Genomic DNA, 55486 nt, shown 5'->3' on the forward strand with positions numbered 1-55486 from the left:
GGCGGTGCCTATCTGCACCGCGGACGCGCCGAAGTCCTGGATGCAGGCCTTCATCTTTTCGAAGCTGTTGACGCCGCCGGCGACGATCAGCGGAATCCGCTCGCTCTCCAGTTGCAGGCTTTTGAACAGCTGGCGGGTGTCGTCCAGCACTTTCTGGAAGCTGAAGCGCTCGGCGTCCAGTTCGGCGAGGCTGGCCGCGCCCAGATGGCCGCCGGCGTGCTTGGGATGCTCGATCACGATGGCGTCCGGCAGCCGTCCCTTTTTCATCCAGCGCTTGAGCACGATGCCGATGCCGCGCGCCTCGGACAGGATGGGAATCAAGGCCACCTTGGGAAAGGCCGCGGTCATGTCCGGCAGATCCAGCGGCAGGCCGGCGCCCATCACCACCGCGTCGGCGCCGGATTCGCAAGCCTGGCGGACATAGTCCGGATAGGAGGCCACGGCCTTCATCACATTGACCGCCACCATGCCGCGGCCCTGGGCGTAGCACAGCGCGCCCTTCACTTCGCGATCCAGCGCGATCAGGTTGAGGCGGTCCAGCTCGGCCTGGCCGCGCGCGTATTGCGACTGCTCGACCAGATCGGCGTGCAGATGACGCAGGTCGACGCTGGCGACCGTGCCCAGCGCGCCTTCGCGCGCGACATGGCCGGCCAGGCTTTTGGCTGAGACGCCTATGCCCATGCCGCCCTGCACGATGGGAAGCAGGACGCGTTGTCCTATCTGCAAGGGAGCGTAGAGCGGGAAATTTGTGGTCATTTAGCAACGATGCCGGGGCGGATGAATAAAAGGCGATCTTAGGCATGGCGGCCTTAAGAGTCTTTGCTCTAGAGCAAAAAACTAAGGATGGCTCGCTTTTTAACTCGGAAAAACTATTGACGCTTCAATGACTTGAGCGCTTGCCTCTGCCGGGTATGGCACGCAAACTTTTGATTTTAGTGAGGATATTTTTAGCTAAGCCATTGTGATGTGTTCAAATATGTCTTTGGTATTTTTTGTGAAAAGAAATCGCGCGGCGAAAGTCCCGGCAAATCCAGGGTAAAGACTTTTTGCCATCGTTGGCCTTAGCACATTCCTAAAAATCAGCTCCTGTCCATTTGGTCAGATTTCCCGGTTCAGTCCTGCTCTTACAGTGCCCGTGCCGGTAACTTGATGATTGGAGAAAATAAAATGGCTCATTTCTTTCCACTGGAGTTGGATGGCTTGCAGATGGAGAAGGTCAACGCGACGTCTTATGAAATTGATTTGCTGAAGTTCCGCCACCAGGTGTTTCGCGTGCAACTGGGTTGGGTGCCACCGCGGCCGGACGGCCTGGACCTGGATGATTACGACGCGTTCTCCGACAATCTGGCGGTGATTGCGCAGCAGCAAGTGGTGGGGTCGGCGCGTTTCACGCCAGGCGATCAGCCCTTCATGATCGAGCGGGAGTTTGCCCGTTTGCTGGCGCCTGGGGAGCGCATCCGCAAAGGCGCGGGTTGTGGGGAAATCACTCGCTTCGCGGTGGGCAAGACGATTTCCGGCCGTGAGACGAGAGCGATTGCGCGCTTGTTGTATCTGAGCTTATGGGAGTGGTCGCGCGCCAACGAGGTGCGCTGGCTTTATTTCGTGGTGGAGCCGTCTTTTTATCGGCATCTGTCCCGAATGGGGTTTCCGATACAGCCGGTGGGCGTGCCAAGACCGCTGGACGGCGGAGTGATGTCGGTTGCGGGCTGCTTTGACTGGGAGCAGGCTGATCCGGAGTTCATCAAGTCGCTGCGACGGGAAGTCGCTGCGCCAAGAGAGTGCGTCCGTTCCTGGTTGGAATACGACCGTGCGCATGCTCCCGCGTGGGCTTAAGCTGGCCGGCCCGCAGCTAATCGCTGACCTGGAGTCCGGGAGGCGGCAACAAGTGCATGCCCAGCACGATGGCGTGAGTGCGATTGTTGGCGTTCAGCTTGCGGATGACGTTGGCGACGTGGAACTTCACCGTTCGTTCGCTGATGTCCAGGATGGTGGCGATTTCCCAATTGGTCTTGCCGCGGCTCATCCAGTGGAAAATATCGTATTCACGCTGCGATAGCGGCATGGAACTGGGTGTGGCCGGGGCCAGATTGGCGATGCGCACCGCAGCCTGGTGCAAGTGGGGCGTCAGACATTCCAGCATGGCGACCAGATTGGGGTCGGAGCTGGCGTCTTTGCCGCTGACGGAGAAAATGCAACCCAGATTATTGCGTTTGGAGGCGGCGCTGAAGGTGACGCCGCTTTCCAATCCTACGGTGGCGGCCTCGGCGATGAACTTGCGTTCTTCCTTGCCCTTGGCACGGCTGAAGCGCTCTTGCCACTGCACCGGTCCGCTGCCCAGATGGATCTTCAAGATGGGATCGTGCTGGGCGTAGTTTTCCTCCATGTAATGCTTCAGCCATTCCGTGGGATAGCTGACATTCAAGACCCGCTCCAGCCGCTGAATCTGCTGGTGCTGGTTGATGCGACCCAGCGCCAGCACCATGTGCTCGGAAGGCGCCTGGCTGAGCAACATGTCCAGAAACCCCCTGAGCTCGGCTTCGGTTTCGATTTGTCCGGCAAGGTGAATCCATTCCAGCAACGTCCATTGCTGACTCGCGGACAAGCCGCTGGGCAGCGGCCGTGCTATCGCGGAATTTGAGATGACCATGAGCAAATCTTTCTTGATCTTGTGGTTTTACGCTGCTGGATAGTAGCCCACATGCAAAAGGCATGGGAAGCGCTAACTCCTTGTTCTGGTGCCAAGAACAGCGACTGTTGCATTCGTCGCCGACATTATAACAAATTGCCTGTCCAAAAATCCGTAAGTAGAAATAATTATATTGATCAATGACTTATTTGGTGCTATTTGGCGGGGGACAAACTAGGCGGGAAGTTGGGGCGTCATAAGGATGGCGCCGGGACAAGCTTGGAAAACTGGACCTTCTGTCAGTGTTCCCGATAACTGAAGCGCTGGAACAAAGGCGCGATCTCTTCTATCAGTTGCGGCGCGGGCCAGCCGGCGGGGGCCGGAGGCAGGGCGAAGGAGGGCGGCGGACGCAGTTGCTGCCAGTGATAGTCGGCGACGCCCAGCGCCGCCAGCCGCCGCGCCAGCGCGGCCAGTTGGATCTCATTGTGCCAGTGCGGATGTATGCTGCTGCGACATTCAAAATTGCTGTTGTTTTGCAACAAACAGTGCAGCGAGGCCTCGGTCTGCTCGCCGCTGCGGGGCAAGCCGGTCAGCGCCGGATAGGCGCCGAAATCGGTCTTGATGTCCAGGCCGACCCAATCCAGCAACGGCAGAACCCGCCGCAAGCGCTGCGGGTACGCGCCGCCGGTATGCAGGCCGGTGGCGAAGCCCAGCGCCCGGGTCTGTTCCAGCAGCGCCGGCAGCGCCGGCTCCTGCAGCGGTTCGCCGCCGGAGAACACCACGCCGTCGAGCAGGCCGACCCGGCTTTGCAGCCAGCGCAGGGTGTCCGGCCAGCGGGTTTCGCCGTTTTGGCGCCGCAGCAGGTGGGGATTGTGGCAATAGCCGCAACGCCAGGGGCAGCCGGCTAGGAAGACCACCGCGCACAGTTTGCCCGGCCAGTCGCAGCTGGAGAACGGCGTCAGCCCGCCGATGCGGGCTGCTGCGGGGTCAGCGGGCGGCGTGTTCACTGAAGCAGACCCGTTCGTCGAATTCTCCGCGTTTGCCGATATTGAAAGACTGCACCGGGCGGTGATAACCCATTACGCGGGTCCAGACTTCGCAGCGGGTGCGCTGTTCGTCGTTGAGCGGGGCGGCGTCTTGGCCGGGGATGCGGGTGGGGGGAGTCATGAGCTTTCCTTTCTTAAGGGCTTATGAAGGCTGGCGCGCCAGCAGTTCCGCGTCGCAGCGCGGGCAGAATTCGTGGTGACCGGACAGATAGCCGTGCTTGGGGCAGATCGAGAAGGTCGGGGTGACCGTGATATAGGGCAGGCGGAAGCGGGATAGCGAGCGGCGCACCAGTTCGCGGCAGGCGTCGGCGCTGCTGACCGCCTCGGTCATATAAAGGTGCAGCACGGTGCCGCCGGTGTATTTGCGCTGCAGCTGTTCCTGGCGCTGCAGGGCCTCGAAGGGGTCGTCGGTGAAGCCCACCGGCAGTTGGCTGGAGTTGGTGTAATAAGGATGGGCGTCGCTGCCGGCCTGCAGGATGCCAGGGTAGCGTTTGCGGTCTTCCTTGGCGAAGCGGTAGGTGGTGCCTTCCGCCGGGGTGGCTTCCAGGTTGTACAGGTGGCCGGTGCTTTCCTGGAACTCCACCATGCGCTGGCGGATGTGATCCAGGTAGTCGCAGGCCAGTTGGTGGCCTTCCTCGCTGGTGATGTCGATGCGGTCGCCGCTGAAGTTGCGGATCATTTCATTGATGCCGTTGACGCCTATGGTGCTGAAATGATTGCGCAGCGAGCCCAGGAAGTGACGGGTGTAGGGGTAGAGGCCGTCGTCTATCCGCGCTTGCACTTCGCCGCGTTTTTTCTCCAGCGCGTCGCGGGACAATTCCAGCAAGCGGTCGGTTTCGGCCAGCAGCGCGGCGTAGTCGCCGGCGAAGCGGTGGCCCAGACGCGCGCAATTGACGGTGATCACGCCGACGGAGCCGGTTTGTTCGGCGCTGCCGAACAGGCCGTTGCCGCGCTTGAGCAGTTCCCGCAAGTCCAATTGCAGCCGGCAGCACATACTGCGCACCATCTGCGGCTCCAGGTCGGAGTTCACGAAGTTCTGGAAATAGGGCAGACCGTATTTGGCGGTCATCTCGAACAAGAGATCGGTGTTTTCGCCGTGCCAGTCGAAGTCGCGGGTGATGTTGTAGGTGGGAATCGGGAAGGTGAAGGAGCGGCCTTTGGCGTCGCCGGCCAGCATCACTTCGATGTAGGCGCGGTTGATCATCGCCATTTCGCGCGCGCAATCGCCGTAGCGGAAGCTCATTTCCTCGCCGCCTATCACTGGAATCTGCTCGGCGATGTCGTCCGGGCAGGTCCAGTCGAAGGTCAGATTGGTGAACGGGGTCTGGGTGCCCCAGCGGCTGGGCACGTTGAGGTTGTAGATCAGTTCCTGGACGCACTGGCGCACGTCCGCGTAGCTCAGCCCGTCTTTTTTGACGAAGGGGGCCAGATAGGTGTCGAAGGAGCTGAAGGCCTGGGCGCCGGCCCACTCGTTTTGCAAGGTGCCGAGGAAGTTGACGATCTGGCCGCAGGCGGAGGACAAGTGGCGCGGCGGCGCGGATTCCACCTTGCCGGGAATGCCGTTGAAGCCATTTTGCAACAGGGTGCGCAGCGACCAGCCGGCGCAGTAGCCGGACAGCATGTCCAGATCGTGAATGTGCAGATCGCCCTGGCGGTGGGCGAGGGCGGCTTCCGGCGCCAGCACCCGCTCCAGCCAGTAATTGGCGGTGAGTTTGCCGGCGATGTTGAGAATCAGGCCGCCCAGGCTGTAGCCCTGATTGGCGTTGGCGTTGACCCGCCAGTCGGCCCGGTCCAGATATTCGTCGATCGCGGAGATGGCATCCACCATGGCGGTGGGCGCGGAGGCTGTGCTCATTTCTATATCTAGTGAAGTTGTCGAATGATTGCCACTATAAATTGTGTTTTGTGCGCTGTGTGGCTGAGGTGGCGATAACTTGACGCGGATCAAGCGAGGCGCTTTTGACGACGGCGAAGGCTGGATTCCGGGGCGAAAACCTGGCCATTGGGAGCGCAATGTCATGTTGTTTGCGACAGCGCATGACTTATGCTGGATTGGGGCCGGCTGTGGCGCTCAAGGGCGACGCGGGCGGGGCGGCGGCATATTGTTGCCAACTTGATGCTGTTTCATTGAGTCTGTTGCAACAAACTCATGGCATTCAGACCGAATCAGGTGCATACTTGGATTGCATAGAAAATAGGGCAATGTATTTTCAACTAAGCTGTAAAACTATATGACAAAGTGCGCTCCGCGAGCGGTGCAGTGGGGAAGCTGCGGTCGGTTCTGTTCCTGGCGTGGATTTGTCCATGAAGATGCATTCACAACAATTTGCAAGTTCTTCTTTAATCATCAAAGGGTATGGTGTACCCTTTTTAAAGAGATACTACTTAATAATGTTATCAGCATTGTCAAATCCAGGGCGTCCGTCCGGGCGTGAAGGGTAGGCGATGCCGAGCCTGGAACATCCCTGATTATGGACACCTTAAAAGCATTGATGGTCTTCATGACCACGGCGGAAAACGGCAGTTTCTCCGACGCCGCGCGCAAGCTGGGCGTATCGCCGGCCGCTATCAGCCAGAGCATCGCCCGGCTGGAGCAGGAACTGGAGGTTCGCCTGTTCAACCGCACCACGCGCCAATTGACGCTGACCGAGGACGGGCGCCGTTTCTACGCCCAGTGCCGCGGACCGGTGAACAATCTGGATTCGGCGATCAATCAGTTGAAAGCCAGCCGCGACGAGCCGGCCGGCCATCTGCGGGTCAGCATGCCGAACTCCTTTGGCCGGCGTTTCATCCTGCCCATCATGGGCGAGTTCTGCGAGCGCTATCCCAAGGTGCGGGTCTTCTTCGGCCTGGACGATCATTTCAGCGATCTGATCGAGGACGGCTACGATGTGGGCGTGCGTTCCGGCATGATGCCGGACAGCCGCATGGTGGCGCGCAATCTGGCGCAGATGCCGCTCTATGTGGTGGCTTCGCCCGGCTACTGGGATTTGCATGGCCGCCCGAGCGCGCCGGAGGAGTTGAGCAACCACGATTGCATCAACTTCCAGTTCCCCACGTCCGGCCGTCTGTTCAAGTGGGAGTTCGACCGCAAGGGCGAGCGGATTCCGCTGGAGGTCAACGGCACGTATACGCTGAACGAGATGGAGGCGGTGGCCGAGCTGGCGCGGCTGGGCATGGGCGTGGCCCAGTTGCCGGGCCATGAGGTGGTGCATCTGATCCGCTCCGGCGAACTGGAGCCGGTGCTGACCGATATGGTGTCGCTGGAGCGCTCTATCTACATCTGTTTCCCGCATCGCGACCACATCGCGCCGCGTACCCGGGTCTTCGTTGATTTCGTGGTGGAGAAGTTGGCCGACCATCCGGACATCATGGCGGACCTGCCGGGCCTGGACTTGAGCGCCAAGCGCAAGGCGGCCCAGAAAAACGCGATCTGATCCCGTCTCCGCCTGAACCCGAAGCCAGCGCTTGCGCTGGCTTTTTTCATGTCTTTTTGTCGCCGCGACCCATCCTTTCTCCCAGGTGTTGTTAAATATAATGAGCGCGTGTATTGTATTTTTATACCAATCATGAACGGACGCTCCGCGTTCGCTTCGCCAAGGAGACAGCCATGAACGCGCCGGCCAGACTGGAACACACGAGCTCTTATTACGCCGCATCCGCCCATCCGTCGCCGGAGCGTCCATCTTTGCAAGGGGCGGAGCAGGTGGACGTCTGTGTGATCGGCGCCGGCTATACCGGGGTGTCCGCGGCGCTGCATCTGGCGGAGCGCGGTTATCAGGTGGCGGTGCTGGAGGCGGCGCGGGTGGGCTGGGGCGCGTCGGGCCGCAACGGCGGGCAGATCGTCAACAGCTATAGCCGCGACATGGACGTGATCGAGCGGCGGCACGGCAGGGCGGCGGCCGAGGCGCTGGGCGCGATGGCTTTCGAAGGCGGCCGCATCATCCGCGAGCGCATTGCGCAATACGGCATTCAGTGCGATCTGAAAACCGGCAATGTGTTCGCCGCCTTCACTCAGAAGCAGCTGGACGAGCTGGCGGCCAAGAAGCGGCTGTGGGAGCGCTACGGCCATACCGGCCTGCAACTGGTGGACCGAGAGGGCATGCGCGGCATCGTGGCGTCGGACCAGTACGCCGGCGCCTTGTTGGACAATTGGGGCGGGCATATCCATCCGTTGAACCTGGTCTTGGGCGAGGCGGCGGCGCTGGAGTCGCTGGGCGGGCGGATTTTCGAGCAGTCGGCGGTTTTGAAGATTCATCCAGGCGGCCGGGTGCGAGTGGAGACCGCCGGCGGCGAGGTCAGTTGCCGCTTCCTAGTGGTGGCCGGCAACGCCTATCTGGGCGAGTTGCTGCCGGCGCTGGCGGAGAAGAGCCTGCCCTGCGGCACTCAGGTGGTGACCACCGAGCGTTTGCCGGAGGCGTTGGCCAAGAGCTTGCTGCCGGGCGACCACTGCGTCGAGGATTGCAACTTCCTGCTGGATTATTACCGGCTGACCGCCGACCACCGGCTGTTGTACGGCGGCGGCACCGTGTACGGCGCGCGCGATCCGGGCGAGGTGGAGCGGCTGATCCGCCCCAAGATGCTGAAAACCTTTCCGCAGTTGGCGGATTACAAGATCGAGTTCGGCTGGACCGGCAATTTCTCGCTGACCCTGTCGCGGCTGCCGCAGGCCGGGCGCATCGGCGACAATGTCTATTACTCTCAGGGTTGCAGCGGCCACGGCGTCACGTATACCCATTTGGCCGGTCGCTTGCTGGCGGAAGCCATCCACGGCGACAGCCGGCGCTTCGATCAATTCGCCGGTCTGCCGCACTATCCCTTCCCCGGCGGACGCGCGCTCCGCGTGCCGATGCTGAGCATGGGGGCGTGGTGGTACGGGCTCCGGGACCGTCTGGGGCTGTGAGTTATTCGTCGGGGGCGAGGCGGCGTTCGCGGCTGGCGCTGCCGGCTTCGCCCACCGCCCGGTTGCGGCCCGCGTTCTTGGCCGCGTACAGATACATGTCGGCGCGGTGCAGTAAGGTTTCCGGCATATCGTCCACGGTCTGGGTGGCCACGCCTATGCTGGCGCTCAGGCGTTTCACCGCCGGCAGCTCGGTCTGAGCCAGCCGCTGGCGGATATCGTCGGCCAGCGCCAGCGCGCCGCTTTGCTCGGTCTCAGGGCAAATCACCAGGAATTCGTCGCCGCCCCAGCGCGCCACCGTGTCCAGCTGGCGCGCGCGTTTTTGCAGCAACTGGCCAAAAGCGGCCAGCACCTGGTCGCCGGCCAGATGGCCGTAGTTGTCGTTGACGTCCTTGAAGTGGTCGATGTCCAGCAGCAGCACCGAAAACGGCCGCCGGGTACGGTAAGAGCGCTCGGTTTCGCGCTCCAGTATGGTGTTGGCCTGGCGGCGGTTGGCCAGGCCGGTGACCGCGTCCTGGCCGGCGATGGTGTTGAGCTCTTGCAGCATGGCGTGGGATTCGCGGGCCCGGCGGTAGGCGAACAGCGCCAGCGACACGGCCAGGTTCACGCATAGCAGCAACGCCAGCGCCATGGTTTGCGCATTGCCGTCGCCGGGCCCCGTCCCCAGCGCGGACAGCAGTTGGTAGCGCTGGGCCAGCCAGAGCAGCAGCAGATTGGCCATGAGCAGGATGGCCAAGTCGAACAAGATCTGCCGCAGGCTGAACAGGCGTGGCTTCATGGGGCTTGGGCCGTTTCCGATGAGTGCAGGCCGCCGGGAGGCGGCTTGATTGCGTTGATTCTTTTCGGATTAGCCCAAACTTGGCTCAGCCACAAGGGGCGAGCGCCGACGAGGCGCTCCAAGAAGCGCTTCAAAGTCCGCCGCGCGCCGGCGGGATGGATGGAAAAGGGCCTTGAAAACGCCTTGGAAAGGCTTGCGCGCCATCCGTGCCTCCCGCTTGCTCGGCGGTGTCGGCCTTGCCTCGTCCCTGGCCGCGAAAGCTTGAACAGGGGATTAAACGGCCATGAAGCGCGCCAGCGGCGTGGCGCTCCAGTCCACGCTGTCCAGCAGGTTCTTGACGATGAGCCCCAGCTCGGTGTCGCCTTCAATCAGCAGCTTGCGGTGGAAAAACAGCGTGTCCGGGTCTTCCTCGCGCAGCATCATCCGGGCGAAGTCGGCCAGCGTGGCGGAGAGCTGCAAATCGGCGGCGCCGTCGTCCCGGTCGCGGTGGAAGCCTTGTTCGTCGGCGCGGAAGCGCAGGGTCAGGCCGGCGTCCAGCACGCGGATGGCGAAGCGGCGGCCGGCCAGCAGCGCCATGTCGGCCGGCAGCACGCCGCGCCGCGCCAATTGATTGAGGCTGGCGACCAGCAGCCAGGCCGGCGGCGCGGCGGGCAGCCGGGACAGCAGCGCGGCGGCGGCGGCGGGCAGGGCGAGATCAGGAATGCGCATGGGGGGCTCCTATGGCTTGGTTGCCGGCCTGGCCGCGCCAATAGCCGTCCACCAGTTCGGCGTCGGCGTGCCGGCCGCTGGCGGCTTGCAGCGCCGCCGGGTCGGCGCCGTCCAGCGCTTGGCGGAACAGGGCGACGATATCGCCGGTGGCGCGGGACTGCGGACTGACGCGCACGGCGTCGACGCCGATGGCGGCCAGCTCGCGCAAATGCGGCAGCAGGCTGTGGCAGCCGGCGGACAGGGTCTGGATGCCGTTGAGGGTGAGGAAGTCCTGCTGGTCCTGGGTGCGCATGGCGAGGCCGTCCGGGTGTTCCAGGCAGCGGAACTGGCAATCGTCCTTGCTCAGATTGTAATGACGGGCGGTGAAGCAGCGCGCGGACAGGGCCAGGGGCAGCTTGCCCCAGGCGAACAGCTCGGTGGCGATGGGCGCGCCGATCTCGGCGTAGCGCGCCAAGAGCTCGGCCAGCGTGGCGCGGTCCATTTCCACCGGGGGCACCCAGCGTTCGGCGCCCCAGTCGCGGATCAGCTTCAGGGTGTCGGCGTTGTAGATGTTCAGATGCGGGCCGGCGACGAAGGGCAGGCCGTGTTCCCGCGCCAGCTTGATCGCGCCCAGGTCGTTGGCTTCCAGCGCGATATCGCCGTTGGCGGCCAACTGGCGCGCGCGGCGCAGATCGGATTCGCTCTCCAGCAGCGCCTGGCAGCTGAGCGTGACGCGCTTGCCGGCGGCGGCCAGATCGCGCGCCAGTGAAATCCAGTCTTGCGGCCGCATTTGCTGGCGGCGGGAGCACACCACCTCGCCCAGATAGATCCGGTCCAGCGGCCAGTCGGCGGCGGCGGCGTAGAAGTCCAGCAGGGTGTCGCGCGGCCAGAAGAACAGCACCGGGCCCAGCGTCAATTGCAGATTAAGGCTTGTCATTGGCGGTTTTCCATCGGGGGCGGCGCTCATTTCCACGGCCGGTTGTAGGCGCCCAGCGTCTGCTGCTGCCCTTCCGACACTTTGTTCAGCGCCTGGTGCCAGGCCGGGCGCGGCTGGAAGCGCGCGCCGTCGCGGGCGGCGGCGTCCAGCGCTTCGCGCAGCGCGCGCGTCACCTGGGCCACGTAGGCCGGGCTGCGCTGGCGGCCTTCCACCTTGATCGCGGCCACGCCGCTGGCGATGATTTGCGGCAGCATGTCCAGCACATTGAGGCTGGTGGGTTCTTCCAGCGCGTAATAGGTTTCGTCGCGCACCTGGAAGCGGCCCTTGCACAGCGTCGGGTAGCCGGCGGGTTCGTCGTCGCGGTAGCTGTCGATCAGGATGTGGTTGAGGCGGGCGTTCATGCGCCGCTCGCCCGGTTCCCAGCGCACGAATTTGGCCGGCGAGCACACGCCGTGGGTGTTGGGCGATTCGCCGGTGGCGTAGCTGGACAGCTGGCATCGGCCTTCCACCATCACGCACAGGCTGCCGAAGCCGAAGACTTCGATCTCGACGTCGGTGTGCTCGATCACATGGCGCACCTGGTCCAGGGTCAGCACCCGCGGCAGCACCGCGCGGCGGATGCCGAACATGTCGCGCGCCAGATTGATGGCTTCGTAATTGGTGGCCGAGCTTTGCACCGACATGTGCAGGCGCAGCTGCGGATGGCGCTCGGCGGCGTAGGCCATCAGGCCCAGGTCGGCCAGGATCAGCGCGTCGGCGCCCAGCGCCGCGCCCTGGTCCACCGCCGCGCGCCAGCGGCTGGAGTCGCCGCCCTGGGCGAAGGTGTTGATCGCCATCAGCACTTTGCGGCCGTGGCGGTGCGCGTAGGCGATGCCTTCGCGCGCGCTGGCGTCGTCGAAATTCAGCCCGGCGAAGTTGCGGGCGTTGGTCTGGTTTTTAAGGCCTAGGTAAACGGTGTCGGCGCCGTTGTCCACCGCGGCCTTGAGCGCCGGCAGGCTGCCGGCGGGGCAGACCAGCTCGGGCAGGAATGTGTGCAGAGCCATCTTGGTCGGTCCGGTTCAAAACCCGCCGACGATAACAAGCCCCGCGTCGCGGGGCCTTGTTCTGGGTCAAGCGCAGGCGGAGGGCCTAGAAGAAAGGGAAGACCAGCTTGGTCTTGGCCACCAGCACAATGTAGAACACCGTCGCCAGCGCGCAGAGGAAGGCGATCAAGCGGGTTTGCGGGGTTTTGCCGCGGCGCAGCGCGATGGTGCCTAGCGCCACGTACAGCACCAGGCCGACGATCTTGGCCAGCAGCCAGGGGCTTTGCAGAATGGGCCAGCCGCCCATGATCACCAGGGCGATGGCACAGCCCAGCAGCAGGGTGTCGACGACGTGGGGCAGGATGCGCACCGGTTTCAGCGCCAGGATGTGCTGCTTGCCGCCCAGCATCAGGCCGCCGCGCACGGCGAACAGCAGGATCGATAGATAGGCGAAGCCCATATGGGCGTGTTTGACGATCAGATAAGGGTACATAGGCGTCCAAAGTTGAGGAGTGAGAACGGGTTTACGCTCTGGCAAGGCATGGCGGATCGTAAACAGGCTCTTAGACGGCGCTTAACGATAGCGCGCCCATAATACCCGGGCCGCGCCCGTTTGCGGGTTCGGCGTGCCGCCGCCGCCTTCGCCCGGCAATCCGTTCTGACCGCTGATGTCGATCACGGTTTCCGCGCCCAGGCTGTTCAGCGGCCGGGAGGGCGGCGGCGCGCCGGGCGGGCGGCTTTGCAGCCCCGCGCTGACCGGGCCGAAGATATGGGTGCTGCCGGCGGTGTCCAGGGTGTCGCCGGCCAGTACCGCGCCGTGGATGCGGTTGCTGGCGCCCAGCCGGATCTTGCCGCCGCCGAAGGCCTGGGCGGCGTCGTAGCCGCCGGCCAGCAGGGCGATGCCGAGCAGCGGGGATTCGCGCAGCGAGTTCCGGTCCGCGGCGCAGTGGTTCAGCGGATAGACGTCCGGGAAGTCCGGGCTGCGGCACACGCGCGCCGCGCCGGCCTGGCGCAGGCTCCACAGTTCCACATTGCTGCTGGTTTCGATGTGGCCGGTGGCGAGAATGGCGTTGTCCAGCCGGCCGTACAGCGACAGATTGCCTTCGAACAGCGCCACGCCGGGCAGCATGCCTTGCGGCGGCTTGAGGCGCAGCAGCCATTGCTGCGCGGTGCTGCCGGACAAGCAGCTCTCCGCGTCGCTCTCGCACAGCCGCAAGGCCGGCTGACCGGCCACCGGGGCGCAGCGCCTGCCGTCGGCCTGCAAGGCCGGGCACAGATCGTTGCGCTGCCAGTCGTCGGCCCGCTGCCGGCCCAGCCGGTAGACCGCGCCGTCCGGCACGCCGGCCACATGTTGCAGCCGGACGCGGATGCGCTGCAGCGCGTCGGCGGAACGGTCCGCCGCATCCCAGTAGACGATGAGGTTGGCGGCGTCGCGGTAATCGTTGGCGTTGACGCGGGTCGCGCCCAGGCGGAACTCCGGCACCGGCTCCAGCGGCACTTTCAGCCCGGTCTGATGGCGCACCCGCACGGTGTTCGGCGGCGGCTGGCGCGCTTGGCCGGCGGCGTCGAAGATCTGCGCGCCGTTGTGGGTGAAGGCGCCGCCGATGAGGCCGTCGTCGATATTGGCGTTGCCGCGACTGTCCAGCAGGCCCTGGGCGCGCAAGGCGTTCAGCCGGTTGCTGCTGCTGGTGCGCACATCGCCTTGGCTCAGCAATTGCGCGGAAACGGCGACGTTGCCGGCCAGGGTCACGTCGCCGATGGCGGACAGCCGGCCCACTCGTTCGCCGCTGCTGCCGACCGAGCCGTTGGCGGCGGCGGTCTCCACGTCGCTGCCGCTGCCCATGACGATGTTGCCGCGCGCTTTCAGCGTCAGGAACTGGCCGCTGTTGACGCGGATGTCGCCGTTGCTCCACAGGCTGAGCGGGGCCTGGCCGTCGCCGCGGGCCGGATTGCCCTGGAACAGGATGTCGCCGGTGGCCTGGATCGCGCTGACGCCGCTCAGGCTGCCGCTGGTGTCCACCGCGCCTTCCACTTGCAAGAGCGCGTCCTTGGCGCCGGTGACCACAATATTGCCGCTGGTGGACAGGCCGCCGCGGATTTGCGCCGCGGCGTTGGCGGCCGGCGGCGTCGGCGCGCCGTTCAATTGGTAGACCACCTCCAGCGTCACCGTGGCGTCGCCGCTGCGGGCGGTGATCCAGGCGGCGACCTTGTCGTCCTCTATCACGGCGCCGGCGGCGCGGGGCGCCGGCAGCAGCTTGATCTGGAGGGCGTCGGCCAGCGCCTGGCTTTCCGGCGGCAAGCTGGCGCGCTCCAGACTCAGCGCCGCGCCGTCCAGCTCCAGCGTCTTGATTTGCGGCGGTGTCAGCGCCGACAGGTATTGCCGCGCCAGTTCCGCGCCGGTCCAGGCGCGCCATTGCGCCTCGCTATTGCCGCGCAGCGAGCGGGTCAGTTCCTGCTGGCCGCGCAGATGATGCATGCCGCCCAGCGCCAGCGCGGTCAGGGCCATGCCGGTGAGCAGCACCATCAGCACCGCGGCGACGCCGCGCTGCCGGCGCGGCGGGAGGGAACGGGCCTTCATGCGGGGGCCGCCAGATTAGTCAGACAGCTGGCGAAGCTGCGGCTCTCGCCTTGCAGCGTGTTGTCGTAGTTGAGCAGCAGCTGCGGAAAGGTCTGGCTCGCCGCCGCGGCGACGGCGTAGGGCCAGCAGGCTTGTTCCAGCCGCAAGGCCAAGCCGAGCTTGTGCCGCGGCGGCAGCGGGCCGGTCAGCGCCCGCGCCCGCCATTGCGAGGGCTGGGTCAGCGCGTCGGCGATGGCCGCGCAGTCGTCCGCCTGCAACTGGTACAACACGCTGCTCTGGCCGGCGCCGTCCAGGCTGGCCACGCCGCGGCAGGCGTAAGCGCCGGCGTCCAATTGCGGACGGTAACGCCAGACCGCCGCGTTGGCGGCGCCGGAAGCCGCCGGCGCGGCGCTAAGCGCTGAGACGGCGCCGTCGGCGTCGACGCTCAAATCGCTTATCGACAGCAGTTGCAGATTTTGTTCGCGGCCGCCGGCGGCGCCGAAACCGGCTTCCTGCGCCTGCTGCTGCACGCTGAGCAGCGCCGCCATCAATTGGCCGTCCCGCTGCGCCAGCTTGGCGCTGCCCTGGTCCGGATCGAACACGCTGCGCGCGGTCTGGCGGTAGAGGGTCAGCATCGCCAGCGTGGTGATCAGCGCCAGCAGCATGCCGATCAAGAGCTCCAGCAGACTGAAGCCGGCGGCGCGCTTATTCATGATTGCTCAGACTGAGGGTGGAGGAGGCCGCGTCCCGCAGCTGCAAGGTTCGGCCGCTCAGCGCGGCCTTGGCGCTGATGTCCGCGCCGCCGTTCTGCGGCTGTCCGCGCAAGGTCACCGCGGGCGCGGAACTGCAGCTCAGCCGCGCGGTGGCGCTGACGCCGCTGGCCAGCGGCCAGTCGTTGGCGCTGTCGCAGGGCAGGCCGCCCTGTTGCAGTTGTTCCCGCGCCTTGCTCAGGGCCAGCGCGTGCTGTTGCAGCTGCTGTTGACTGCCCAGGCTGCGCGCGTTGACGAAAACAATGCCCAGGCCGGTCAGCATCAGCAGCAACATGGCGATCAGGCTTTCCAGCAGGCTGACGCCGCTTTGCGTTTTACAAATCACCGCTGAGCTCCTGCTGCGTGCCGCGGATGCAGTAGGCCGGTCGCGTGCCGCAGGCGACGCCGGCCGCCTGCGCCGCCAGCGGCTGGCCCTGGTTGTTTAGGGCCAGGCATTGCGCGGCCGGCGTCGCCAGGCAGCTTTTTCCCAGGCTCACCGGGCGCGGCGCGGCGGCGCGCCACAGCGCCGCGCCGTGGCAACGCTCGCCCTGGCTGCCGCTGGCCGGCGCGCCGGCGAAGACGCACAGCTGGCCTTCAGCGCTGGACATCAGCACCGCGGCGGGCTGGCCCGGCGCGGCCGCCAGCGGATTGCTCAGCGCCGCGGCCTGGGTTTGGGCGTAGGCCCGCGCCAGTTGGCTGCGGCCCAGCGCCAGTTTGTGGGCGTCGCTCCAGCCTTGCGCCAGCGGCACGCTGAGCAGCGCCAACAGGCCGATCAGCGCCAGCGTCGCGCACAGCTCCATCAGGGTCAGGCCGCGCTGGCGGCGGGGCGGGGTCACCATTGGGTCCGGCAGTCGGCGCTGCTGGTGTTGGCGCTTTGATCCGCGCCGTCGAGCTTCAGCACGCAGCCGGACAGCTGCGGGCTGACGCCGCTGGCGGTGAGCAGGAAGCTGCCGCCTTGCGGCTGGTAGCGATAGTTGAATTCAGGCTGCGCCGGCTGCCAGCTGTTATTGCCCAAAGCGGCGCGGATGGCGCTGGCGTTGTCCGCGCTGGCGGCGGGATAGGCCAGGTGCAGCAGTTTGTGGTTTTCCAGCGCCAGGCTCAGGGCCATCAGATCGCTCTTGGCGGTATTGGCCTTGGCCGCCTGTACATGGCGCTGATAAGACGGCACCGCCACCAAGAGCAGGATGCCGACGATGGCGGCCACCACCATCATCTCGATCAGGGTGAAGCCGGAATGGCCTTGCGGCCGGACGGATGCGCTCACGACATCGCCTTGCTAAATAAACGTCATATTTTAGCGTTATTGGACTCACATTGGTATTGATTGGCATCAATATGCTTTGTAAATATCTTGGCGAGAAGCAAGCCGCCGTCTGAGCGCCGCCTAGCGGCATAATCTGCCGCGCGCGGCGCATGCGGCCGATCCGGGCCGCGGATGCTACACTTGGGCTGATTTCACCTACCGCCTATCCCCGCATGCTGCTTCTTTACCAGTCCAACCGCTTGGAGCAATTGGGTCAGCTGTTTTGCGGCATGAGCCAGAGCCTGCCGCTGTCCGACTCGTTCGCGCCGGAAACCGTGATCGTGCAGAGCCGCGGCATGGGGCGCTGGATCACGCTGGACCTGGCCCGCAGCAACGGCGTGGCCGCCAATCTGGACTTCGTGCTGCCGGCCGCCTTCGCCTGGCGGCTGATGCAGCGGGTGATGCCGGATCTGCCGCGCAAATCCTCGTTCGCGCCGGAAGTGCTGAGCTGGCGGCTGATGGAGCTGCTGCCCACGCTGGAGGGCGAGCCTTTTCTCGCTTTGTCGCGCTATCTGGAGGGCGGCGAGGCCGCCTGTTTCGAGCTGGCCGGCAAGGTGGCCGACATCTTCGACCAATATCTGGTGTTCCGGCCGGATTGGATCCGCGCCTGGGAGGCCGGCCAGTTGCTGGGCCTGGGCGACGACGAGGCCTGGCAGGCCGCCTTGTGGCGGCGGCTGGCCGACAGCGATTCCAGCCGCCACCGCGTGCGCATGCTGGACGAGTTCTTCGCCGAACTCAGGGCCGAGCATCTGCCGGAGCGGGTGACGCTGTTCGGCATCGCCAGCCTGGCGCCGATGTATCTGGCCCTGGTCAAGCGCCTGTCCCAGCTTACCGACGTCTGCCTGTTCACCCTCAATCCCTGCGAAGCTTACTGGGGCGACATCGTCGACGCCCGCCGCAAGCTCAAGCTGCAGCAGAAGGGGGATTTGTTCGCCACCGAGGGCCATCCCTTGTTGGCCTCGCTGGGCAAGCAGGGCCGCGATTTCTTCGAACTGATCGCCGAAGACAGCGAGCTGGACGCGCGGCCCCTATTCGACATTCCCCGCGGCGACGCGCTGCTGGCGCGCTTGCAGCGCGACATCCTGCAATTGAACGATCCCAAGGACGCGCCGCGTCCGCTGGCGGCGGACGACGATTCGGTGCAGATCCACGCCGCCCACGGGCCGATGCGCGAACTGGAAGTATTGAAAGACCGCTTGCTGACGATGTTCCGCGAGGACCCCGGCCTCAATCCCGCCGACGTGGCCGTGCTGACCCCGGACATCAACAGCTACGCGCCTTATATCGACGCGGTGTTCGGTGCTCGTCCACAGGAGGACGCGGCGCCGGACATTCCCTACAGCATCGCCGACCGCCGCATCGCGCGCGAAGAACCGCTGCTGGCCAGCTACGCGGCCTTGCTGGACCTGGCCGACTCCCGCTTCGCCGCCGATCAGGTGCTGGCCTTGCTGGACGCGCCGGCCTTGTTGCGCCGCTTCGGCCTGGACGACGCCGACGTGCCCTTTGTGCAGCAATGGGTGCGCGAGGCCGGCATCCGCTGGGGACGGGACGCCGCGCACAAGGCGGCGCTGGGTTTGCCGGCGGATCCACTGTTCACCTGGCGCTGGGGCCTGGACCGGCTGTTGCTGGGCGCGGTGCTGCCGCCGGCCCTGGCCGGCGACGACAGCGGCCTGTACACCGGCCTGCTGCCGCACAGCAGCGCTCAGGGCCAGTTGGCGGAAGCGCTGGGGCGCTTTTCCGCCTGCTATCGCGAACTGGAGCGCGTGGCGGAGGAGTGGGCGCGTCCGGCCGCTCCGGCTCGGTGGGCGGAGCGCTTGCAACAGGCTTGCGAGCGGCTGTTCGACGCGGACGCCGACGACGAGAAAGCGCTGGAGGTATTGCGCGCCGCGTTGGCGGAACTGGCGGAGGACGCCGAGCTGGCCGGCTTTGAGCAAGAGGTGGGCCTGCCGGCGGTGCGGGATTGGCTCAAACGCAAACTGACCCTGGCCTCGCCGCTGGGCTTTCTGTCCGGCGGCGTCACCTTCTGCGCGATGGTGCCGATGCGCTCCATTCCCTTCCGCGTGTTGTGCCTGATCGGCATGAACGACGGCGCTTATCCGCGCGACGAACGCCCGGTCAGCTTCGACCTGGTGGCGCGCCATCCGCGCCGCGGCGACCGCTCGCGCCGTTTCGACGACCGCTACCTCTTCCTGGAGGCCATTCTCTCCGCGCGGGAAAAGCTCTATCTGTCCTATGTGGGCCAGTCCGCCCGCAGCGGCGAAACCCTGCCGCCCTCGCCGCTGATCGCCGAATTGCTGGATTGCTTCTCCGCCATGTGCGGCCAGGATCTTGGCCGGGCGCTGACGGTGCGCCACCCGCTGCAGCCGTTCTCGCCCGCCGCCTACGACGGCGCGGACCCGCGGCTGGCCAGCTTCGAGCCCACTTTCGCCGCCGCCCTGTCGCAGCCGGAGGCCGCGCCGCGGCCGTTTGCCGAAGCCTTGCCGCCGGCGGCGCTCAGCGGCGTGGTCAATCTGCACGACTTCATCCGTTTCTGGCGCAATCCGGTGCGCGCCTGGCTGGCGGACCGGCTCGCCATCCGTTTGTTCGGCGGCGACGAGGAGCTGCCGGTGCGCGAGCCTTTCGCCGTGGACGGCGACGCCAGCCAGGCGGTGCGCAGGCAGTTGGTGGACGCCATGTTGCATCGCCGTCCGCAAGCGCCGGTGCGCGAGCGCGTCGCGGCCGCCGGCCTGCTGCCGCCGGCCGCGCTGGGCCGGGCCTGGCTGGTGGAGGAGGCGCGTTCCAGCGTCAAGCTGGCGGCGCGGCTGCCGGCCGCGCTGAGCCGGGACGTTTTGCCGCCGCAGCCGGTCCATCTGCATGCGGCCGGCCTCACCCTGGTGGGCGAGCTCACCGGGCTGCGCCCCGAAGGCCAGCTGGATTTCGTCGTCGGCAAGATCAACGCCGCCCAGCGCGTGGCCCTGTGGCTGAGCCATCTGATTCTGTGCGCGGCGCGGCCGCCGGGCGTGGTCTGCCGCACCGCCTGCTACGACGATACGGGCAGCCTGCTGCTGGAGGACGAGCCGGAGGCCTTGGCCTTGCTGGAGCCGTGGCTGGCGCGCTGGCGTCAGGGCCAGGATCAAGCCTTGCCCTGGTTCGGCCGCACCAGTTGGGCGTATGCCGAAGCTTTGGCGGCGGAGCCGGAGCGGCGCGACAAGGCGATGCGGAAAGCGCTGGAAAAATGGGACCCCGGCTTTGTCCGCGAAGGCGGCATGGCGCAAAAGGACGAGGCGGCGATCGCGCTGGCCTTCCGCAATCAACAGCCCCTGGACGATCCTCTGTTCGCGCAACTGGCGGAAACCCTGCTGTCGCCGCTGGCGGAGCGGCTGCAGGGCGGCGGCGCGGAGTGAGGCGGCCGGCGCCGGCTCATTCCTCCGGATACGGCGCTTCGAAGTAGCGCTGATACAGCGTCTGGATCGAGCCGTCGCGCCGCATGCCGGTCAGGGCTTGCCGGAAAGCGTCCGCCACCGGCTGCGGCACGCTGCTTTTGCTGAAGATGAAATACGCGCCGCCGATATTCCAGACCGGCGCGAGCGGCACGATCTCCGCTCCCGTCGGTTCGGCCTGCAGCGCCGCGCGCAGGGTGGCGCTGTTGGCCAGCAACAGGTCCAGCCTCCTGGCCCTCAGCTTTTGGATATTGATGTCCAGCGTCGGCCCGATGTCCACGGCGACGCTTGGCGGCGGGAGTTTCAGCCAGGCGTCCAGGCTGGCCCCGTAGCTGTCACCGCGGGTGACGCCCAGGATGAGCTTGCCGTGCTTGCCCAAATCTTCCAGCCGGTGCGTCGGCCATTGCGCCGCGCGGCCGCGCAAGCTCCACAAGCGCACGGTGGTGGGGCTGTAGGCCCAGACGAAGTGGGCGAAGGGCTCGCGCTCCGGCGTTTTCAGCGCCTCCATCGCCACGTCCACCAGACCGTTTTTCAGGCTCAGCAAGGTCCGCGGCCAGGGCATTTGCTGGTAGTGGAGCCGGCAGCCGGTCCGGCGCGCGGCTTCGTTGAGCACGGCGACGGCGTAGCCGTCCAGTTGCTGGCGCGCGGATAGATAGTGGTAAGGAGGCCAACTGTCCCAGCCGACGCTTAATTCCCGGACGCAGGCGCTGACGGCCGGCTGAGGCGCGGCCGGGACCGGTCCGGCGCATAGCGCCGCGGCAGAGGCCAGGCCGTGGACGGCGAGGCGGAAAAGTCGGCGCATGGCGAGGCTCCGGCGGGGGATGCTTTACTATAGCCGGGCGGAGGCTGGGGATAACTTCGCGTAGCCGTGCGGATCTGTGGATAAACGGGAAGGGGCCGAAGGCGGCGGGAATGCGAAAAGGGTCAGCTTGCGCTGACCCTTTTCATTTTGGTGGCGAATCAGGGACTCGAACCCCGGACCTGCGGATTATGATTCCGTCGCTCTAACCGACTGAGCTAATTCGCCGTGAAGACTTGTCGAAAACAACTCTTCGCAAACTGTGGTGGCGAATCAGGGACTCGAACCCCGGACCTGCGGATTATGATTCCGTCGCTCTAACCGACTGAGCTAATTCGCCACGTTTTTCGATGCACGAGTGCACCGAGACGCGAAATATACGCAGCCGAAAGCCGGCTGTCAACAAGATTCTCGCGGCCGCCGGCTTACAGGGTGTAGCAGCGGTCGCCGCGCAGGAAACCGCTCCAGTCTATGCTTACCCCCTTGCCGAAGCCTATGGCCTTGAACAACTCGCCCATTTCCGACGGCGACAGCAGCTTCTGCACCGCGGCGGCCTGCGGCAGATAGCCGGCGGCGTCGGCCGGGTCCAGCTGCTCCAGCAACTGGGTGATGCCGGCGTTGATCAGGAATTGAGCCTGGGTGGTGTAGCCGATCAGGTCCAGGCCGGCGTCTATGCCGGCCTGGGCCACCGCGCTGAAATCGACGTGGCAGGTCAAGTCCATCAGGCCGGGCAGGAAGAAGGGGTCGTCCACGGTGTGGTGGCGGTAATGGCCTATCAGCGTGCCCATATGGCGCTGCGGGTGATAGTACTCGGCGGCGGGGAAGCCGTAGTCCAGCAGCAGCACGGCGCCGCGATCCAGTTTTTGCGCCAGGGTGTGGAGGAAGCCGATATTGGCCGGGCTGATTTCGGAAACATAGTCGTCGTGCCGCGGCTGGATGGCCTGGGCCAGTTGCAGCAGCCGTGGGTCCTGAATGGCGCGGTCTTCCCAGACGAAGCGCTCGCCGTCCAGCGCCACGCCGCGCCGTTGGGCTTCGGGGGTCCAGCGGATCAGCTCGCAGGGCATGGCGTCCAGCACTTCGTTGCCGATGATCACGCCGTCCAGCCGCTCCGGCAGCTGGCTCAGCCACTGCACGCGCTCGGCCAGTTGCGGCAGCGCCTGGCGGATATTGCTTTGCTGGCGTTCGATCAGGTCTGGCGACAGATCGATGATGCAATAGCGTTCCGGCAGCGCGTCCAGCGCTTGCAGTTCGCTGAGAATGTCGATGGCCAGCTTGCCGGTGCCGGCGCCGAACTCATAGACCACATTGGCGGTTTGCGGCAGCAGTTCCGCCAGCTGGCGCGCCAGCGCGCGGCCGAACAAGGCGCTCATTTCCGGCGCGGTGGTGAAGTCGCCGGCCGCGCCCAGTTTGCGGCTGCCGGCGGCGTAATAGCCCAGGCCGGGCGCGTACAGCGCCAGCTCCATGTAGCGGGAGAACGGCATCCAGCCGCCCTGCTGGCGGATTTCCGCCTGAATGGCGTGGACAAGGCTTTGGCTGGTGGCCAGCGCGTCGGCGCTGGCGGCGGGTAAGGTGGTCATGGCGGTCATCCTGCTACAATGTGCCGCGATTGTGGTGGAAACTGACGGACAGGAGAAGAGGGTGAGCGGATTTTACCGTTGGATGGCCGGCTGCGCGGGCGGCCTGTTGCTGGGGCCGGCGCTGGCGGCGCCGCAGTGGGCGGTGTCGAAGCCGTATCCGGACAATCCTTTGCAAGTGGCCAGCCTGGACGGCGAGGCGACGGTGGGACGCAGCCGCTTTCCGGCGCGTTTGGACGTGGCTTGCCGCGCGGACAGCCCGCCCTTGCGGCTGTCCTTGCACGTGTCGGATCAATTGGGCGGCTGGGACGTGCGTCCGTACGAGGGGCCGGGCGGCCTGGGCGAGCGGCGCAAGCTCAAGCTGAACCTGGCCGGTTTGCGCCGCGGCGTGGACAGTCATTTCGCCGGCTGGTACGAGGAGAGCGGCCGCTTCGTGTTCGAGTGGCCGTCGCGGGGCGAGTTCTTCGCCTGGCAGTCCGCCGCGCACAAGGAACTGCTGGTGACGATAGACGGCGCCAGCCGCAAGCACGGCAAGCTGGTGGCGCGTTTCGTCTTGCCGCCGTCCAGCCAGGCGGCCTTGGCGGCGGCCCAGCCGTGCATGGGCAAGAAATAGAGCGCGCGGCCGGCGTCATCGCGGCGTAAGGCGCGTGTGGGAGCCTGCGGCGGCGGGCGAAGATTCAGAGGAGCGGAAATGGCGGATCAGGGGACGACAGGAGAGCAGCGGGTGGCGCTGATCAGCGGCGCGGCGCGGCGCGTGGGCGCGGGCATCGCCCGGCATTTGCACGCGCGGGGCCTGCGGGTGGTGTTGCACTATCGCGGTTCGCGCGGCGAGGCGGAGGCCTTGGCGGCGGAACTGAACGCGGCGCGGCCGGATTCCGCGCGCTTGCTGCAGGGCGATTTGCTGGACACGGCGGCCTTGCCGGCGCTGGCGGCGCGGGCGGTGGCGGCGTTCGGCCGGCTGGACGGCCTGGTCAACAACGCGTCCAGCTTCTTCCCCACCGAGGTGGGTCGGATCGACGAGGCGGCCTGGCACGATCTGATGGGCAGCAATCTGAAGGCGCCGCTATTCCTGTCCCAGGCGCTGGCGCCTGAGCTGGCCAAGCGTCGCGGCGCCATTGTCGGCATCGCCGACATCCACGTGGAGCGGCCGATGGCCCGCCATGTGGTGTACAACCTGGCCAAGGCCGGCCACGCGCAGCTGATCCGCAGCCTGGCGATAGAGCTGGCGCCGGCGGTGCGGGTCAACGGGGTCTCGCCCGGAGTGAATCTGTGGCCGGAGGACGACGCGTCATTCGACGCGGCGGAGCGCGCGGCGATCGAGGCCAGCATTCCCTTGCGCCGCACCGGAGTGCCGGAGGACATCGCCCGGGCGGTGGCCTTTCTGCTGCTGGACGCCGGCTACGTCACCGGTCAGATTCTGGCGGTGGACGGCGGCCGCAGCGTGGTGTTGTAGCCGCTGCGCGGGTGGGCCGCGCGCGCGCCTTGTTCGCCGTCGTGGATTTCGCCGCGGAAAAAAAGTAAAATCGCCTGTTTTTCAATTTCTTAGCCGTACTCCATGTCCGAAGCAAGCAGCGTCCTCGACGACAAGGCCAAAAAGGCCGTGTTTGAAGGCAATAAACTGGCCAAGCGCCTGCGCCACCATGTGGGTGACGCCATCAATGACTTCAATATGATAGAAGAGGGCGACCGCGTGATGGTCTGCCTGTCCGGCGGCAAGGACAGCTACACCTTGCTGGACATTCTGCGCGGCTTGCAGAAGTCCGCGCCTATCGATTTCTCCATCGTGGCGGTCAATCTGGACCAGAAACAGCCGGGCTTCCCCGAGCACGTGCTGCCGGAATACCTGGATTCCATCGGCGTCGAATACCGCATCGTCGAAGAAGACACCTATTCCATCGTCAAGCGCCTGGTGCCGGAAGGCAAGACCACTTGCAGCCTGTGTTCGCGGCTGCGCCGCGGCATTCTCTACCGCGTGGCCGACGAACTGGGCGCGACCAAGATCGCGCTGGGCCACCACCGCGACGACATTCTGCACACCCTGTTCCTGAATATGTTCTACGGCGGCAAGCTGAAGTCCATGCCGCCCAAGCTGGTGTCCGACGACGGCCGCCACATGGTGATACGCCCGCTGGCTTACTGCCGCGAAAAGGATATCGAGCGCTACGCCGCGCTGCGCGAATTCCCCATCATTCCTTGCAATCTGTGCGGCTCGCAACCCAATTTGCAGCGCCAGGTGGTCAAGGACATGGTCAATGACTGGGACCGCCGCTTCCCCGGCCGTTTGGAGAGCATGTTCCGCGCGTTGCAGAACGTGGTGCCGTCCCATCTGGCCGACACCGGCCTGTTCGACTTCGCCGGCCTGAAGACCGGCGACGCGCCGTTCGAGGACGGCGACACCGCTTTCGACAAAGAAGAATTCCGCGATCCGCCGCCGCCGCAGGACGACGAGGCCGACGCGGCGCCGAAGAAACGCACCATCAGCATTCTGGATTCGCGCAAACCGGCGGGAGAGGACTCGGGCTGTGGCGCGTAGGGCCTTGCATCCGTTCCGCCGCCGCGTGCGCCCCGCGGTGGAGGAAATGCCGGAGGTGGAGATCTCGGAGGCGGACAATATCCGTTCTTTGCACCTGGGCTCGGAAACGATACAGAGTTCCATGGATCTGGACGACCCGGCCGACCTGGTGCTCAGTTACAGCCGGGCGATGATGGGTTTTCTGCTGTGGAACGACGCGCCGCAGCACATCTTGCAGATCGGCCTGGGCGGCGGCTCCTTCGCCCGCTTCATCGATGAATACCTGCCGGACGCGGTCAGTGTGGCGGTGGACATCAATCCGCAGGTGATCGCGGTGGCGCGTGCCTTTTTCCAGCTGCCGGAGGAGGGCGATTTCTTCGAGATCGTCGAGGCCGACGGCGCCGATTACGTGAAGATCTTCCGCGGCTCCACCGACGCCATCCTGGTGGACGGCTTCGACGGCCTGCAGATCGTCGACGCGCTGACCACCGAGGACTTCTTCGAGGACTGCAAGCGCGCGCTCAGCCCCAAGGGCGTGTTCGTCACCAATTGGTGGAGCGGGGACAAGCGTTATCAGTCCTTCATCGAGCGTCTGTTGAACGTGTTCGAGGGCCGGGTGCTGGAACTGCCGGCGGCCAGCCACGGTAATGTGGCGGTGATGGCTTTCCGCCAGAGCCCGACGCTGACGCAGTGGGAGGCCTTGAAAAAACGGGCCGACGAACTGGAGGGGCGCTTCGGTCTGGAGTTCGTCGATTTCGTCAGCCGTTTGAAAATGACCAATCAGCACACGGCGGGGCATTTACTGGTCTGAAGCGGGGTGTCTGCGTACATTTGCTTACCCAATGACGCGCGGGAAGAGGCGTATAATGCCGGCATTACGGCCACGCCGGCTTGGGACGGATGGCGCGCTGCGCGAAACGAGTTCGGATGCAGAGAGCTCTGAGGCAGATCAGTACGGACAGAAACGGAAAACGGCAAGCTGGCTTGCCGTTGAATGAACTTTATGGCGGTGGACCGGACAGTTTAGGACAGGCGCGGCGCGGGCGATTTCGCTTCAGCGCCGCTCGTTCTGAATGTCCGGTCCGCCGCTATCGTATTTACATACTGTTGGGACTTACACCGTGATCAAGCAGCAACTGCTCAATCGGATTGCAGACAAATCCGCTGTCATCGGCATCGTGGGCCTGGGCTATGTCGGCCTGCCGCTGATGCTGCGTTTCGCCGAAGTCGGCTACAAAGTGCTGGGCTTCGACATCGACCAGGGCAAGGTGGACGCCCTGATGGCCGGCCAAAGCTATATCGAACATATCTCCGCCGACAGCATCGCCACCGCGTTGAGCCGCGGTTTCGAGGCCACCACCGACTTCAGCCGCGTGCCGGAAGCCGATACCCTGATTCTGTGCGTGCCGACGCCGCTGAACAAATACCGCGAACCGGACCTGTCCTTCGTGCTGGACACCATGGACAGCCTGGTGCCCTATCTGCGCGAAGGTCAGCTGGTGTCGCTGGAGTCCACCACCTATCCGGGCACCACCGATGAAGAACTGCTGCCGCGCATGGAGTCGCGCGGCCTGAAGGCGGGCGACAACGCCTTCCTGGTGTTCTCGCCGGAGCGCGAAGATCCGGGCAACCCCAACTTCACTACCCGCACCATTCCCAAGGTATGCGGCGGCGTAACCCCGGCCTGCCAGGAAATCGGCGTGGCGTTGTACAGCGCGGTGATCGACAAGGTGGTGCCGGTGTCCTCCACCCGCGCCGCGGAAATGACCAAGCTGCTGGAGAACATCCACCGCGCGGTAAACATCGGCCTGGTCAACGAGATGAAGATCGTCGCCGACAAGATGGGCATCGACATCCACGAAGTGATCCGCGCCGCCGCCACCAAGCCTTTCGGCTTCGTGCCCTATTATCCGGGCCCGGGCCTGGGCGGCCATTGCATTCCGATCGACCCGTTCTACCTGACCTGGAAGGCGCGCGAATACGGGGTCAACACCCGCTTCATCGAACTGGCCGGCGAAGTGAACAGCAATATGCCGGACTACGTGGTGTCCAAAGTGGCTGCCGCGCTGAACCTGCGCAAGAAGGCGATCAATGGCAGCCGCGTGCTGGTGCTGGGCATCGCCTATAAGAAGAACGTCGACGATATGCGCGAAAGCCCGTCGGTGTTCCTGATGGAAAAGCTGCGCGATCTGGGCGCGGAAGTGGCTTACAGCGATCCGCACGTGCCGGTGTTCCCCAAGATGCGCGAGCACCGTTTCGAGCTGTCCAGCGTGGCGCTGAGCAATGAAGCCATCGCCGGCTACGACTGCGTGCTGCTGGCCACCGACCACGACAAGTTCGACTACGCGCAGATCAAGGCGCACGCGCAGCTGGTGGTGGATAGCCGGGGCAAGTATCTGGAGTCGGCGGACAATATCGTCAAGGCCTGATTGTTTTTAGCCACGGAAGCACACGGAAAAACACGGACAAAGCCGGAGCCTGCAAATCACGGTGACTTGAGGGCGCTCTCGCATCTTGGGTATTTGGGGGTTTCCGTGTTGTTCCGTGTGCTTCCGTGGCTCACTGAATTTAGGGTTTAAACTCATGCACACTCTGCACCTTCCCCCGATTACCGACCGCAAGATCCGCTTTGCGCTGGTGGGCTGCGGCCGCATCGCCCAGAACCACTTCGGCGCGCTGGAAAAGCACGCCGACCGTGCCGAACTGGTGGATGTCTGCGACATCGACCCGGCCGCCTTGAAGGCGGCGGTGGAGCGCACCGGCGCGCGCGGCCACGCCAATCTGGCCGACATGCTGGCCAAGTCCGACGCCGACATCGTGATCCTGACTTCTCCGTCCGGCCTGCATCCCAGCCAGAGCATCGCCTGCTCGGAAGCCGGTTTCCACGTGATGACGGAAAAGCCGATGGCCACCCGCTGGGAAGACGGCCTGGAAATGGTCAAGGCCGCCGACCGCGCCAACAAGCATCTGTTCGTGGTCAAGCAAAACCGCCGCAACGCCACCTTGCAGCTCTTGAAGCGGGCGATGCAGGAGAAGCGCTTTGGCCGCGTCTACATGGTCAACGTCAATGTGTTCTGGACCCGTCCGCAGGAGTATTACGACGCGGCCGGCTGGCGCGGCACCTGGGAGTTCGACGGCGGCGCCTTCATGAACCAGGCCAGCCATTACGTGGATCTGCTGGACTGGCTGATCGGCCCGGTGGAAAGCGTGCAGGCCTACACCGCGACGCTGGCGCGCAATATCGAGGTGGAGGACACCGGCACCGTCAGCGTCAAATGGCGCAGCGGCGCGCTGGGCAGCATGAACGTGACCATGCTGACTTACCCGAAGAACCTGGAAGGCAGCATCACCATCCTGGGCGAGAAGGGCTCGGTGCGCGTCGGCGGCATGGCCGTCAACGAAATCCAGCACTGGGAGTTTTCCGAGCCGCACGCGATGGACGAGGACATCAAGCAGGCCAGCTACGCCACCACCAGCGTTTACGGCTTCGGCCACCCGCTGTACTACGACAATGTGATCAAGACCATGCGCGGCGAAGCCGAGCCGGAGACCGACGGCCGCGAAGGGCTGAAGTCGCTGGAGTTGTTGATCGCGATGTATCTGTCCGCCCGCGACGGCCGCCGCGTCAGCCTGCCGCTGGATTATTGAGTTATTTTTAGCCACGGAAGCACACGGAAAAACACGGAAAACGCAGCTTCTGCATAGCTAAAAACACGGAAGGGAAGCGCGCAATGTCGCCTCTAATCGATGAGGATCTGACGTATCGTATCCAGGGCTGTGTTTTTGAGGTTTTCCGTCAGCTGGGCCACGGCTACCTGGAAAAAGTGTATGAGAATGCTTTGTTGCAGGAGTTGAATAGCGCGGGCTTGGCTGCCCGGTCGCAGGTCCCGCTATTGGTGCGTTATAAAGGGCAGGTGGTCGGAGAGTACTGTGTTGATTTGCTGGTTGAAGAGCGCGTTGTATTGGAGTTGAAAGCGCAGGAAAAGCTGGCCGCCATTCATGAGGCTCAATTGTTGAACTATATGAGGACTAGCGGTTTGAGACTGGGTCTGTTGATTAATTTTTGGCACCCCAAGGCCGAGGTCAGGCGCTTTGTCTTGTAGTTGACCTATTCCGTGTCTTTCCGTGTGGTTCCGTGGCTAAACTAAAGGTTTTAATTAAGATGCATCCTATCATCCACCCCAGCGCCATCGTCGACGACGGCGCGCAGATCGGCGAGAACACCCGCGTCTGGCACTGGGTTCATATTTGCGGCGGCGCGCAGATCGGCGCCGGCTGTTCCTTCGGCCAGAACGTGTTCGTCGGCAACGACGTGCTGATCGGCGACAACGTCAAGGTGCAGAACAATGTGTCCATCTACGACGCGGTGACGCTGGAGGACGACGTGTTCTGCGGCCCGTCCATGGTGTTCACCAATGTCAACAATCCGCGCAGCCACGTTGCGCGCAAGCATGAATACCGCCGCACCCTGGTGAAAAAAGGCGCGTCCATCGGGGCCAACGCCACCGTGGTGTGCGGCCACACCATAGGCGAGTACGCGTTTATCGGCGCCGGCGCCGTGGTGACCCGCGATGTGCCGGCCTACGCGCTGATGGTGGGCACGCCGGCCAAGCGCATTGGCTGGATGTGTTCCTGCGGCGAACGGCTGGCCAACGATATCGGCACCCATAGCTGCCCGGCCTGCGCCAAGCATTACGAGGTGGGCGGCAATCACTGCTCGCCGCTCAAGAACGACTGACAAGCCCCCTGATGCGGCCTGGCTTCAGGGCGCTTCTCCGTCGTTCCGCGTGTCGCTATATGGGCGATATCTTTCAAAAATTGATTTGGGGTTGATCCTCTTATGTCCATCCAGTTCATTGATCTGAAAGCGCAATACCAGCATCTGAAAGCCGATATCGACGCCCGCATCCACGCGGTGCTGGACCATGGCCAGTACATCATGGGGCCGGAAGTGAAGGAGGTGGAGCAGGGGCTGGCGGAATACACCGGCGCCAAGCACGCCATCGGCGTTTGCGACGGCACCAAGGCGCTGCTGATCGCGATGATGGCCCTGGACATCGGCCCCGGCGACGAGGTGATCACCACCCCGTTCACCTTCATCGCCACCGGCGAGATGATCGCGCTGCTGGGCGCCAAGCCGGTGTTCGTCGACATCGACCCGATCAGTTACAACCTGGACCCGGCGCTGCTGGAAGCGGCGATCACGCCGCGCACCCGCGCCATCATGCCGGTGAGCCTGTACGGCCAGTGCGCCGATTTCGACGCCATCAACGCCATCGCCACCAAGCACGGCATCGCGGTGATCGAGGACGGCGCGCAGAGCTTCGGCGCCGGCCAGCGCGGCAAGAAGTCCGGCAATCTGTCCACCATAGGCTGCACCAGCTTCTTCCCGAGCAAGCCCCTGGGTTGCTACGGCGACGGCGGCGCCTGCTTCACCAACGACGACGCGCTGGCCAAGAAAATGCGCGAGATCCGCGTGCACGGCCAGGATCGCCGCTATCACCATCCCATCATCGGCCTCAACGGCCGGCTGGACACGATACAGGCGGCGGTGTTGCTGGCCAAGCTGCCGAGCTTCGCCGACGAAGTGGCGGCGCGCGAACGCATCGGCGCGCGCTACAGCGCGCAGCTGCGCGAGGTGGCGCGGGTGCCGGTGATCGCCGAGGGCAACAGCCATGTCTACGCGCAGTACACCATCGAGGTGGACGATCGCGAGGCGGTGCAGGCCAAGCTGAAAGAACTGGGCGTGCCCACCGCGGTGCATTACCCGATTCCGCTGCATCTGCAGCCGGCCTTCGCCCATCTGAACCTGCCCGAGGGCAGTTTCCCGCTGTCCGAGGCCGCCGGCCGCCGCGTGATGAGCCTGCCCATGCACCCCTTCCTGGACGAGGCGACGCAAGACGCCATTGTCGCCGCGGTCAAGCAGGCTCTGGCCTGAGCGCATGGGCCTGTTGTTGTCCCGCCTGCCCAAGAGCGGCTTCATCCGCCACATCGTCACCCTGATTACCGGGGCGGCGGTGGCGCAGGTGATTCCGCTGCTGGTGTCGCCCTTGATCACCCGCCTGTACAACCCGCACGAGGTGGGGGTGCAGGCGGTCTATGTCTCCTGGCTGTCCACGCTGGCGGTGCTGGCCACTGCCCGTTACGAGATGGCCATCGTGTTGCCGGCCGAGGAGAGGCGGGCCAGCAATCTGATGGGCCTGTCCATCGCCTGCGCGCTGGCCTTGTCCTTGTTGGTGGGCGTGGCGGTGGCCTTCGACGGCCATGCCCATATCGCCCGCCATCTGGGCGCGCCGGAGCTGGAGCCCTGGCTGCTGCTGCTGCCGCTGTCCGTCGCGCTGGCGGGTTTGATGCAAGCCTGGACCAACTGGAACAACCGCCACCGCCGCTATCAGGCCAACGCCAACGGCCGCATGCTGCAGTCGCTGAGCATGGCGGCTACCCAGGTCGGCTTGGGCTGGGCCGGGGCGGGCGCCGCCGGCCTGATCCTGGGCCAGCTGGCCGGCCAGTTCGGCTCTTTGCTGGCGCAAACCTGGCAGGACCTCAAGGGCCGCTTCGCCTGGCGTCACGAACTCAGCCGCGCCGGCATGCGCGAGGTGGCGCGCGCCTATATCGAGTTTCCCAAGATCAACGCGCCGCACGCCTTGAGCACCGCCTTGCTGGATTCGGCGACGCTGGTGGCGCTGACCATGCTGGCCGGCACCGCCTCGGTGGGCTTTTACGGCCTGATGATGCGGGTGCTGAAGCTGCCGGCGGCCCTGATCGGCCAGGCGGTGGCGCAAGTGGCCTACCGCGAGCTGGCCGACGCCCGCAATCAAGGGCAGCCGCTGCGCCCGATTTTGCGCAAGATGATGCTGACTTTGAGCGGCATGGCCTTGCTGCCCTTCCTGGTGATACAACTGGCCGGGGAACCCCTGTTCTCGCTGGTGTTCGGCCAGAACTGGGCCACCGCCGGCCGCTACGCGGAGGCGATGTCGCTCTACATCCTGTTCCACTTCGTCGCCTCGCCGCTGGGCATGGTGCCGCCGGTGATCAACCGCCAGCGTCAGGCCTTCCTGTGGTCCTTGCTGCAGGCCCTGTTGTTCCTGGGCACGATGTGGGCAGGTTTTTCGCTGTGGAACGACGCGGTGCCCACCTTCCAACTGGTGTCGGTGGTGATGGCCGCTTATTTCCTGGCTTATTTTGCATGGCTTTACAAGGCAGCCCGATGAATTGGCACGCTCTATTCAGCCGCATCCGTTTCCGCCTGTCGGCGTGGGTGCAGCCCAGAATGGTGTATGGATTCACCCGCGGCGACGGGGTGTTCCTCAAACGCACCCGGGTGTCCAACATGACCCGAATCGAACATGTCGGCAAGCTGATGGTGGACGACAACGTCTACATCGGCCATTTCAATCTGATCGACGCCTCCGGCGGGCTTTACATCGGCGAAGGTTGTCAGATCACCAACTATGTTTCGCTGCTGACCCACTCCAGCCATGTGGCCATTCGCCTGTACGGCGACCGCTACCTGGAGAGCAACAATCACGTCGGCTATCTGAAAAAACCCACCAAGCTGGGCCCGTACAGCTTCGTCGGCCCGCACTCGGTGCTGATGCCGGGCGTGGAACTGGGCAAGGGCAGCATGGTGTCGGCTTACAGCTATGTGCCGGCCGGCGTGTATCCCGATTTTGCCATCCTGTCCGGTAATCCGGCGCGGGTAGTGGGCGATACCCGGGAGATGGACGCCAAGTGGCTGGACGAACATCCCGAGCTGCTGGCCTTGTACGAGGCCTGGGCGCATGACTGAGCCGGTGAGGGACAAGATCGCCAGCGTCGCGGTGCTGGCTTCCGCCTCGGTGCACACCTGGCGTTTCCTGCGCGGCATCGCGCCGCATGTGGACCAGCTCTACCTGGCCTGCAACGGCGAGGTTCCGGCCGACGTGGCCCCCTTGCTGGCCGGCAGCCTGCGCGTGGATTTCCGTCTGGCGGCGCTGGGCACGGTGTCGCGTCTGCGTGCCTGGCTGCGCGAAACGCGGCCGCAGCTGCTGCACATCCATCAGGCCAATAGCGTGGCCTGGCACGGCAGCCGCGCCGCGGTCAGCCTGGACTTGCCCATGGTGCTGACCGCCTGGGGCTCCGACGTGCTCTTGCTGCCGGAGCGCAGCCGGCTGATGCGGGCGATGGTGCGCGCCAATCTGGCCGCCGCCGACGCGATCACCTCGGATTCGCTGCACATGGCGGCGAAAATCCGCGAGCTGGCCGGCGAGGGCTGCCGCATCCGCCTGCTCAATTACGGCATGGACGCCATGCCGGAGCCGGCGGCCAGCGCGGACAAGGGCAAGAGGGTGCTGTCCTGCCGGCTGCACAAGCCGCTCTATCGCATCGACGCCATTCTGCGCGCCTGGCAGAGCGTGGAGCTGTGTGAGCGTTTCGGCGATTGGCGCCTGACCGTGGCCGCCAGCGGCAGCGAGACCGAGGCCCTGAAGCGCCTGGCCGCCGAGCTGGGCCTGAGCCGCGTGGACTTCGCCGGCTTCGTCGACAGCGCGACCCTGGGGCGGATGTACGCCGAATCCCGGGTCTTCGTCAGCGTGCCGCGTTCGGACGCCACCAGCGTCAGCCTGCTGGAGGCGATGGGCCACGGCTGCCTGCCCTTATTGTCCAATCTGCCGGCCAACGGCGAATGGGTGATCGACGGCCTCAACGGCGTGATCGCCGAGGACGTCGGGCGTTTGGGCGAGGAACTGCTGCGCGCGATGGAACTGGCCGGCGAGGATGCGCGGCTGGACGAAATCGCCGCGCTCAACCGCCGGCTGGTGGCGGACAAGGGTTTGCATCAGCCGAATATGGCCGGCTTCGCCCAGTTGTACCGGGAGCTGATTTAAGGAATGAATTTAGCCGCGGAAGCACATGGAAAGACAGGGACCAAACGGCATCGCCATCTCCAGGCCATGCTGGCCTTGCCGCAGGCAGGATGCGATGTAAAGCCGAAGTCCCTTCTGTGTGTTTGCGTGGCGTAAACAAGGTTTACCCATGAAAATTGCCCATCTCACTTCCGCCCATCCGCGTCACGACATCCGCATCTTCGTCAAGGAGTGCGCGAGCCTGGCCGCCGCCGGGCATGAGGTGACGCTGATCGTGGCCGACGGCCAGGGCGAGGAGATCAACCGCGGCGTGCGTTTCCACGACGTCGGCCCCAAAACCGGCGGCCGTCTGGCGCGGATGACCGGCACGGTCAAGCGCGTGTATCAGGCGGCGCTGAAGCTGCGCCCTGACGTGGTCCACTTCCACGACCCGGAACTGATTCCCGCCGCGCTGCGCCTGAAACAGGCCGGCATCAAGGTGGTGTACGACGTGCATGAAGACGTGCCGCGCCAGATCCTGGCCAAGCACTGGATACCCGGCGCGGTGCGCCCCCTGGTGTCCAGCGGCTTCGAGACGCTGGAAGATTGGGCGGCGCGCCGCTTCGACGCGGTGGTGACCTCGACGCCGCACATCCGCAAGCGCTTCGAGAAGCTGGGTGCGCGCGCCTTGGACGTGTGCAACTTCCCCATCCTGGAAGAACTGGTGCGCGACACGCCGTGGGAGCAGCGCCGCAACGAGCTGTGCTATATCGGCGGCATCTCGCGCATCCGCGGCATCGAACCCATTGTCGAGGCCTTGCCGGACACCGCGACGCGGCTGAACCTGGCCGGGCCGTGGAGCGAGAGCGATTTGAAGGCCCGGGTATCGGCGCGGCCGGGTTGGGCGCGGGTCAACGACCTGGGCGTGCTGGACCGCAAGGGCGTGGCCGAGGTATTGGCCAAGAGCAAGATCGGCCTGGTGACTTTGTTCCCTACGCCGAACTACGTCGACGCCTTGCCGATCAAGCTGTTCGAATACATGGCCGCCGGCATGCCGGTGATCGCGTCGGACTTTCCGGTGTGGCGCGAGATCGTGGACGACGCCGGCTGCGGCCTGCTGGTGGACCCGCAGGACCCGGCCGCCATTGCTGCCGCCGTCAACGAACTGATGGCCGACGAGCCGCGCATGCGGGCGTTGGGCGAGTCCGGCAAGCAGGCGGTATTGAACAAATACAGCTGGGCGGCCGAGGCCGACAAGCTGGTCAAGCTGTACGCAACCTTGTAAACCATGAAAATTCTTTACATCAACCACTATGCCGGCAGCCCCCGGCACGGCATGGAATTCCGTCCCTACTATCTGGCGCGGGAATGGGCGCAGGCCGGCCATGAAGTCAATATGCTGGCCGCCGATATCTCCCATCTGCGCCAGACCCATCCGCAAGTGGACGGCAAATACCGGGACGAAGACATAGACGGCATCCGCTACACCTGGTGCAAGACCCGCCCTTACGAGGGCAACGGCATCGGCCGCGTGCTCAATATCTTCAGCTTTCTGGCCCGGGTGATGGGCTTGTCCGGCCGCTATCTGAAGCAGTGGAAGCCGGACGTGGTGATCGCCTCGTCCACCTATCCGCTGGACACCGTGCCGGCGGCCTGGATCGCCGCCAAGACCGGCGCGCGGCTGGTGTACGAGGTGCATGATCTGTGGCCGCTGACGCCGGTGGAGGTGGGCGGCATGTCGCCCAAACATCCCTTCATCCGCCTGCTGCAATGGGCCGAGGATTTCGGCTACCGCAAGGCCGACACCGTGGTGTCCATGTTGCCCTGCGCCAAGGACTATATGGTGGCGCACGGCATGGATCCGGCCAAGTACGCGGTGATCCCCAACGGCGTCGACGTCGCCGAATGGCGCGGCGAGGCCGAGGCCCTGCCGGCCGAGCACCGGATGCGGCTGGCGGAGCTGAAAGCGCAGGGGCGCTTCCTGATCGGCTACGCCGGCGGGCACGGCCTGGCCAATGCGCTGGATTACCTGCTGGAGGCGGCGGCGCTGATGCGGGACGCGCCGGTGACTTTCGTTCTGGTCGGTGACGGTCCGGACAAGGAGGTTTTGGCGGCGCGCGCGGCCGAGCTAGGGCTGGACAATGTGATGTTCCTGCCATCCATCGCCAAGCGCGCGGTGCCGGGCTTCCTCGCCGAAATGGACGCTTTGTTCATAGGCTGGCGCAAGCTGCCCATCTACCGTTTTGGCATCAACCCCAATAAACTGTTCGACTACCTGATGGCCGCCAAGCCGGTGATCCATTCGGTGGAGGCCGGCAACGATATGGTGAAAGACGCCGGCGCCGGCATCAGCGTGGGCGCCGAGGATCCGGCCGCGATTGCCGACGCGGCGCAGCGGATGGCGGCGACGCCGGCCGAGGAACGCGCGCGCATGGGCGCGGCGGGTCAGGCCTATGTGCTGGAGCACCATGATTACGCGGTGCTGGCGCGGCGGTTTTTGCAGGCGGTGCTTGCTCGCGAGTGAGTGATCAGCGTTTTTTCATCGCGGGGTGTGTGAAGGCCGTCTGCCGTTGGACTGGGCAGGGGGCGAGAGAGATGGTGTGTTTGGGGAATGAGCATGGTGCGTGGGCAAGCTTTTGAACTTGTCCATCCTACCGGGTTTGCAAGGTCGCTTGGACAAGTCTGGACGAGTCCGCGCGCTTAACTGATAGCGAAGAATACTATGAGCGAAACAAAATTCCTGCCTTTCGCCTTGCCGGACATCGGCGAGGACGAAATCAACGAAGTGGTCGATGCGCTGCGCTCCGGCTGGGTCACCACCGGTCCCAAGACCAAGCAGTTCGAGGCCGACTTCGCGCAGTTCATCGGCGACGGCGTCGAGGCGATCGCGGTCAACTCCGCCACCGCCGGCTTGCACCTGGCGCTGGAAGCGATAGGCATCGGCCCCGGCGACGAAGTCATCGTGCCCAGCTACACCTTCACCGCCACCGCCGAAGTGGTGCGCTACCTGGGCGCGGACCCGGTATGCGTGGATATGGACGCGGCCACCTTCAACATCAGCCCGGACGCGATCCGCGCGGCGATCACCGCCAAGACCAAGGCGATCATGCCGGTGCACTTCGCCGGCCTCGCCTGCGAGATGGACGAGATCATCGCCATTGCCCGCGAGCACGGGCTGAAGGTCGTTGAAGACGCCGCCCATGCGTTGCCCACTTATTACAAGGGCAAGCTGGTGGGGACCCTGGACTCCGACGTCACCGTGTTCAGCTTCTACGCCAACAAGACCATGACCACCGGCGAGGGCGGCATGGTGGTGTCCAAGAACAAGGACATCATCGCGCGTTGCAAGGTGATGCGTCTGCACGGCATCAGCCGCGACGCCTTCGACCGCTATGTGTCCAAGACACCGGCCTGGTTCTACGAAGTGGTGGCCCCGGGCTTCAAATACAATATGCCGGACACCGCCGCGGCGATGGGCATCCACCAGTTGAAGAAAATCCGCCGCTTCCAGGAATTGCGCGAGGCGATGGCCCAGCGTTTCGACCGCGAGCTGGCCGACCTTCCGCTGATCCTGCCGGCGCGGCCGAAGGACGCGGGCAGCAACCACGCCTGGCATCTGTATCCGGTGCGCATCAAGCCCGAGGCCGGCGTCAGCCGCGACGACTTCATCGCCCGGATGGCGGAAAAGGGCATCGGTTGTTCGGTGCACTTCATCCCGCTGCATCGTCAGCCGGTGTGGCGCGACGGCTATCAGCTGACGCGCGAACAGTTCCCGGTGACCGACGCCGCCTTCGAGGCCGAAGTGACCCTGCCGCTATACACCCGGATGACGGACGATGACCAGAGCCGGGTGATCGCCGCGGTGCGCGAGATCCTGAGCGCATGAGCGAGCGGGGTTCAGACAGCGGCGGCTTGCTGCCGCCGTGCTGCCGTCCGCGTCGCCACGGTTCGCGGCTGCTGAAGCGCGGCTTCGACATCGTCGCCGCGGGTCTGGGCCTGGCCGCACTGGCGCTGCCGCTGCTCGCGGTGGCGCTGTGGGTGAAGCTGGATTCGCCGGGGCCGGTGTTTTTCCGCCAGGTGCGGGTAGGGCGGAGCGGCACGCTGTTCCGCATCCACAAATTCCGCACCATGCAGGTGGACACCGAGCGCCACGGCCAGCTGACCGTGGGCGCGGACGCGCGCGTCACCGGCGCCGGGCGCTTGCTGCGCAAGACCAAGCTGGACGAACTGCCGCAGTTGATCGATGTGTTGTTCGGCGATATGAGCTTGGTCGGCCCACGGCCGGAGGTGCCCAAATACGTCGCCCACTACCCGGACGAAGTCCGCGACATCGTATTGTCGGTGCGCCCCGGCATCACCGACTGGGCGTCGATCAAGATGATAGACGAGAACGAAATCCTGGGTCGGGCCGAGGACCCGGAGCGCGCCTACATCGAGCAGGTGTTGCCGGAAAAACTGGCCTATTACGTGCGCTATGCCGAAAGCCACAGCCTGGCGGAGGATATCCGCATCATCGTCGCCACGCTGATGAAGATCGTCAGCCGATGACGATTTCCATCCGCTTGGCCGGATCCGCCGATGCCGTCGCTTTAACGGACATTTATCTGGCCTGCCGCCGTGAGATGAGCTACGCGCCGCTGGCGCATAGTGATGCGGCGGTGCAGGCCTGGTTCGCCAATGCGCTGCTGCCGGCGGGCGATGTCTGGCTGGCGGAGCGGCATGGCGATATCGCCGGCTTCGCCGCCGCATCGCTGAAAGACGGCGTGTTATGGCTGGATCAGCTTTATGTCGGCGCCGAGCATCGCGGTGTCGGAGTGGGCGCGGCTTTGCTGGATCGGGTGCTGACGTCGCCGGCGTCGGCCTGCCGGCTGTGGGTGTTCCAGGCCAATGCGGGCGCGCGCCGCTTCTACGAGGCGCACGGCTTCGCGCTGCTGAGCCTGGGCGACGGCCAAGATAATGAGGAATGTTGTCTGGACGCGCTGTATCAACGGCCGTCGGACGCGAAAGAATGACCATGTTTGAAAAACTGCTCGCCTTCTCCCGCCACAACAAGATGGCGATGCTGGCGCTGATGGACGCGCTGCTGCTGCCGCTGGCGCTGTGGAGCGCGGTCTTCCTGCGCTTGGGCGGATACTGGGATCCCAAGCTCAACCCGCATTTGTGGATCTTCATCGTGCCGCCGCTGTGGGCCATCCCCATCTTCATCAAGCTGGGCCTGTACCGCGCGGTGCTCAAATATCTGGACGACAAGATCATCCTGACCGTGTTCTCCGGCGTGACCTTGTCGGTGCTGGTGTTGCAGGCGGTGCTGCAGATGGCCCACATCTGGGCGATGCCGCGCACCTCGGTGATCATCTTCTGGGTGTTCGCCATGGCCTATATCGGCGGCAGCCGCTTTCTGCTGCGCGGCCTGGTGCGCCGCATCGACGCGGTGGACGCGCCGCGCGAGCACGTGATCATCTACGGCGCCGGCCATGCCGGCGTGCAACTGATGCTGGCCCTGCAGGCCGGCCGCGAATATCGGCCAATGGCCTTCGTCGACGACAGCCCCGAACTGCATCGCCGCACCTTCCGCGGCGTGGCGGTGCATCCGCCGCGGGATCTGCCGCAGCTGGTCAAGGACCTGGAGGCTAAATGCATTCTCTTGGCGATGCCCTCGGTCAGCCGCAGCCGCCAGCGCGAGATACTGGAAACTCTGGAACTGCTGCGGGTGCCGATCAAGCGGCTGCCGGGCATGGCGGACCTGGTGTCCGGCGAGGCGCGGGTGGAGGAGCTGAAAGAGGTCGAGATCGAAGACCTGCTGGGCCGCGACCCGGTGCCGCCCAAGCCCGAACTGCTGGCGCGCAATATCCGCGGCAAGGTGGTGATGGTCACCGGCGCCGGCGGTTCCATCGGCTCGGAACTGGTGCGCCAGATCGCCAAGAACGAGCCGGCGCGTATCATCCTGTTCGAGCAGTCCGAATACGCGCTGTACGCGATAGACCAGGAACTGGGCCGCGCCGCCGCGGCGCCGGCGCGCACCCCGGTGCTGGGCTCGGTCACCGACTACCAGCGGCTGGCCCAGGTGATGCGGGCCTTCAAGGTGGACACCGTCTATCACGCCGCCGCCTACAAGCATGTGCCCATGGTGGAGCACAATCCGGTGGCCGGCATCGTCAACAATGTGTTCGGCACCGACACCACCGCGCGCGCGGCCGAGGATTGCGGCGTGGACACCTTCGTGCTGATCTCCACCGACAAGGCGGTGCGCCCCACCAATGTGATGGGCGCCACCAAGCGCATGGCGGAACTGACGCTGCAGACCCGGCACGCGCGCGGCAGCGCCACCCGCTTCGTGATGGTGCGCTTCGGCAATGTGCTGGGCAGCTCCGGATCGGTGGTGCCGCTGTTCCGCGCCCAGATCAAGGCCGGAGGACCGATCACGCTGACCCACGCCGACATCACCCGCTACTTCATGACCATTCCGGAGGCGGCGCAACTGGTGATCCAGGCCGGCGCGATGGGCGACGGCGGCGACGTGTTCGTGCTGGACATGGGGCAGCCGGTGCGCATCATCGATCTGGCGCGGCGCATGGTGCATCTGTCCGGTCTGGAGCTGAAGGACGCGGCCCGTCCCGGCGGCGACATCGAAATCCGCATCACCGGTCTGCGGCCGGGGGAAAAGCTGTACGAGGAGTTGCTGATCGGCGACAACGTGCTGGCCACCGATCACGAACGCATCATGCGCGCTCAGGAATACTGCTTGTCGGACGCGGAGATGCGGGATCTGTTGGCGAGCATGGACGAGGCCTGCGGGCGGCTGGACGCGCCGACGGCGTTTGCTTTGCTGCAACAGGCCGTGCGCGAGTTCCGCGCCGCCGACGCCACTCAGGACTGGGTGACGCGGGCGAACGCGGCGTCTTGAGGAGGCGGGGGGCGGCTCACCATTTGCAGCCGTCCTCGCGCGCGCTCTGCACCGCCAGCACCGGGATGGCCAAGAGGCCCAGCCCGGCGTAACGCGTTTTGCAATCCGGTTTTTCGGCCCGCTCGATCGAGCGGGCCAATTTCGTTTTGGCGGGGTCGGCCGGCAGCGGGGCGATTTTTTCCGGCGCGGCGGCGGCTTGCTCGCGCACTTGCTGCCGCAGGCCGCCCAAGGTCAAGGCCGTGGCGGGCGCCGAAGCGTCGCGCCCGCTTGGGACGCTGCGTTTGCCGGGGCCGGCGGCCGCGATGTGCGTCGCCGCGTTTGAATGCCGCGGGGCAGCGGCCGATTTTCGGGCAGAGGGGTCGGGCGCGGCGGGGCGCGTCGGCGGCGGGACGACGGCCGGCGCCGGTGGCCGCAGCTGTATCCGCAGCGGCGGGGCCGCGGCGGCGTCCGGGCGGCCGCCGGGTTTGCTCAGCCACAGCAGCGCGCCATGGGCCAACAGGCTGAGCAGCAGCGCGGCGGCGGCGCCGCGGGAGCGGGGAAGGAGCGGGGCGGTCAGAGCGGTCATGCCGCCCACGATAAGGAAAGTCGCCCGGCGGGTAAAGCTTCAGCCGGAGATCACTACCCGATTGCGCCCGGTCTGCTTGGCGCGGTACATGCGGGTATCGGCCAAATCCACCAAGGCTCGCCAGTCGGCGCTGCCGTCTTGAAACAACTCCGCCACGCCGATGCTGGCGGTCAGCGCATGGCCTTCCGGCCGCTCGCCCAGGCCCTGGGCGCGCAGCCGGGCGATGACCTGGGCGGCGTGGGCCAACTGCGCGCCGGGCATCAGCAGCACGAACTCCTCGCCGCCCCAGCGCACCAGCACGTCGCTGCGTCGCAGCCTGCCTTCCATCAGCTCGGCGAAATGACGCAAGACCTGATCGCCGGCCAGGTGGCCGTAGTGGTCGTTGATCGCCTTGAAGTGGTCCAGGTCGATGAAGGCCAGGCTCAGCGGCTGCCGGCTGCGCTGAGCCTGCAACTCCAGCAGGCCCAGCATTTCCTCGCCGCTGCGGCGGGAGAAGACCCCGGTCAACGGATCGCGTATCGCCTGGTGGACCAGCACGATGATGAAGGCCAGCTGGCTGATGCCGGCAATGGCGGAGACGCCTGCCAGCAAGGACAGCAGCCAGAATTCCCCGCCGAAGCCGGGCAGATTGTCGCCGTTCAGGTCCAGCAGGCTGGTCAGCACGAAGCCGAACAGCGCCGGGCTGGCGAAAGCCAGGCTTTCCAGCAGGGTCAGCGGGAAAATGGCCAGCCCGGCCAGCAGCACGAAGGGCAGGAAGGCGTAACCGGCGCCGATGGCGGCGGACAAGCCTTCCAGATGGTAGCGACGCAGCAAGAGGTGGGAGGCGATGTAGAACAGGGTGGGGATGGCGAACAAGAGCGCGATGCCGCGATAGGCCGAGCGCAGGCGGCCGTCCATAGGCTGCCAGACCGCCAGCGCGACGAAGGCGACGGACACCAGCAGGCGCAGGGCCGCCAATTGCAGGGACAGCGGATAGGGCAGGGTCAGCAAGTCGATCAAGGCCCAGGCCGGCGTCAGCGCGGAAAACAGGATGGCGAACAGCCGGCAGCGGTTGACCAGCATCAGCGCGCGTCGCTGCGCCAGCAAGGGCATGTGCTGGCGAGGGCTCAGCAGCCAGAGCGTATCGCCGCTCTGGATCTCGCCGGGCGCCATGCCCAGCAGCTTCTGCCAGATGAAGTGAGTAATATGCATGCGGATGGTGCCAGGTAGTTGCGTCATTCTACCGCGGTTTATGACTTTGGGTTTGCAACAGGTCAACATCGCCGGCTTGGAGGCGGCGCTCTCCGTGTCGGGTTTCAGGCGGCGCGGCGGATCGTGAACAGATTCTTGGGCCGCGTTTAGGCTACTATCCCAGCTCCTGATCACTCTGGCGGAAGCGCGCGATGGAAACTCGGTGGCTTGAAGACTTCCTGGTGCTGGCGGAAACCGGCAGCTTTACCCGCGCGGCGGAACTGCGCCACCTGACCCAGCCGGCGTTCTCGCGGCGGATCAAATCGCTGGAGAGCTGGTTGGGGGCCGGTCTGATTGATCGTACCACCTATCCGACGCGGCTGACCGAGGCCGGCGCGCTGTTCCGCGAGCAGGCGGTGGCCATGCTGTCCCAGCTCAACACCAGCCGCGCCTTGCTGCGCGGCTTGCAGCCCTTGGCCGCGGGCACGCTGGAGTTCGCGGTGCCGCACACCCTGTCCTTCTCCTTCTTTCCCAAATGGCTGTCCCAGGCGCAGCGCGGTTACGGCGCCTTGCCCTGTAGGCTGCAGGCCAGCAATGTGCACGACGCGCTGCTGGCCTTCGTGGAAGGCGGCAGCGATCTATTGATGTGCTACCACCATCCCAAGCAACCGGTGGAACTGACCGACGCCCGCTATCAGGGGCTGAAGCTGGGCGTCGAGCGGCTGAGGCCGTTCTCGATCGCGGAAGCCGGCCGGCCGCGTTACCAACTGCCCGGCAGCGCGCAGCAGCCCTTGCCCTTTCTCGGCTACGCCAGCAACGCCTATTTCCGGCTGATGAGCGACTTGATTCTGGAGTCCGCGCCGCAGCCGGCCAAGCTGGCGCTGCGCTATGAAACCGATATGGCGGAAGGGCTCAAGCACATGGTGCTGGAAGGGCACGGCCTGGCCTTCCTGCCGGAAAGCTCGGCGCGCCGGGAGGCGCAGGAGGGCTTGTTGGCGGCCGCCGGCGACGAGTCCTGGCAGGTGGAGATGGAGATCCGGCTCTACATCGATCAGAAGCGACAGCGTCCGGCCTTGAAGGCCTTCTGGGACTATCTGACGCATCAATACCCGGCCTGCTGAGCGGGGGTGCCGGGGAACGCGCGCCCCCCGTCAAGGTTATGCATTTCCCGCATGACCCTATCGGCATTTCGAATTGGCCAGCCGCCGCGGCATGGCATAGAGTGCGCTGCTTCAAGCCACGCGAGCGCGTGGCGTCATCCGCATCAGGAGAAGCATCCATGACGACCCGCATAGAACATGATCTGCTAGGCGATCGTGAAGTGCCCGCCGACGTTTATTGGGGCGTGCACACCTTGCGCGCAGTCGAAAACTTTCCCATCACCGGCCAGAGCATCGCCGGCTACGGCGATCTGATCCGCGCGCTGGCCTGCATCAAGCAGGCCGCGGCTCAGGCCAACCGCGATCTGGGCTTGCTGCCGGGGCCTGTCGCTCAGGCCATCATCGCCGCCTGCGAGGAAATCCGCGCCGGCCGCTGGCATGAGCAGTTCGTGGTGGATGCGATCCAGGGCGGAGCCGGCACCTCGACCAATATGAACGCCAACGAGGTCATCGCCAACCGCGCGCTGGAACTGATGGGCCACGCCAAGGGCGAGTACCAGTACCTGCATCCCAATGAACACGTCAATCTGTGTCAAAGCACCAACGACGTTTACCCGACCGCCTTGCGCTTGGCGGCGTTCTGGGGCGCCAACAAGCTGCTGACCCGGATGGCGACGTTGCGCGAGGCCTTCGCCGCCAAGGCCGACGAGTTCAAGGACTACCTGAAGATGGGGCGCACCCAGCTGCAGGACGCGGTGCCGATGACGCTGGGCCAGGAGTTCATGACTTATGCGGTGATGCTGCAGGAAGACGAGCAGCGCTTGATGGAAGCCAGCGCGCTGATGCTGGAAATCAATCTGGGCGCCACCGCCATCGGCACCGGCATTACCGCGCACCCGGATTACGCGCGCCTGGCTTGTCTGCATCTGTCCGAGCTCAGCGGCCACACCCTGCTGACCGCGCCCAATCTGATCGAAGCCACCCAGGACTGCGGCGCCTTCGTGCAGTTGTCCGGCGTGCTCAAGCGCATCGCAGTCAAATTGTCTAAGAGCTGCAATGATTTGCGCCTGCTGTCCTCCGGCCCGCGCGCCGGTTTCGGCGAGATCAATCTGCCGGCTCGCCAGGCCGGTTCCTCCATCATGCCGGGCAAGGTCAATCCGGTGATTCCCGAGGTGGTGAGCCAGGTGGCTTACGAGGTGATAGGCAACGACGTCACCATTACCATGGCGGCGGAGGCCGGGCAGCTGCAATTGAACGCCTTCGAGCCGGTGATCGCTTACAGTCTGTTCCGCAGCATGGGCCACCTGGCGGCCGCCTGCGCCACGCTGACCGACAACTGCGTCACGGGCATCACCGCCAACCGCGAGCGCCTGCACGCCAGCGTGGAGAACTCCATCGGCCTGGTGACCGCGCTCAATCCCGTCATCGGCTACGCCGCGGCCACCAATGTGGCAGCCCAGGCCCACGCCACCGGCGCCAGCGTCGCCGACATCGTGCTGGAGCAAGGCTTGCTGAGCCGCGAGCAGCTGGATCTGCTGCTGAAGCCGGAAGAGCTGACCCGGCCGCGCTGGGTGACCGTGTAATTGCTTTCCCTTGTCTGACTTATCGTTGTGAGCGTTTCAACTTGATCAGGCCGCCTTGCGCGGCCTGTTTTTTTATCGGGGCCGGCCGCGCTTGCGGCGGGCGCGGAATGCGGGTATAAAAAATTGTGCAATGCACAATGAAAGGGCGACGAATGCATGCTGCGCTATGGTGGGGTCTGGAGTTTCCGCGCGGCCTGTGCGCGCTGGGCGCCGAACAGTGGCGCGTCCGGCGGCAATGGCTGCGCTCGGGCTGTTTTCACGGCACCACGGTGTGGCGCGGCGCCGCGCCGTGGCCGGACAAGCTGCGCCGCGTGTTGACGCGCGCGGGGTCGGACTGGCTGGCGCTATGCTTTGACGACAGCCAGGCGGCGGAGGCCTTGCTCAGCCAGATGCGGGCGCATCCCCTCTGGCGCGGCGAGGCCGGCGACCGGCTGCTGGCCTGGCAATTGAACGGCCAGCGCCAGTGGCGGGCGGGCCTGTTGCAATGGGGACGGGCGCTGTCCCTTTAGCCGTGCGCGGGGAAACCGCTTCCAGCATCGGCGAATAGCCGCCATAATCGCGGCTTTCCATCGCACAGGGCGGCACGCCATGGCCAATCATTCCTTGTTGACCCCCGCTCAACTGCAAACGCTGGCTCCGCAATTGCAACAGTACGCGCAAGACCAGTTCGGCATCGAGCTGGGGCAGTTCGACGCGCAATTCCTGTTGGACTTCGTCGCCGACAAAATCGGCAGAGACATTTACAACAAGGCGCTGGACGACGCGCAGCTGGCGCTCGCCGCGCGGATGGAGTCCCTGCAGGCGGCGATTTGGGAATTGGAGAAGTAGGCGCGGAGCGCGCGGCCTTGCCGCTTGCATCCGGTTTGCGGGTACAATCGGCGTTCCACCCTTCACTTGCGGTACCCATGCTCTACTTGCGTTTGATGTTGAAAGGCTTTGTGCTGGCGATTTTGCTGGTGGTGCTGGGCTTCAGCTACGTGGCCTGGAGCATCGTCGATTTCGGCGGCAGCGCAAACGAACCGCAAGCCGACGCGGCGCTGGTGTTGGGGGCGGCGGCCTGGGGCAAGCGCCCGTCGCCGGTGTTCCGCGAGCGCATCAATCACGCAGTCAAATTGTACAAGTCCGGCAAGGTGCGCTGGATTGTGTTCACCGGCGGCACGCCGGAACCGGGTTATCCGTCCGAAGCCGACGTCGGCCGCGACTTCGCCGCCAAGCAAGGCGTGCCGATGACGGCGATGCTGGCGGAAAACCAGTCGCGCACCACCTGGCAAAACCTGGAAAACGCGCGCGAATTGAGCAGCCAGTTCGGCATCCGCTCCTTCCTCTTGGTCAGCGATCCGCTACATATGCGCCGCTCGGTGCTGATGGCCACCGATATCGGCCTGACCGCCTATCCCGCGCCCACGCAATCCAGCCGCTACCGCACGCTGTCCAGCTGGTCCCGCTTCCTGGCCAGGGAAACCTGGCTCTATATCGGCTACCGGGTGTTCCGCAAGCTGTCCTGATCGCGCCCGCGGCTCGAAGCGTCCAGGCATAAAAAAACCGGCGACAAGCCGGTTTTTTCACGTCGGACGGAAAGGGATCAGCGGCTGTGCCACAGATCGATCAATTCGCCGCCTTCCACCGATTTCACTTCGGCGCGGGCTTGCAGCCAGGACAGCAGTTGCAGGCGCAACTCGTCGCTGATCTTGACCTCGCCCACCGGGAAGGCCACGCCTTCCAGCTTGCCGGCGCCGTCGAAATGGCCGCCGAAGCTGATGCCGGCCTCGTCCACCTGGATTAGCCAGGCGTCCAGCAGCGCCTCGGAATCCGCGCCGTCGTGCAGCATGGAGATCAGATGAAAGCCCAGCTCGCGGAATTCGCCTACGCGCATTTTCTTGCGTTGGCGGGTTTTCAGACGGCTCAGGCGGTGCGGGGAATTGGGGTTGCGCAGGGACATGACTGCTCCTTATTCAAAGACCTGGCGATGATAGCAGGCTTGCCGGCTTTGCGCTCCGCCGGCTGCGCGTAGGTTTCTGTCACTCTAACTAAACAAATATCATATAAAAAGGTAATTATTTGCCGTAGTCATTGCCATTGGAATGGAATTAGTATTTTTTCTCATTCTCAATACATGAAATGGATGACTACAGGGATGAAAAGCACAAAAACAATATTGGCTGTGTCCGTGGTGTCCGCGTTGCTGAGCGCATGCGGCGGCGGCGGCGGCGGCGGTAACGCCGGCAGCGGCGGTTCCAGCGCCGGAACGTCGGCATCTGGCAGGATGCTGGCGACGGACGGCGCGGAAGTGGCGGCGCTGACGTGCTCGGGCAATGTGTGCCGCTTGCCGGCCTCGGCCGGCAGGGCGCAGTCCGGCTCCGTCTACCAGTACACCAATACCGGCGCGCAGGCGCAAACGGTGTCTATCAGCGGCAACCCTTTGAGCGCCGCCTGGCAGATGGTGGTGTCGCGCATCAGCTCCGGAGACACTTCGGGCCAGGCCAAGCTGGCCGCTTCCGGCCTGCGCGGCGGGTCGGACGCCGCCGCGGAACGCCTGGAGGCGGAGAGCCAGGCGGTGATGGCCGCGGTTGGCGCGTCGGCCCGCTCCGGCGCCTTGTCGCTGCGCGGCGCCGGTTCGCACCGGCTGCTGGCGGAGCAGGCCAGCTTGCAGGCGGCCAGCTACGCGATCGGCGGCAAACGGGTCTGGCACGATATGGACGGCGATAGCGCCACCAGCCTGCAAGCCATGCGCGATTTGCCCAACGGCGGCGGCAAAGTTTACGTCTGGGCGCAGGACGGGTTGGACGTCAGCGTGGGCAGCGATCAGGCCGACGCGCTGGCCGAGCGCTTCGCCAACAGCGTCTATCCCTTGGAAGCCTCGGTCGTCAGCGAGCCCTGGGGCAATGACATCGATCCGGGCTGGCGCGCGCTGGCGCTGCCCGGCGACACCAAGGACGTGCACCTGGTGCTGAGCCGGCTGAACGATCCGAATCAGACCGGCGGCGGCCGCTTGCTCGGCTATGTGCGCTGGACCAACGCCTTGCTGGCGTCGGCCGCGCCGGCCATGTGCGGCGGCGACCAAGAGTGCCGCGACGTGGTGGGCAAGAGCAATCAGGCCTTGGCCACCTTCGTGGACCTGGACACCTTCGCCCAGGCCGATCCGGGCCGCAACTGGAATATGAAGGGCAATGGCCCCAGCCTGGCCCTGTCCACGCTGGCGCACGAATACCTGCATGTGCTCTACGCCTACAACAAGATCCTGCGCAAACCGCCGGGTTCCGGTCAGCCCACGGTATGGGAAAACGAGCTGGCGGCCCAGACCATGGGCTATCTGGTGTCGGCGGACACCTTCACCGGCGGTCGCGGCAGCGACGCCAACTCCCATCCGGACCTGCGCCGCGGCGGCGATTTCGAAAGCTTTCTGCGCCGGCCGGCTTGCAATTTGAAGGGCTGGAGCGTGGCGGCGTCGAATTACACCTGCTACCCGAAGGCGCTGGCGGCGGGCATGCAGATGCTGCATCAGTTCGGCGCGGGCGTGATGAAGCCGTGGGTGACCGGCGCCAATACCGGCGAAGCGGCCTTGAACGACGGTTTGCGCGCGGCGGGCGCCGGCGATTACAGCAGCCTGATGCTGCGTCTCAACACCACGCTGGCGCTGGGCGGCAATCCGGCCAGCGGTTACGGCTTCCCGGCCAAGACGCTGAGCCTGCCGGCCAACCAGTATTTCCCGAACGGCAAGAGTTTGTTGTTGCCGGCGGTGCCCTTCCAGGCGCAGGAAATCGGCTGGAGCGCGTTGGCGACGGCGGAAACCTATAAGCAGAGCCTGCCGCTGTCGCGCGGCGTGGCGCGGGTGACGGTGCCGGCCAACAGCCATCTGATCCTGCTCAAGCCATGATGCGCGGACTGCTGCTGTGGCTCGGCCTTTGCGCCGGCGCCGGCGCGATGTCGCTGCCGCCGTGGGAGGAGGGCACCCTGGTCGCCGTCGGCGCGCCGCCGCTGGTGCGCTTGGGGGTGGAAAAGGGGGATGGAGGCACCTTCGTCATCCAGCCCGCTGCCGACGGCCAGGGCCTGGGGGCCGCGGAAGTGGCCGCGTTGAAGCAGCGGACTGGTTCGCGCATTCGCTATCGGGCCGGGCCGTTCAAAGCCCATCCGCTGCTGGGGCGCGAGGCCGTGCTGTTGCAGGCGGAAGTGCTTGAGACGCGTTGAGCGATCAAACAGCGCCCGGCCTCTGATGATGCCGGGCGCTTTCAATAAGGGGCTCAGTAGAAAGTGGTCGAGTATGTCAAATGGTTTCAGTCATCGTCGATGTCAGCGTTTGACAAGCCTAGGCTGCGTATGGATTGGAATGGATCAAAGTTATGTTGTAGTACCGGCAGCGCTTCCAACTGACGGCGCAGTGCTGGCGCGAGACGTAAGTAAGGTCGCTCTCGTTTTAGCGCAAGCGTTCGGGATAGCAGCGCGGTGAGAATCTGCTCAGCTCCGGGGTCGTCCTTGGCCGAATAAGCCGGTAGTTTTGCCTCCCGGGCTAGCAGGGTGGCTTGCAAAAACTCCTCTTCAACTTGCCCAAGGCATGTCCTGTCATTTTTATTACGGAAATAGGCAAGCGCAGCGATCTGCTCATCCCTGGAAATTTCTAATCCGGCGAAGGTGTCCGGAGGCAACACGATCTCTTGTTGCCGGCAATATTGGATCTGAGCGCTATAGTCGATCACGGCTTGAGCCAGGCGTCGTATGGCAAATGAGGTTAGATCTTCTTGGGCAGGCGATTGTGCTTGGCTTGGCGTTAGCCAGAACAGGTTGCCAATCAGTAGAGCCCAAGCCGGCCATGTGTTTTTAAGGTTTGCAGCCATACGCCACAGCCTCCCAGAATTGAGCTTGCTTCCGGTCATGCTGATGATTCCAGTGCTCTTCTTCCGCAATGCGTGTTACCGCCTTCTGCATAATCCTCGGCCAAGCCGCCGTGCTCTGTGCGAACAGCTGCCAGTCTGTTGCGTGGATGTTATAGGCCGCTTGTAGTGGGCTGCTGCGATAAAAGATATTGCTTATCACGCCAATACTGGTGAGGCTGGCGGCGAGTCGGAGGCCTCTCAGCTTGAGTTCGATTTGCTCCAGAGCTTGCAGGCTGCTTTGATCCAGCTTCAATCCTTGGATTGTCGGGCAACTCTTCATGCTGCTCTCCTGTGGCGGCAAGCGCGCCATCTCGAGATCGTTGCAGAGGCTTTCTCAGTTAAGGTAGAAATATAAATATATTAATCAAAAAAGACAGCTGCCCTATCTGTCAGGAGCATCCGATGTCGGGGGGCAATTGAGGGGACGTTCTAAGAACGTGTTTACGATCTAGCGAACTAAAGCGAAAACGGCTGAGACAGCGGAATGCATTGGCGGTGCATGAGCACTTCGAAGGCGGTTTCAGCGCCGTATCGTCGACACGGGCAGATCGTAAGCAGGTTCTAAGGCCCTGCGTGGGGAGTAGTTGGCGAAGGCATGGCGCGATCCACCCCGACGTGCTTGTAGGCCGGGGTGGATGGGGGAGGGTTTACAGCCCTAATTGTAGCCACATCGCGTCTACGCGTTGTTTGACCGCCTGGTCCATCACGATGGGCACGCCCCACTCGCGGTTGGTTTCGCCCGGCATCTTGTTGGTGGCGTCCAGGCCCATCTTGCCGCCCAGGCCGGACACCGGGCTGGCGAAGTCCAGATAATCTATAGGCGTATGTTCGATCAAGGTGGTGTCGCGCACCGGGTCCATGCGCGTGGTGATCGCCCAGATCACTTCCTTCCAGTCCCGGGTGTTGACGTCGTCGTCCACCACCACGATGAACTTGGTGTACATGAACTGGCGCAGAAAGCTCCAGCATCCCATCATCACCCGCTTGGCGTGGCCGGGGTATTGCTTCTTGATACTGACCACCGCCATCCGGTAGCTGCAGCCTTCCGGCGGCAGGTAGAAATCGACGATTTCCGGAAACTGCTTTTGCAGAATGGGCACGAAGACCTCGTTCAGCGCCACGCCCAGCACCGCCGGCTCGTCCGGCGGCTTGCCGGTGTAGGTGCTGTGGTAGATCGCGTTTTCGCGCAGGGTGACGCGGTCCACGGTCAGCACCGGGAAGCGGTCCTGCTCGTTGTAATAGCCGGTGTGGTCGCCGTAAGGGCCTTCCATCGCGGTGTCGTCCGGATGGATATGGCCTTCCAGCACGATTTCGGCGCGCGCCGGCACTTGCAGATCCGAACCCAGGCATTTGGTGAGCTCGGTGCGGCTGCCGCGCAGCAGGCCGGCGAACTGGTATTCGGACAGGGTGTCCGGCACCGGCGTCACCGCGCCCAGGATAGTGGCCGGGTCGCAGCCCAGCACCACCGCCACCGGGTAAGGTTCGCCGGGATGCTGTTGGCAGAATTCGCGGTAATCCAGCGCGCCGCCGCGGTGGGCCAGCCAGCGCATGATGACGCGGTTGCGGCCTATCAGCTGTTGGCGATAGATGCCCAAGTTCTGGCGTTTCTTGTTGGGGCCGCGGGTCACGGTCAGGCCCCAGGTGATCAGCGGCGCCACGTCGCCGGGCCAGCAGTGCTGGATAGGCAAGCGCTCCAGATCGACTTCCGCGCCTTCCCATACGATTTGCTGGCACGGCGCCTTGCCGACCTCCTTAGGCGCCATCGACAGCAATTGTTTCAGCAAGGGCAGCTTGTCCCAGGCGTCTTTCAAGCCCTTGGGCGGCTCCGGTTCTTTCAGGTAGGCCAGGGTCTTGCCGATCTCGCGCAACTGCATCACATCGGCGGCGCCCATGCCCAGCGCCACGCGCTCGGGCGTGCCGAACAGATTGGCCAGTACCGGGTAATCGAAGCGTTTGCCGTCCTTGACTGCCTGTTCGAACAGCAGCGCGGGACCGCCGGCTTTCAGTACCCTGTCGCCGATCTCGGTCATCTCCAGATGCGGGGAGACCGGGGCCGCAATTCGTTTCAGCAGGCCTTGTTGTTCCAATTGGGAGACAAACTCCCGTAAATCTGCATATTTCATGACCATCTCATGATCTGGCGCAAAGTTTGATATTAGGTGCTTGGATAATCTGCCACCGGACGCCGAACGCTACTGCTGCCCGCAGTCAAAGTCAACGATGGCGGCAAGCGCCAGGCCTGCATTCGACCAAACATGACAGGAGAACCCAATATGAAAAAGCTCGCTCTCGCCGCAATGATCGGCCTGGTTTCCGCTAGCGCCTTCGCCGCTCAAGGCGACATCCTGGCGCGCTTCCGCGTGATCAATGTCAACCCCGACGCCAGCTGGAGCAACTCTGGCGTAGTGTCGGGTTTGAATGTCGACGCCAAAGACAGCTGGGCGCCTGAGGTCGACTTCACCTACATGATCACCAACAATATCGGCGCCGAGCTGATTCTGGGCACCACCCGTCACGAAGTCACCACCAACACCTTCGGTTCCGTCGGCAAGGTATCGGTGTTGCCGCCGACCTTGACCCTGCAATACCACTTCGCTCCTGACGCCACCTTCCGTCCCTATGTGGGCGCCGGCATCAACTACACCCGTTTCTACAATGAAGGCCTGAAAGCAGGTAGTGCGACAGATCTGAGCGTGAAGAAAAACAGCTGGGGTCCGGCGCTGCAACTGGGCGCGGACTACGCGATCAACAAGAACTGGTTCGTCAACCTGGACGTCAAGAAAATCTGGATCAAGACCGACGTGACCGCGGATCAGCTGGGCGGCGCCAAACTGGGCGAACTGAAGATCGACCCGTGGGTATTCGGCATCGGCTTCGGCACCAAGTTCTGATCGGCTCGCCGCTTTGAATCCAAAACGCCCTACGGGGCGTTTTTTTCTTGCTTGTCGCGTTAGAATGGCCGATTGAGAACTTTCCGACACTGGAGAAGCAAGATGACTGATTGGGTTGCCCAGGCGGTGCGCAAGATAGAGGCCGATTTCAATCGCTCCAGCGACACCCATTTGATCCCGCTGCCCATCCCCGGCGCGCCGGAGATACAGCTCTATTTCAAGGACGAATCCACCCATCCCACCGGCAGCCTCAAGCACCGGCTGGCGCGCTCGCTGTTTCTATACGGCTTGTGCAATGGCTGGATACGCGAAGGCAGCACCATCATCGAGGCTTCCAGCGGCAGCACCGCGGTGTCCGAGGCCTATTTTTCCCGCTTGCTGGGCCTGCCCTTCATCGCGGTGATGCCCAAGAGCACCTCGCAGGAAAAGATCCGCGCCATCGAATTCTACGGTGGCCGCAGCCACCTGGTGGACGATCCCGCCACCATTTACGACGAATCCAAACGCCTGGCGGAAGAGTTGAACGGCCATTACATGGACCAGTTCACCTATGCCGAGCGCGCCACCGACTGGCGCGGCAACAATAATATCGCCGACACCATTTTCACCCAAATGGCCTATGAGCCGAATCCGGTGCCGGACTGGATCGTCTGCGGCGCCGGCACCGGCGGCACCTCGGCCACTTTCGGCCGCTATGTGCGCTACCAGAAACTGCCGACCAAGGTCTGCGTGGTGGACCCGGAAAACTCGGTGTTCTACGACAGTTTCCATACCGGCAGCATGGACTGCCGCTGCGAAGGCGGCTCCGGCGTGGAAGGCATAGGCCGGCCTCGGGTGGAACCCTCCTTTATTCCCACAGTCATCGACAATGTGATCCGGGTGCCCAACGTCGCCAGCTACGCCGCCATCCACTTCCTGGAAGAAGTGCTGGGACGCCGCTGCGGCGGTTCCACCGGCACCAATTTCTACGGTGTTTGCGAACTGGTGGGCCAGATGCGCAGCCAGGGCCGCAGCGGCTCCATCGTTACCTTGATCTGCGACGACGGCAACCGCTACCAGGGCAGCTATTACAACCACGATTGGCTGCAGGCCAACGGTTTCGATATCTCGAACTGGGTGGAGCGCTACCGCCGCTTCTTCAATGAAGGGCAGTGGTAAGCGCTGTTTGGCGGCGCGTAGACGGCGAGATGCCGACAGTTGTTGTCAAAAAGCATCAATTATTTGAATTGGAACCATGTTGCGCCGCACCGAAAACCCAGCGTGCGGCGCGCGGTTTTCTGCTGAGAAAATAGCAACTTACCGGCCCGGCCCGAACGCCCGGTTCGCACAATGGAAAAAATGCGCTGAGGTCTTGAATTTTCAAGGGATTTCAACGGCCCCAGCTTTATCTTTTTTGTTAAACTGGCGCCCTTTTTCTTGGGCGGGGAAGACAATGGCTCTCCTTGAAATCAAAAATGTCGTCAAGCGCTTCGGCGACTACACGGCGGTCAACAATGTCAGCCTGTCGGTAGAGGCAGGCGAGTTCTTCACCCTGCTCGGGCCCTCCGGTTGCGGCAAGACCACCTTGCTGCGCATGCTGGCCGGCTTCGAGCAGCCGGATTCCGGCCAGATCCTGCTGGACGGTCAGGACATGTCGCAGGTGCAGCCGGAAAAACGTCCGGTACACACCGTGTTTCAAAGCTATGCCTTGTTCCCGCACATGACGGTGCGCGAGAACATCGCCTTCCCGCTCAAAATGGCCAAGTGGGACAAGGCCAAGATCGCTTCCCAGGTGGACGAATTGCTGGAAGACGTGCGCCTGACCCAGTTCGGCGACCGCTACCCGCACGAGATGTCCGGCGGCCAGCGCCAGCGCGTGGCCATCGCCCGAGCGCTGGTGGACCGTCCGCGGCTGCTGCTGCTGGACGAACCGCTGTCCGCGCTGGACGCCAAACTGCGCGAAGAAATGCAGCTGGAACTGATCAATCTGCAAAAAGAAGTGGGCATCACCTTCGTCTACGTCACCCACGACCAGGGCGAAGCGCTGGCGCTCAGCCACCGCATCGCGGTGATGAGCCACGGCCAGGTGGAGCAATTGGACGCGCCGGAAACCATTTACAGCAAGCCCAAGAACCGCTTCGTCGCGGACTTCCTCGGCCAGTGCAATGTGCTGGAAGGCAAGGTCAAGCGCGTGGACGGCGACACCATGCTGGTGGACTTGAAAGGCTGCGGCGAAGTGCGCTGCCTGACCGTGCCGGACGTGCGCGAAGGGCAGACCGGCTGGCTGGCGTTGCGTCCGGAAAAGGTCAAGCTGGACAAGAGTCTGCCGGCCCATGACGACGAAGCCTATTTCAAAGGCCGCGTTCACGATTGCCTGTACCTGGGCGACGTTACGCTCTACGTGGTGGAAGTGGGCGAGGGCGTGATGGTGGAGGCGATGCTGCCCAACAGCATTCCGGGCGTCGCCAAATTCTTTGACGACAACGACATCGTGGAACTGGCCTGGCGCTTTGACGCCGGCAGCTTCCTGACGGAGTAAACGCGCATGGCGATTCGAGATCGATTCGGCAAGTGGGCGCTGTCGTGGCCGCCGCTGGTCTACCTGATCCTGTTTTTCCTGGTGCCGTCGCTGATCATGGTGGTGGCGGCTTTCCGCAATCCGGGCGATTACGGCGGCCTCGCGCCGATGTACTAC

54 protein-coding genes, 2 tRNA genes and 1 pseudogene (2 of these 57 cut by a window edge) are annotated in these 55486 nt (G+C 64.7%); 33 read left to right on the forward strand and 24 right to left on the reverse strand.

Features of this window, described 5'->3' with window-relative positions; genetic code table 11:
- A protein-coding gene (locus tag AB1Z25_RS01675; protein ID WP_486636453.1) for an NAD(P)H-dependent flavin oxidoreductase crosses the window boundary here: on the reverse strand, positions 1–756 show its 5' portion. It extends 426 nt beyond the left edge of the window; the window shows 756 of its 1182 coding nt (coding positions 1–756); it begins with the start codon at positions 754–756; its stop codon lies beyond the left edge, outside the window.
- 411 nt (positions 757–1167) lie between these two features.
- On the opposite strand from AB1Z25_RS01675, the gene AB1Z25_RS01680 reads away from it, so the two are divergent.
- Complete coding sequence (locus AB1Z25_RS01680; protein ID WP_158274208.1) at positions 1168–1833, forward strand: acyl-homoserine-lactone synthase; 666 nt, start codon at positions 1168–1170, stop codon at positions 1831–1833.
- A 16-nt stretch (positions 1834–1849) separates the two neighbouring features.
- Here AB1Z25_RS01680 and AB1Z25_RS01685 read toward each other — a convergent pair whose 3' ends face one another.
- The 3 genes and pseudogenes from AB1Z25_RS01685 to AB1Z25_RS01695 all read right to left on the reverse strand — a co-directional run bounded on the left by AB1Z25_RS01685 (position 1850) and on the right by AB1Z25_RS01695 (position 5692).
- Entirely contained in the window at positions 1850–2647 is a 798-nt protein-coding gene (locus AB1Z25_RS01685; protein ID WP_107797968.1) for a LuxR family transcriptional regulator, read from the reverse strand.
- 278 nt (positions 2648–2925) lie between these two features.
- Complete coding sequence (locus AB1Z25_RS01690; protein WP_107797969.1) at positions 2926–3633, reverse strand: anaerobic ribonucleoside-triphosphate reductase activating protein; 708 nt, start codon at positions 3631–3633, stop codon at positions 2926–2928.
- Positions 3614–5692: pseudogene (locus AB1Z25_RS01695) on the reverse strand (ribonucleoside triphosphate reductase). Before AB1Z25_RS01695 ends, AB1Z25_RS01690 begins: the two are co-directional and overlap by 20 nt.
- Positions 5693–6143: 451 nt before the next feature.
- On the opposite strand from AB1Z25_RS01695, the gene AB1Z25_RS01700 reads away from it, so the two are divergent.
- Positions 6144–7109 carry a LysR family transcriptional regulator gene (locus tag AB1Z25_RS01700; protein WP_048413744.1) on the forward strand — a complete coding sequence of 322 codons (966 nt, stop codon included), beginning with the start codon at positions 6144–6146 and terminating at the stop codon, positions 7107–7109.
- A 173-nt stretch (positions 7110–7282) separates the two neighbouring features.
- Positions 7283–8575, forward strand: a complete 1293-nt coding sequence (locus AB1Z25_RS01705; RefSeq protein WP_227106630.1) for an NAD(P)/FAD-dependent oxidoreductase — start codon at positions 7283–7285, stop codon at positions 8573–8575.
- A 1-nt stretch (position 8576) separates the two neighbouring features.
- Here AB1Z25_RS01705 and AB1Z25_RS01710 read toward each other — a convergent pair whose 3' ends face one another.
- The 10 genes from AB1Z25_RS01710 to AB1Z25_RS01755 form a co-directional block, all read right to left on the reverse strand.
- Complete coding sequence (locus AB1Z25_RS01710; RefSeq protein WP_107797973.1) at positions 8577–9350, reverse strand: GGDEF domain-containing protein; 774 nt, start codon at positions 9348–9350, stop codon at positions 8577–8579.
- A gap of 273 nt (positions 9351–9623) precedes the next feature.
- Entirely contained in the window at positions 9624–10058 is a 435-nt protein-coding gene (gene ubiT, locus AB1Z25_RS01715) for a ubiquinone anaerobic biosynthesis accessory factor UbiT (protein WP_227106632.1), read from the reverse strand.
- Positions 10045–10974, reverse strand: coding sequence for a U32 family peptidase (locus AB1Z25_RS01720; RefSeq protein ID WP_107797975.1), 930 nt, complete (start codon positions 10972–10974; stop codon positions 10045–10047). The genes ubiT and AB1Z25_RS01720 overlap by 14 nt, the downstream gene beginning before the upstream one ends.
- A 26-nt stretch (positions 10975–11000) precedes the next feature.
- Positions 11001–12017, reverse strand: coding sequence for a ubiquinone anaerobic biosynthesis protein UbiU (gene ubiU, locus AB1Z25_RS01725; protein WP_107797976.1), 1017 nt, complete (start codon positions 12015–12017; stop codon positions 11001–11003).
- 85 nt (positions 12018–12102) lie between these two features.
- On the reverse strand, positions 12103–12489 hold the full coding sequence (locus AB1Z25_RS01730) for a SirB2 family protein (RefSeq protein WP_486636454.1): 387 nt from the start codon (positions 12487–12489) through the stop codon (positions 12103–12105).
- 81 nt (positions 12490–12570) lie between these two features.
- Entirely contained in the window at positions 12571–14574 is a 2004-nt protein-coding gene (locus AB1Z25_RS01735; RefSeq protein ID WP_486636455.1) for a DUF4097 family beta strand repeat-containing protein, read from the reverse strand.
- Positions 14571–15266, reverse strand: coding sequence for a hypothetical protein (locus AB1Z25_RS01740; RefSeq protein ID WP_486636456.1), 696 nt, complete (start codon positions 15264–15266; stop codon positions 14571–14573). The genes AB1Z25_RS01735 and AB1Z25_RS01740 overlap by 4 nt, the downstream gene beginning before the upstream one ends.
- Positions 15259–15648, reverse strand: a complete 390-nt coding sequence (locus tag AB1Z25_RS01745) for a hypothetical protein (RefSeq protein ID WP_227106640.1) — start codon at positions 15646–15648, stop codon at positions 15259–15261. Before AB1Z25_RS01745 ends, AB1Z25_RS01740 begins: the two co-directional genes overlap by 8 nt.
- Positions 15638–16141: a prepilin-type N-terminal cleavage/methylation domain-containing protein gene (locus AB1Z25_RS01750; RefSeq protein WP_486636457.1), complete on the reverse strand. Its 504-nt coding sequence runs from the start codon at positions 16139–16141 to the stop codon at positions 15638–15640. The genes AB1Z25_RS01745 and AB1Z25_RS01750 overlap by 11 nt, the downstream gene beginning before the upstream one ends.
- On the reverse strand, positions 16135–16566 hold the full coding sequence (locus AB1Z25_RS01755) for a type IV pilin protein (protein ID WP_227106644.1): 432 nt from the start codon (positions 16564–16566) through the stop codon (positions 16135–16137). The genes AB1Z25_RS01750 and AB1Z25_RS01755 overlap by 7 nt, the downstream gene beginning before the upstream one ends.
- Before the next feature lie 212 nt (positions 16567–16778).
- Between AB1Z25_RS01755 and recC the strand changes: the two genes are divergently transcribed.
- Positions 16779–19988 (forward strand): exodeoxyribonuclease V subunit gamma, encoded by a 3210-nt coding sequence (gene recC, locus AB1Z25_RS01760; protein ID WP_486636458.1) that lies wholly within the window; start codon positions 16779–16781, stop codon positions 19986–19988.
- Between the two features lie 16 nt (positions 19989–20004).
- On the opposite strand, the gene AB1Z25_RS01765 is transcribed toward recC, so the two are convergent.
- The 4 genes from AB1Z25_RS01765 to AB1Z25_RS01780 all read right to left on the reverse strand — a co-directional run bounded on the left by AB1Z25_RS01765 (position 20005) and on the right by AB1Z25_RS01780 (position 22400).
- Positions 20005–20826, reverse strand: a complete 822-nt coding sequence (locus tag AB1Z25_RS01765) for a substrate-binding periplasmic protein (protein ID WP_486636459.1) — start codon at positions 20824–20826, stop codon at positions 20005–20007.
- 148 nt (positions 20827–20974) lie between these two features.
- A tRNA-Met gene (locus tag AB1Z25_RS01770) sits at positions 20975–21051 on the reverse strand.
- Positions 21052–21086: 35 nt separating this feature from the next.
- Positions 21087–21163 (reverse strand) — tRNA-Met (locus AB1Z25_RS01775).
- Positions 21164–21248: 85 nt separating this feature from the next.
- Positions 21249–22400, reverse strand: a complete 1152-nt coding sequence (locus tag AB1Z25_RS01780) for a class I SAM-dependent methyltransferase (protein WP_486636460.1) — start codon at positions 22398–22400, stop codon at positions 21249–21251.
- A 61-nt stretch (positions 22401–22461) separates the two neighbouring features.
- On the opposite strand from AB1Z25_RS01780, the gene AB1Z25_RS01785 reads away from it, so the two are divergent.
- The 18 genes from AB1Z25_RS01785 to AB1Z25_RS01870 all read left to right on the forward strand — a co-directional run bounded on the left by AB1Z25_RS01785 (position 22462) and on the right by AB1Z25_RS01870 (position 40635).
- Entirely contained in the window at positions 22462–23010 is a 549-nt protein-coding gene (locus AB1Z25_RS01785; protein WP_227106651.1) for a hypothetical protein, read from the forward strand.
- A 78-nt stretch (positions 23011–23088) separates the two neighbouring features.
- The gene (locus AB1Z25_RS01790) at positions 23089–23850 is read left to right on the forward strand and encodes a pteridine reductase (protein ID WP_227106652.1); all 762 of its coding nucleotides are present in this window, start codon (positions 23089–23091) and stop codon (positions 23848–23850) included.
- A gap of 102 nt (positions 23851–23952) precedes the next feature.
- Positions 23953–24930, forward strand: a complete 978-nt coding sequence (gene ttcA / locus AB1Z25_RS01795; RefSeq protein ID WP_227106653.1) for a tRNA 2-thiocytidine(32) synthetase TtcA — start codon at positions 23953–23955, stop codon at positions 24928–24930.
- 46 nt (positions 24931–24976) lie between these two features.
- Complete coding sequence (locus AB1Z25_RS01800; protein ID WP_233246777.1) at positions 24977–25720, forward strand: polyamine aminopropyltransferase; 744 nt, start codon at positions 24977–24979, stop codon at positions 25718–25720.
- 313 nt (positions 25721–26033) lie between these two features.
- Entirely contained in the window at positions 26034–27338 is a 1305-nt protein-coding gene (locus AB1Z25_RS01805; protein WP_486637338.1) for a nucleotide sugar dehydrogenase, read from the forward strand.
- A gap of 154 nt (positions 27339–27492) precedes the next feature.
- On the forward strand, positions 27493–28557 hold the full coding sequence (locus AB1Z25_RS01810; RefSeq protein WP_107797990.1) for a Gfo/Idh/MocA family protein: 1065 nt from the start codon (positions 27493–27495) through the stop codon (positions 28555–28557).
- An 83-nt stretch (positions 28558–28640) separates the two neighbouring features.
- The gene (locus AB1Z25_RS01815) at positions 28641–29012 is read left to right on the forward strand and encodes a GxxExxY protein (RefSeq protein WP_253315135.1); all 372 of its coding nucleotides are present in this window, start codon (positions 28641–28643) and stop codon (positions 29010–29012) included.
- 59 nt (positions 29013–29071) lie between these two features.
- Positions 29072–29647, forward strand: a complete 576-nt coding sequence (locus tag AB1Z25_RS01820) for an acyltransferase (protein ID WP_235084728.1) — start codon at positions 29072–29074, stop codon at positions 29645–29647.
- Positions 29648–29749: 102 nt separating this feature from the next.
- Positions 29750–30847 (forward strand): DegT/DnrJ/EryC1/StrS family aminotransferase, encoded by a 1098-nt coding sequence (locus AB1Z25_RS01825; RefSeq protein WP_486636461.1) that lies wholly within the window; start codon positions 29750–29752, stop codon positions 30845–30847.
- Between the two features lie 4 nt (positions 30848–30851).
- Positions 30852–32120 (forward strand): lipopolysaccharide biosynthesis protein, encoded by a 1269-nt coding sequence (locus AB1Z25_RS01830; RefSeq protein ID WP_486636462.1) that lies wholly within the window; start codon positions 30852–30854, stop codon positions 32118–32120.
- Positions 32117–32698, forward strand: a complete 582-nt coding sequence (locus AB1Z25_RS01835; RefSeq protein WP_107797995.1) for an acyltransferase — start codon at positions 32117–32119, stop codon at positions 32696–32698. Before AB1Z25_RS01830 ends, AB1Z25_RS01835 begins: the two co-directional genes overlap by 4 nt.
- On the forward strand, positions 32691–33773 hold the full coding sequence (locus tag AB1Z25_RS01840; protein WP_486636463.1) for a glycosyltransferase family 4 protein: 1083 nt from the start codon (positions 32691–32693) through the stop codon (positions 33771–33773). The genes AB1Z25_RS01835 and AB1Z25_RS01840 overlap by 8 nt, the downstream gene beginning before the upstream one ends.
- Positions 33774–33921: 148 nt before the next feature.
- Positions 33922–35016 carry a glycosyltransferase family 4 protein gene (locus tag AB1Z25_RS01845; RefSeq protein ID WP_231464241.1) on the forward strand — a complete coding sequence of 365 codons (1095 nt, stop codon included), beginning with the start codon at positions 33922–33924 and terminating at the stop codon, positions 35014–35016.
- Between the two features lie 3 nt (positions 35017–35019).
- A complete protein-coding gene (locus tag AB1Z25_RS01850; RefSeq protein WP_235084717.1) occupies positions 35020–36255 on the forward strand; it encodes a glycosyltransferase family 4 protein in 1236 nt (411 codons plus the stop codon).
- Positions 36256–36453: 198 nt separating this feature from the next.
- Positions 36454–37617, forward strand: coding sequence for a DegT/DnrJ/EryC1/StrS family aminotransferase (locus AB1Z25_RS01855; RefSeq protein ID WP_227106665.1), 1164 nt, complete (start codon positions 36454–36456; stop codon positions 37615–37617).
- Positions 37614–38279 (forward strand): sugar transferase, encoded by a 666-nt coding sequence (locus AB1Z25_RS01860; protein WP_486636464.1) that lies wholly within the window; start codon positions 37614–37616, stop codon positions 38277–38279. Before AB1Z25_RS01855 ends, AB1Z25_RS01860 begins: the two co-directional genes overlap by 4 nt.
- Positions 38276–38743, forward strand: a complete 468-nt coding sequence (locus AB1Z25_RS01865) for a GNAT family N-acetyltransferase (RefSeq protein WP_486636465.1) — start codon at positions 38276–38278, stop codon at positions 38741–38743. Before AB1Z25_RS01860 ends, AB1Z25_RS01865 begins: the two co-directional genes overlap by 4 nt.
- Positions 38744–38745: 2 nt before the next feature.
- Positions 38746–40635 carry a polysaccharide biosynthesis protein gene (locus AB1Z25_RS01870; protein ID WP_227106669.1) on the forward strand — a complete coding sequence of 630 codons (1890 nt, stop codon included), beginning with the start codon at positions 38746–38748 and terminating at the stop codon, positions 40633–40635.
- A 16-nt stretch (positions 40636–40651) separates the two neighbouring features.
- On the opposite strand, the gene AB1Z25_RS01875 is transcribed toward AB1Z25_RS01870, so the two are convergent.
- Together AB1Z25_RS01875 and AB1Z25_RS01880 are read right to left on the reverse strand one after the other, a co-directional pair.
- Entirely contained in the window at positions 40652–41200 is a 549-nt protein-coding gene (locus tag AB1Z25_RS01875) for a hypothetical protein (RefSeq protein WP_486636466.1), read from the reverse strand.
- Between the two features lie 39 nt (positions 41201–41239).
- The gene (locus AB1Z25_RS01880; protein WP_227106673.1) at positions 41240–42418 is read right to left on the reverse strand and encodes a GGDEF domain-containing protein; all 1179 of its coding nucleotides are present in this window, start codon (positions 42416–42418) and stop codon (positions 41240–41242) included.
- Between the two features lie 164 nt (positions 42419–42582).
- Between AB1Z25_RS01880 and AB1Z25_RS01885 the strand changes: the two genes are divergently transcribed.
- From AB1Z25_RS01885 to AB1Z25_RS01905, 5 genes are all read left to right on the forward strand, one after another.
- Positions 42583–43491 (forward strand): LysR family transcriptional regulator, encoded by a 909-nt coding sequence (locus AB1Z25_RS01885; protein ID WP_107798004.1) that lies wholly within the window; start codon positions 42583–42585, stop codon positions 43489–43491.
- Positions 43492–43649: 158 nt separating this feature from the next.
- Positions 43650–45053: an aspartate ammonia-lyase gene (gene aspA / locus AB1Z25_RS01890; RefSeq protein WP_107798005.1), complete on the forward strand. Its 1404-nt coding sequence runs from the start codon at positions 43650–43652 to the stop codon at positions 45051–45053.
- 152 nt (positions 45054–45205) lie between these two features.
- Entirely contained in the window at positions 45206–45562 is a 357-nt protein-coding gene (locus AB1Z25_RS01895; RefSeq protein ID WP_235084710.1) for a hypothetical protein, read from the forward strand.
- A gap of 79 nt (positions 45563–45641) precedes the next feature.
- The gene (locus tag AB1Z25_RS01900) at positions 45642–45881 is read left to right on the forward strand and encodes a DUF2164 domain-containing protein (RefSeq protein WP_107798007.1); all 240 of its coding nucleotides are present in this window, start codon (positions 45642–45644) and stop codon (positions 45879–45881) included.
- 77 nt (positions 45882–45958) lie between these two features.
- Positions 45959–46558 carry a YdcF family protein gene (locus AB1Z25_RS01905; RefSeq protein WP_019103655.1) on the forward strand — a complete coding sequence of 200 codons (600 nt, stop codon included), beginning with the start codon at positions 45959–45961 and terminating at the stop codon, positions 46556–46558.
- A gap of 77 nt (positions 46559–46635) precedes the next feature.
- Here AB1Z25_RS01905 and AB1Z25_RS01910 read toward each other — a convergent pair whose 3' ends face one another.
- Complete coding sequence (locus tag AB1Z25_RS01910; protein WP_107798008.1) at positions 46636–46992, reverse strand: 50S ribosome-binding protein YggL; 357 nt, start codon at positions 46990–46992, stop codon at positions 46636–46638.
- Positions 46993–47187: 195 nt separating this feature from the next.
- Here AB1Z25_RS01910 and AB1Z25_RS01915 point away from each other — a divergent pair, with 195 nt between their 5' ends.
- Together AB1Z25_RS01915 and AB1Z25_RS01920 are read left to right on the forward strand one after the other, a co-directional pair.
- Positions 47188–48927 carry a M30 family metallopeptidase gene (locus tag AB1Z25_RS01915; protein ID WP_486636467.1) on the forward strand — a complete coding sequence of 580 codons (1740 nt, stop codon included), beginning with the start codon at positions 47188–47190 and terminating at the stop codon, positions 48925–48927.
- Positions 48927–49238 carry a hypothetical protein gene (locus AB1Z25_RS01920; protein WP_486636468.1) on the forward strand — a complete coding sequence of 104 codons (312 nt, stop codon included), beginning with the start codon at positions 48927–48929 and terminating at the stop codon, positions 49236–49238. The genes AB1Z25_RS01915 and AB1Z25_RS01920 overlap by 1 nt, the downstream gene beginning before the upstream one ends.
- An 86-nt stretch (positions 49239–49324) precedes the next feature.
- Here AB1Z25_RS01920 and AB1Z25_RS01925 read toward each other — a convergent pair whose 3' ends face one another.
- The 3 genes from AB1Z25_RS01925 to ubiD form a co-directional block, all read right to left on the reverse strand.
- Positions 49325–49921 (reverse strand): hypothetical protein, encoded by a 597-nt coding sequence (locus AB1Z25_RS01925; RefSeq protein WP_486636469.1) that lies wholly within the window; start codon positions 49919–49921, stop codon positions 49325–49327.
- Positions 49866–50201, reverse strand: coding sequence for a hypothetical protein (locus AB1Z25_RS01930; protein ID WP_227106680.1), 336 nt, complete (start codon positions 50199–50201; stop codon positions 49866–49868). Before AB1Z25_RS01930 ends, AB1Z25_RS01925 begins: the two co-directional genes overlap by 56 nt.
- Positions 50202–50568: 367 nt before the next feature.
- Positions 50569–52044 carry a 4-hydroxy-3-polyprenylbenzoate decarboxylase gene (gene ubiD, locus AB1Z25_RS01935; RefSeq protein WP_107798013.1) on the reverse strand — a complete coding sequence of 492 codons (1476 nt, stop codon included), beginning with the start codon at positions 52042–52044 and terminating at the stop codon, positions 50569–50571.
- A gap of 150 nt (positions 52045–52194) precedes the next feature.
- On the opposite strand from ubiD, the gene AB1Z25_RS01940 reads away from it, so the two are divergent.
- The 4 genes from AB1Z25_RS01940 to AB1Z25_RS01955 form a co-directional block, all read left to right on the forward strand.
- Positions 52195–52812: an OmpW/AlkL family protein gene (locus tag AB1Z25_RS01940; RefSeq protein WP_107798014.1), complete on the forward strand. Its 618-nt coding sequence runs from the start codon at positions 52195–52197 to the stop codon at positions 52810–52812.
- A gap of 102 nt (positions 52813–52914) precedes the next feature.
- Positions 52915–53970 carry a PLP-dependent cysteine synthase family protein gene (locus AB1Z25_RS01945; RefSeq protein ID WP_474455556.1) on the forward strand — a complete coding sequence of 352 codons (1056 nt, stop codon included), beginning with the start codon at positions 52915–52917 and terminating at the stop codon, positions 53968–53970.
- 274 nt (positions 53971–54244) lie between these two features.
- Positions 54245–55330, forward strand: coding sequence for an ABC transporter ATP-binding protein (locus AB1Z25_RS01950; protein ID WP_107798016.1), 1086 nt, complete (start codon positions 54245–54247; stop codon positions 55328–55330).
- A gap of 6 nt (positions 55331–55336) precedes the next feature.
- Positions 55337–55486, forward strand: the 5' end (the start) of a protein-coding gene (locus AB1Z25_RS01955) for an ABC transporter permease (RefSeq protein ID WP_227106683.1). Its footprint extends 744 nt past the window's final position; the window shows 150 of its 894 coding nt (coding positions 1–150); its start codon is at positions 55337–55339; its stop codon lies beyond the right edge, outside the window.

Source organism: Chromobacterium sp. HL1, assembly GCF_057418835.1.

Excerpts from the sequence above, each read along its gene's own strand:
- AB1Z25_RS01825 (WP_486636461.1), top strand. The coding sequence starts at position 29,750 with ATGTCCATCCAGTTCATTGATCTGAAAGCGCAATACCAGCATCTGAAA.
- AB1Z25_RS01900 (WP_107798007.1), top strand. The coding sequence starts at position 45,642 with ATGGCCAATCATTCCTTGTTGACCCCCGCTCAACTGCAAACGCTGGCT.
- AB1Z25_RS01850 (WP_235084717.1), top strand. The coding sequence starts at position 35,020 with ATGAAAATTCTTTACATCAACCACTATGCCGGCAGCCCCCGGCACGGC.
- AB1Z25_RS01740 (WP_486636456.1), bottom strand. The coding sequence starts at position 15,266 with ATGAATAAGCGCGCCGCCGGCTTCAGTCTGCTGGAGCTCTTGATCGGC.
- AB1Z25_RS01845 (WP_231464241.1), top strand. The coding sequence starts at position 33,922 with ATGAAAATTGCCCATCTCACTTCCGCCCATCCGCGTCACGACATCCGC.
- AB1Z25_RS01800 (WP_233246777.1), top strand. The coding sequence starts at position 24,977 with ATGCCGGAGGTGGAGATCTCGGAGGCGGACAATATCCGTTCTTTGCAC.
- AB1Z25_RS01940 (WP_107798014.1), top strand. The coding sequence starts at position 52,195 with ATGAAAAAGCTCGCTCTCGCCGCAATGATCGGCCTGGTTTCCGCTAGC.
- AB1Z25_RS01830 (WP_486636462.1), top strand. The coding sequence starts at position 30,852 with ATGGGCCTGTTGTTGTCCCGCCTGCCCAAGAGCGGCTTCATCCGCCAC.
- AB1Z25_RS01815 (WP_253315135.1), top strand. The coding sequence starts at position 28,641 with ATGTCGCCTCTAATCGATGAGGATCTGACGTATCGTATCCAGGGCTGT.
- AB1Z25_RS01875 (WP_486636466.1), bottom strand. The coding sequence starts at position 41,200 with ATGACCGCTCTGACCGCCCCGCTCCTTCCCCGCTCCCGCGGCGCCGCC.
- AB1Z25_RS01880 (WP_227106673.1), bottom strand. The coding sequence starts at position 42,418 with ATGACGCAACTACCTGGCACCATCCGCATGCATATTACTCACTTCATC.
- AB1Z25_RS01870 (WP_227106669.1), top strand. The coding sequence starts at position 38,746 with ATGTTTGAAAAACTGCTCGCCTTCTCCCGCCACAACAAGATGGCGATG.
- recC (WP_486636458.1), top strand. The coding sequence starts at position 16,779 with ATGCTGCTTCTTTACCAGTCCAACCGCTTGGAGCAATTGGGTCAGCTG.
- ubiU (WP_107797976.1), bottom strand. The coding sequence starts at position 12,017 with ATGGCTCTGCACACATTCCTGCCCGAGCTGGTCTGCCCCGCCGGCAGC.
- AB1Z25_RS01820 (WP_235084728.1), top strand. The coding sequence starts at position 29,072 with ATGCATCCTATCATCCACCCCAGCGCCATCGTCGACGACGGCGCGCAG.
- AB1Z25_RS01680 (WP_158274208.1), top strand. The coding sequence starts at position 1,168 with ATGGCTCATTTCTTTCCACTGGAGTTGGATGGCTTGCAGATGGAGAAG.
- AB1Z25_RS01750 (WP_486636457.1), bottom strand. The coding sequence starts at position 16,141 with ATGGTGACCCCGCCCCGCCGCCAGCGCGGCCTGACCCTGATGGAGCTG.
- AB1Z25_RS01710 (WP_107797973.1), bottom strand. The coding sequence starts at position 9,350 with ATGAAGCCACGCCTGTTCAGCCTGCGGCAGATCTTGTTCGACTTGGCC.
- AB1Z25_RS01885 (WP_107798004.1), top strand. The coding sequence starts at position 42,583 with ATGGAAACTCGGTGGCTTGAAGACTTCCTGGTGCTGGCGGAAACCGGC.
- AB1Z25_RS01720 (WP_107797975.1), bottom strand. The coding sequence starts at position 10,974 with ATGACAAGCCTTAATCTGCAATTGACGCTGGGCCCGGTGCTGTTCTTC.
- AB1Z25_RS01835 (WP_107797995.1), top strand. The coding sequence starts at position 32,117 with ATGAATTGGCACGCTCTATTCAGCCGCATCCGTTTCCGCCTGTCGGCG.
- AB1Z25_RS01915 (WP_486636467.1), top strand. The coding sequence starts at position 47,188 with ATGAAAAGCACAAAAACAATATTGGCTGTGTCCGTGGTGTCCGCGTTG.
- ttcA (WP_227106653.1), top strand. The coding sequence starts at position 23,953 with ATGTCCGAAGCAAGCAGCGTCCTCGACGACAAGGCCAAAAAGGCCGTG.
- AB1Z25_RS01860 (WP_486636464.1), top strand. The coding sequence starts at position 37,614 with ATGAGCGAGCGGGGTTCAGACAGCGGCGGCTTGCTGCCGCCGTGCTGC.
- ubiD (WP_107798013.1), bottom strand. The coding sequence starts at position 52,044 with ATGAAATATGCAGATTTACGGGAGTTTGTCTCCCAATTGGAACAACAA.
- AB1Z25_RS01810 (WP_107797990.1), top strand. The coding sequence starts at position 27,493 with ATGCACACTCTGCACCTTCCCCCGATTACCGACCGCAAGATCCGCTTT.
- AB1Z25_RS01700 (WP_048413744.1), top strand. The coding sequence starts at position 6,144 with ATGGACACCTTAAAAGCATTGATGGTCTTCATGACCACGGCGGAAAAC.
- AB1Z25_RS01780 (WP_486636460.1), bottom strand. The coding sequence starts at position 22,400 with ATGACCACCTTACCCGCCGCCAGCGCCGACGCGCTGGCCACCAGCCAA.
- AB1Z25_RS01765 (WP_486636459.1), bottom strand. The coding sequence starts at position 20,826 with ATGCGCCGACTTTTCCGCCTCGCCGTCCACGGCCTGGCCTCTGCCGCG.
- AB1Z25_RS01865 (WP_486636465.1), top strand. The coding sequence starts at position 38,276 with ATGACGATTTCCATCCGCTTGGCCGGATCCGCCGATGCCGTCGCTTTA.
- ubiT (WP_227106632.1), bottom strand. The coding sequence starts at position 10,058 with ATGCGCATTCCTGATCTCGCCCTGCCCGCCGCCGCCGCCGCGCTGCTG.
- AB1Z25_RS01790 (WP_227106652.1), top strand. The coding sequence starts at position 23,089 with ATGGCGGATCAGGGGACGACAGGAGAGCAGCGGGTGGCGCTGATCAGC.
- AB1Z25_RS01930 (WP_227106680.1), bottom strand. The coding sequence starts at position 50,201 with ATGAAGAGTTGCCCGACAATCCAAGGATTGAAGCTGGATCAAAGCAGC.
- AB1Z25_RS01905 (WP_019103655.1), top strand. The coding sequence starts at position 45,959 with ATGCTCTACTTGCGTTTGATGTTGAAAGGCTTTGTGCTGGCGATTTTG.
- AB1Z25_RS01895 (WP_235084710.1), top strand. The coding sequence starts at position 45,206 with ATGCATGCTGCGCTATGGTGGGGTCTGGAGTTTCCGCGCGGCCTGTGC.
- AB1Z25_RS01685 (WP_107797968.1), bottom strand. The coding sequence starts at position 2,647 with ATGGTCATCTCAAATTCCGCGATAGCACGGCCGCTGCCCAGCGGCTTG.
- aspA (WP_107798005.1), top strand. The coding sequence starts at position 43,650 with ATGACGACCCGCATAGAACATGATCTGCTAGGCGATCGTGAAGTGCCC.
- AB1Z25_RS01910 (WP_107798008.1), bottom strand. The coding sequence starts at position 46,992 with ATGTCCCTGCGCAACCCCAATTCCCCGCACCGCCTGAGCCGTCTGAAA.
- AB1Z25_RS01730 (WP_486636454.1), bottom strand. The coding sequence starts at position 12,489 with ATGTACCCTTATCTGATCGTCAAACACGCCCATATGGGCTTCGCCTAT.
- AB1Z25_RS01735 (WP_486636455.1), bottom strand. The coding sequence starts at position 14,574 with ATGAAGGCCCGTTCCCTCCCGCCGCGCCGGCAGCGCGGCGTCGCCGCG.
- AB1Z25_RS01855 (WP_227106665.1), top strand. The coding sequence starts at position 36,454 with ATGAGCGAAACAAAATTCCTGCCTTTCGCCTTGCCGGACATCGGCGAG.
- AB1Z25_RS01840 (WP_486636463.1), top strand. The coding sequence starts at position 32,691 with ATGACTGAGCCGGTGAGGGACAAGATCGCCAGCGTCGCGGTGCTGGCT.
- AB1Z25_RS01945 (WP_474455556.1), top strand. The coding sequence starts at position 52,915 with ATGACTGATTGGGTTGCCCAGGCGGTGCGCAAGATAGAGGCCGATTTC.
- AB1Z25_RS01925 (WP_486636469.1), bottom strand. The coding sequence starts at position 49,921 with ATGACCGGAAGCAAGCTCAATTCTGGGAGGCTGTGGCGTATGGCTGCA.
- AB1Z25_RS01920 (WP_486636468.1), top strand. The coding sequence starts at position 48,927 with ATGCGCGGACTGCTGCTGTGGCTCGGCCTTTGCGCCGGCGCCGGCGCG.
- AB1Z25_RS01950 (WP_107798016.1), top strand. The coding sequence starts at position 54,245 with ATGGCTCTCCTTGAAATCAAAAATGTCGTCAAGCGCTTCGGCGACTAC.
- AB1Z25_RS01705 (WP_227106630.1), top strand. The coding sequence starts at position 7,283 with ATGAACGCGCCGGCCAGACTGGAACACACGAGCTCTTATTACGCCGCA.